The sequence below is a fragment of the Aliagarivorans marinus DSM 23064 genome, assembly GCF_000429485.1.
GTDB lineage: Bacteria > Pseudomonadota > Gammaproteobacteria > Enterobacterales > Celerinatantimonadaceae > Aliagarivorans > Aliagarivorans marinus.
Map to the genome: position 1 here is coordinate 115,343 of NZ_KE386907.1, position 57,671 is coordinate 173,013.

48 protein-coding genes (1 of these 48 cut by a window edge) are annotated in these 57,671 nt (G+C 53.0%); 14 read left to right on the forward strand and 34 right to left on the reverse strand.

Translation table 11 applies throughout. The features are described 5' to 3' along the window. The 14 genes from G461_RS24385 to G461_RS26540 form a co-directional block, all read right to left on the reverse strand. Positions 1-448 carry the 5' portion of an alpha-D-ribose 1-methylphosphonate 5-phosphate C-P-lyase PhnJ gene (locus G461_RS24385; protein ID WP_035480424.1) on the reverse strand. The gene continues 431 nt to the left of window position 1, outside the view, so the window shows 448 of its 879 coding nt (coding positions 1-448); it begins with the start codon at positions 446-448; its stop codon lies beyond the left edge, outside the window. Beyond that, positions 441-1,607: a carbon-phosphorus lyase complex subunit gene (locus G461_RS0114920; protein ID WP_026972433.1), complete on the reverse strand. Its 1,167-nt coding sequence runs from the start codon at positions 1,605-1,607 to the stop codon at positions 441-443. Before G461_RS0114920 ends, G461_RS24385 begins: the two co-directional genes overlap by 8 nt. After that, positions 1,598-2,200 (reverse strand): phosphonate C-P lyase system protein PhnH, encoded by a 603-nt coding sequence (gene phnH / locus G461_RS0114925; RefSeq protein WP_026972434.1) that lies wholly within the window; start codon positions 2,198-2,200, stop codon positions 1,598-1,600. Before phnH ends, G461_RS0114920 begins: the two co-directional genes overlap by 10 nt. A 38-nt stretch (positions 2,201-2,238) precedes the next feature. Then, positions 2,239-2,685, reverse strand: coding sequence for a phosphonate C-P lyase system protein PhnG (gene phnG / locus G461_RS0114930; protein ID WP_026972435.1), 447 nt, complete (start codon positions 2,683-2,685; stop codon positions 2,239-2,241). Next, positions 2,686-3,387, reverse strand: a complete 702-nt coding sequence (phnF, locus tag G461_RS0114935; protein WP_342664372.1) for a phosphonate metabolism transcriptional regulator PhnF — start codon at positions 3,385-3,387, stop codon at positions 2,686-2,688. It abuts the gene before it with no gap. 57 nt (positions 3,388-3,444) lie between these two features. Continuing rightward, positions 3,445-4,242, reverse strand: a complete 798-nt coding sequence (gene phnE, locus G461_RS0114940) for a phosphonate ABC transporter, permease protein PhnE (protein WP_084429280.1) — start codon at positions 4,240-4,242, stop codon at positions 3,445-3,447. Positions 4,243-4,317: 75 nt separating this feature from the next. Beyond that, positions 4,318-5,322 carry a phosphonate ABC transporter substrate-binding protein gene (phnD, locus tag G461_RS0114945; protein ID WP_026972438.1) on the reverse strand — a complete coding sequence of 335 codons (1,005 nt, stop codon included), beginning with the start codon at positions 5,320-5,322 and terminating at the stop codon, positions 4,318-4,320. 15 nt (positions 5,323-5,337) lie between these two features. After that, positions 5,338-6,171: a phosphonate ABC transporter ATP-binding protein gene (gene phnC, locus G461_RS0114950; protein ID WP_026972439.1), complete on the reverse strand. Its 834-nt coding sequence runs from the start codon at positions 6,169-6,171 to the stop codon at positions 5,338-5,340. 336 nt (positions 6,172-6,507) lie between these two features. Further along, entirely contained in the window at positions 6,508-6,939 is a 432-nt protein-coding gene (locus G461_RS0114955) for a hotdog fold thioesterase (RefSeq protein WP_026972440.1), read from the reverse strand. Continuing rightward, positions 6,936-10,022 (reverse strand): D-2-hydroxyglutarate dehydrogenase YdiJ, encoded by a 3,087-nt coding sequence (gene ydiJ, locus G461_RS24390; protein WP_051333593.1) that lies wholly within the window; start codon positions 10,020-10,022, stop codon positions 6,936-6,938. The genes G461_RS0114955 and ydiJ overlap by 4 nt, the downstream gene beginning before the upstream one ends. Positions 10,023-10,149: 127 nt before the next feature. Beyond that, positions 10,150-11,187: a succinylglutamate desuccinylase gene (astE, locus tag G461_RS24395; protein WP_051333594.1), complete on the reverse strand. Its 1,038-nt coding sequence runs from the start codon at positions 11,185-11,187 to the stop codon at positions 10,150-10,152. A 145-nt stretch (positions 11,188-11,332) separates the two neighbouring features. Then, complete coding sequence (locus G461_RS0114970) at positions 11,333-13,804, reverse strand: glycogen/starch/alpha-glucan phosphorylase (protein ID WP_026972441.1); 2,472 nt, start codon at positions 13,802-13,804, stop codon at positions 11,333-11,335. Positions 13,805-14,323: 519 nt separating this feature from the next. Then, entirely contained in the window at positions 14,324-15,967 is a 1,644-nt protein-coding gene (gene pgm / locus G461_RS0114975) for a phosphoglucomutase (alpha-D-glucose-1,6-bisphosphate-dependent) (protein WP_026972442.1), read from the reverse strand. 31 nt (positions 15,968-15,998) lie between these two features. Beyond that, positions 15,999-16,604, reverse strand: a complete 606-nt coding sequence (locus tag G461_RS26540) for a replication initiation regulator SeqA (protein ID WP_026972443.1) — start codon at positions 16,602-16,604, stop codon at positions 15,999-16,001. A gap of 115 nt (positions 16,605-16,719) precedes the next feature. On the opposite strand from G461_RS26540, the gene G461_RS0114985 reads away from it, so the two are divergent. From G461_RS0114985 to G461_RS0115005, 5 genes are all read left to right on the forward strand, one after another. After that, positions 16,720-17,487 (forward strand): alpha/beta fold hydrolase, encoded by a 768-nt coding sequence (locus G461_RS0114985; protein ID WP_026972444.1) that lies wholly within the window; start codon positions 16,720-16,722, stop codon positions 17,485-17,487. Positions 17,488-17,541: 54 nt separating this feature from the next. Further along, positions 17,542-17,763 (forward strand): DUF2788 domain-containing protein, encoded by a 222-nt coding sequence (locus G461_RS0114990; RefSeq protein WP_026959080.1) that lies wholly within the window; start codon positions 17,542-17,544, stop codon positions 17,761-17,763. A 20-nt stretch (positions 17,764-17,783) separates the two neighbouring features. Then, positions 17,784-18,071, forward strand: coding sequence for a LexA regulated protein (gene ybfE / locus G461_RS0114995; RefSeq protein WP_026959081.1), 288 nt, complete (start codon positions 17,784-17,786; stop codon positions 18,069-18,071). Positions 18,072-18,091: 20 nt separating this feature from the next. Further along, the gene (fldA, locus tag G461_RS0115000; protein WP_026972445.1) at positions 18,092-18,619 is read left to right on the forward strand and encodes a flavodoxin FldA; all 528 of its coding nucleotides are present in this window, start codon (positions 18,092-18,094) and stop codon (positions 18,617-18,619) included. Positions 18,620-18,699: 80 nt separating this feature from the next. Further along, positions 18,700-19,305 carry a lytic transglycosylase domain-containing protein gene (locus G461_RS0115005; RefSeq protein ID WP_026972446.1) on the forward strand — a complete coding sequence of 202 codons (606 nt, stop codon included), beginning with the start codon at positions 18,700-18,702 and terminating at the stop codon, positions 19,303-19,305. Positions 19,306-19,316: 11 nt separating this feature from the next. On the opposite strand, the gene G461_RS0115010 is transcribed toward G461_RS0115005, so the two are convergent. Next, the gene (locus G461_RS0115010) at positions 19,317-19,808 is read right to left on the reverse strand and encodes a DUF4442 domain-containing protein (RefSeq protein WP_026972447.1); all 492 of its coding nucleotides are present in this window, start codon (positions 19,806-19,808) and stop codon (positions 19,317-19,319) included. A 163-nt stretch (positions 19,809-19,971) separates the two neighbouring features. Between G461_RS0115010 and fur the strand changes: the two genes are divergently transcribed. Next, entirely contained in the window at positions 19,972-20,400 is a 429-nt protein-coding gene (fur, locus tag G461_RS0115015) for a ferric iron uptake transcriptional regulator (RefSeq protein ID WP_026972448.1), read from the forward strand. Positions 20,401-20,444: 44 nt separating this feature from the next. Here fur and G461_RS0115020 read toward each other — a convergent pair whose 3' ends face one another. Continuing rightward, positions 20,445-21,050 carry a flavin prenyltransferase UbiX gene (locus tag G461_RS0115020; RefSeq protein WP_211236284.1) on the reverse strand — a complete coding sequence of 202 codons (606 nt, stop codon included), beginning with the start codon at positions 21,048-21,050 and terminating at the stop codon, positions 20,445-20,447. A 138-nt stretch (positions 21,051-21,188) separates the two neighbouring features. Between G461_RS0115020 and G461_RS0115025 the strand changes: the two genes are divergently transcribed. Continuing rightward, positions 21,189-22,439, forward strand: coding sequence for a cyclic di-GMP phosphodiesterase (locus G461_RS0115025; protein ID WP_084429284.1), 1,251 nt, complete (start codon positions 21,189-21,191; stop codon positions 22,437-22,439). Between the two features lie 32 nt (positions 22,440-22,471). Here G461_RS0115025 and G461_RS0115030 read toward each other — a convergent pair whose 3' ends face one another. From G461_RS0115030 to G461_RS0115040, 3 genes are all read right to left on the reverse strand, one after another. Further along, entirely contained in the window at positions 22,472-25,588 is a 3,117-nt protein-coding gene (locus G461_RS0115030; protein ID WP_026972451.1) for an efflux RND transporter permease subunit, read from the reverse strand. Between the two features lie 9 nt (positions 25,589-25,597). Continuing rightward, entirely contained in the window at positions 25,598-26,734 is a 1,137-nt protein-coding gene (locus G461_RS0115035) for an efflux RND transporter periplasmic adaptor subunit (protein WP_026972452.1), read from the reverse strand. A gap of 178 nt (positions 26,735-26,912) precedes the next feature. After that, positions 26,913-27,515 carry a single-stranded DNA-binding protein gene (locus G461_RS0115040; protein ID WP_026972453.1) on the reverse strand — a complete coding sequence of 201 codons (603 nt, stop codon included), beginning with the start codon at positions 27,513-27,515 and terminating at the stop codon, positions 26,913-26,915. A gap of 81 nt (positions 27,516-27,596) precedes the next feature. Here G461_RS0115040 and G461_RS0115045 point away from each other — a divergent pair, with 81 nt between their 5' ends. Together G461_RS0115045 and malZ are read left to right on the forward strand one after the other, a co-directional pair. Continuing rightward, positions 27,597-28,298, forward strand: a complete 702-nt coding sequence (locus tag G461_RS0115045) for a pseudouridine synthase (RefSeq protein WP_035480429.1) — start codon at positions 27,597-27,599, stop codon at positions 28,296-28,298. Between the two features lie 227 nt (positions 28,299-28,525). Next, positions 28,526-30,382 (forward strand): maltodextrin glucosidase, encoded by a 1,857-nt coding sequence (gene malZ, locus G461_RS0115050; protein ID WP_026972455.1) that lies wholly within the window; start codon positions 28,526-28,528, stop codon positions 30,380-30,382. On the opposite strand, the gene G461_RS24400 is transcribed toward malZ, so the two are convergent. After that, entirely contained in the window at positions 30,375-31,823 is a 1,449-nt protein-coding gene (locus G461_RS24400; RefSeq protein ID WP_245587184.1) for a DNA recombination protein RmuC, read from the reverse strand. The two genes, malZ and G461_RS24400, sit on opposite strands and share 8 nt — an antisense overlap. 111 nt (positions 31,824-31,934) lie before the next feature. Here G461_RS24400 and G461_RS0115060 point away from each other — a divergent pair, with 111 nt between their 5' ends. Further along, a complete protein-coding gene (locus G461_RS0115060; RefSeq protein ID WP_026972456.1) occupies positions 31,935-32,222 on the forward strand; it encodes an HlyU family transcriptional regulator in 288 nt (95 codons plus the stop codon). Between the two features lie 61 nt (positions 32,223-32,283). After that, positions 32,284-33,126 (forward strand): tetratricopeptide repeat protein, encoded by an 843-nt coding sequence (locus G461_RS0115065; protein ID WP_026972457.1) that lies wholly within the window; start codon positions 32,284-32,286, stop codon positions 33,124-33,126. 68 nt (positions 33,127-33,194) lie between these two features. Here the strand turns inward: G461_RS0115065 and G461_RS0115070 are convergent, their stop codons facing one another. Next, the gene (locus G461_RS0115070; RefSeq protein ID WP_026972458.1) at positions 33,195-34,460 is read right to left on the reverse strand and encodes an L-cysteine desulfidase family protein; all 1,266 of its coding nucleotides are present in this window, start codon (positions 34,458-34,460) and stop codon (positions 33,195-33,197) included. 143 nt (positions 34,461-34,603) lie between these two features. After that, a complete protein-coding gene (gene cobO / locus G461_RS0115075; RefSeq protein WP_026972459.1) occupies positions 34,604-35,200 on the reverse strand; it encodes a cob(I)yrinic acid a,c-diamide adenosyltransferase in 597 nt (198 codons plus the stop codon). Between the two features lie 339 nt (positions 35,201-35,539). Here cobO and G461_RS0115080 point away from each other — a divergent pair, with 339 nt between their 5' ends. Next, positions 35,540-37,462, forward strand: coding sequence for an exoribonuclease II (locus G461_RS0115080; protein ID WP_026972460.1), 1,923 nt, complete (start codon positions 35,540-35,542; stop codon positions 37,460-37,462). A 176-nt stretch (positions 37,463-37,638) separates the two neighbouring features. On the opposite strand, the gene G461_RS0115085 is transcribed toward G461_RS0115080, so the two are convergent. From G461_RS0115085 to G461_RS0115095, 3 genes are all read right to left on the reverse strand, one after another. Continuing rightward, positions 37,639-38,988: a glycoside-pentoside-hexuronide (GPH):cation symporter gene (locus G461_RS0115085; protein WP_026972461.1), complete on the reverse strand. Its 1,350-nt coding sequence runs from the start codon at positions 38,986-38,988 to the stop codon at positions 37,639-37,641. Between the two features lie 382 nt (positions 38,989-39,370). Continuing rightward, on the reverse strand, positions 39,371-43,051 hold the full coding sequence (locus G461_RS0115090) for a translocation/assembly module TamB domain-containing protein (protein WP_169727265.1): 3,681 nt from the start codon (positions 43,049-43,051) through the stop codon (positions 39,371-39,373). Between the two features lie 20 nt (positions 43,052-43,071). After that, positions 43,072-44,766: an autotransporter assembly complex protein TamA gene (locus G461_RS0115095; protein WP_051333596.1), complete on the reverse strand. Its 1,695-nt coding sequence runs from the start codon at positions 44,764-44,766 to the stop codon at positions 43,072-43,074. Positions 44,767-44,900: 134 nt separating this feature from the next. Here G461_RS0115095 and G461_RS0115100 point away from each other — a divergent pair, with 134 nt between their 5' ends. Next, positions 44,901-47,039, forward strand: coding sequence for an FAD-dependent oxidoreductase (locus tag G461_RS0115100; RefSeq protein ID WP_026972464.1), 2,139 nt, complete (start codon positions 44,901-44,903; stop codon positions 47,037-47,039). Between the two features lie 74 nt (positions 47,040-47,113). On the opposite strand, the gene G461_RS24405 is transcribed toward G461_RS0115100, so the two are convergent. From G461_RS24405 to bioB, 7 genes are all read right to left on the reverse strand, one after another. Continuing rightward, positions 47,114-49,594: a putative bifunctional diguanylate cyclase/phosphodiesterase gene (locus G461_RS24405; RefSeq protein WP_051333597.1), complete on the reverse strand. Its 2,481-nt coding sequence runs from the start codon at positions 49,592-49,594 to the stop codon at positions 47,114-47,116. Continuing rightward, positions 49,587-50,558 carry an ABC transporter substrate-binding protein gene (locus tag G461_RS0115110; RefSeq protein ID WP_084429286.1) on the reverse strand — a complete coding sequence of 324 codons (972 nt, stop codon included), beginning with the start codon at positions 50,556-50,558 and terminating at the stop codon, positions 49,587-49,589. The genes G461_RS24405 and G461_RS0115110 overlap by 8 nt, the downstream gene beginning before the upstream one ends. A 143-nt stretch (positions 50,559-50,701) precedes the next feature. Further along, positions 50,702-51,574 (reverse strand): protease HtpX, encoded by an 873-nt coding sequence (htpX, locus tag G461_RS0115115; protein WP_026972466.1) that lies wholly within the window; start codon positions 51,572-51,574, stop codon positions 50,702-50,704. A 124-nt stretch (positions 51,575-51,698) separates the two neighbouring features. Continuing rightward, on the reverse strand, positions 51,699-52,382 hold the full coding sequence (gene bioD / locus G461_RS0115120) for a dethiobiotin synthase (protein WP_026972467.1): 684 nt from the start codon (positions 52,380-52,382) through the stop codon (positions 51,699-51,701). After that, entirely contained in the window at positions 52,375-53,142 is a 768-nt protein-coding gene (bioC, locus tag G461_RS0115125) for a malonyl-ACP O-methyltransferase BioC (protein ID WP_026972468.1), read from the reverse strand. Before bioC ends, bioD begins: the two co-directional genes overlap by 8 nt. Next, positions 53,132-54,310 (reverse strand): 8-amino-7-oxononanoate synthase, encoded by a 1,179-nt coding sequence (gene bioF, locus G461_RS0115130; RefSeq protein ID WP_026972469.1) that lies wholly within the window; start codon positions 54,308-54,310, stop codon positions 53,132-53,134. The genes bioC and bioF overlap by 11 nt, the downstream gene beginning before the upstream one ends. Beyond that, positions 54,310-55,362, reverse strand: coding sequence for a biotin synthase BioB (bioB, locus tag G461_RS0115135; protein WP_026972470.1), 1,053 nt, complete (start codon positions 55,360-55,362; stop codon positions 54,310-54,312). Before bioB ends, bioF begins: the two co-directional genes overlap by 1 nt. A gap of 101 nt (positions 55,363-55,463) precedes the next feature. Here bioB and bioA point away from each other — a divergent pair, with 101 nt between their 5' ends. Further along, the gene (gene bioA, locus G461_RS0115140; protein ID WP_035480432.1) at positions 55,464-56,747 is read left to right on the forward strand and encodes an adenosylmethionine--8-amino-7-oxononanoate transaminase; all 1,284 of its coding nucleotides are present in this window, start codon (positions 55,464-55,466) and stop codon (positions 56,745-56,747) included. Here the strand turns inward: bioA and G461_RS25960 are convergent. Together G461_RS25960 and G461_RS0115150 are read right to left on the reverse strand one after the other, a co-directional pair. Further along, positions 56,666-57,148 (reverse strand): AAA family ATPase, encoded by a 483-nt coding sequence (locus tag G461_RS25960; protein ID WP_169727266.1) that lies wholly within the window; start codon positions 57,146-57,148, stop codon positions 56,666-56,668. The genes bioA and G461_RS25960 overlap by 82 nt on opposite strands. A 20-nt stretch (positions 57,149-57,168) precedes the next feature. Then, the gene (locus G461_RS0115150) at positions 57,169-57,537 is read right to left on the reverse strand and encodes a hypothetical protein (RefSeq protein ID WP_026959111.1); all 369 of its coding nucleotides are present in this window, start codon (positions 57,535-57,537) and stop codon (positions 57,169-57,171) included. Between the last annotated feature and the right edge of the window lie 134 nt (positions 57,538-57,671).

Below are 57,671 nucleotides of genomic sequence, written 5' to 3' on the forward strand. Positions count from 1 at the left end.
CCAGCGCGTGCATCTTCCGGGTCTCGGTTTCGCGCGGCTCGATAAAGCGCAGCGGCTCGGGGATTGGTACCTGATACACCAAAATCTGGTCACTCGCCAACGGCGCTTCCGGGATGCGGTGGCGGGTCTGGATAATGCTCGCCTCGGCGGTTTTTTCGGTGGTAGCGGCGTCAGCGACGTTCTCGAAGAAGGCGCGAATGGATACGGCATTAGTGGTGTCATCGGCGCCTTGGTCAATCACCTTTAGGGTATCTTGCTGGCCAATGATCGCCGCAGTGACCTGCACCCCGCCGGTTCCCCAGCCATATGGCATCGGCATCTCGCGCCCGCCAAAGGGGACTTGATAACCGGGGATCGCCACTGCCTTGAGAATGGCGCGGCGGATCATCCGTTTGGTTTGCTCATCGAGGTAGGCGTGGTTGTACCCGCTATTGAGTTGCTCAGACATCTTGCTCCTCCTGTGAAGAGATGGGCTCTGCGTGAGGAGCGTTGGTCAGTTGCTGGTCGTAGGCCTTGTGTAGATCGCGTAGCAAGGCCAACTCCGATTGGAAGTCCACGTAATGGGGCAACTTCAGGTGTGAGACAAAGCCTGCCGCTTCGACGTTGTCGGCATGGGCCAGTACAAATTCTTCATCTTGTGCGGGGCCATCAACCGCTTCGCCACGCTCACGCGATTGCAGGGCGCGATCGACCAAGGCCATCGACATCGCTTTGCGCTCGGTAAAGCCCATACTCAGGCCATAACCACGGGTAAAGCGCGCCCGTTGCTGCTCGCTGGCCTCGAAGCCGTTAATCATCTGGCACTCGGTCAGCTCTAGCTCGCCAATCTCAATCTCAAAGCCGAGCTCTTCACTGTCGAGGCATAAGCTGACCTTGCCGGAGCGGATCTCGCCAGCGAAAGGATGGTTGCGCCCATAGCCGCGCTGGGTGGAGTAGCCCAAGGCGAGCAAGTAACCTTCATCACCGCGCACCAGTTGCTGCAGGCGGGCGCTGCGATCGCAAGGGTAATCAATCGGTTGCTCAGTAATATCGCTGGGCGCTTGCTGCTGGTCCTGCTCTTCAACCACCAGTTGCAAACGCTCCAACATGCTCATCACTTGCGGGCAGCGGGTAAAGTCTTGCTCGGGCCGCGTGCTGTTATCTGCGCTGTGGCCTGAATTATGTTCTGCGTTTGCTTTCTCGCTTTGTGAAGAGTCGTTTTCGGCTAACAACGCGAAATCGAGCAAACGATGGGTATAGTCATAGGTTGGCCCCAGCACCTGACCACCGGGCAGATCCTTGTAGGCCGCCGAAATGCGCCGCTCCACCTTCATCGCGGTGGTATCGACCGGTTCTAGTACGGCCAAGCGCGGCAAGGTGGTGCGATAAGCGCGTAGCAAGAAGATTGCCTCCACCAGATCGCCAGCAGCTTGCTTGATTGCCAGTGCCGCTAGTTGCTTGTCGTAGATACCGCCCTCAGTCATCACCCGGTCTACCGAGCCGGCCAGTTGCTGCTCGATCTGTGCCACTGACAGCTCAGTAACGCGGCTATCGCCCCGGCGTTTTTGCGCCTGTAAGCGGTGCGCGGCGGCAATCGCCTGCTCACCCCCTTTTACTGCTACGTACATGCTAATACCTCTACAACAGTGGTTCTTGGCAGGGCCAGTAGCTCAGAGCCTGCGACAAACAGCAGATCCAGCCCTAAAGGAAAGCGCCCTTCGCGCAACGTATGTAGCCAGGCCGGGTCAAGGTCGCCCAAACAGATTTGCTGGCGCCCAGCTATGCCCGGGCCACTAATGGCCAAGGTGAGTCCACGATCAAGTTGATCGACCTCGATGATCACAGTGGCGCTGCGGTCCGGATACTCCTCGGAGCCGAGGGCAAAGTCCTTGGCCACATAAGCGCCATGGTCGCCCCGACCTATTACCGCAAAGCTAGCTGCGCGGGTCTCGTCAACCAGATTTACCCCGCAGTGAAAGTGCAGGTTTGCGCCTATCTCGGGTTGGTTCGCCAAGCGCGGTGATAGCCACAACGGCGTGCTGCCATCGCACAGGCTTAGTACCACCTCGCTGGCAGCGGCGCTCATATCGCCAAAACCAGGGTGTCGCCCCAAGGTGTGCCGACTGCCCGGCTCAGACAAGGCTGTTAGTACCTGGCGAAAACAGGCCTGAGTGTGGTGAACAACATCACGCATGCCTTCAGTAATACAGGTTTGTGTCATGGTGAAATCCTTAGTGTTTGGTTTGAATGCCCCACGGTTTAATCCTCGCCTCGCACCATGGTGAAGAAGTCCACCTTGCTGGTGGCAACTTGCTCGGCGCGCGCCGCATCTACCGCTTCTTTGGCTTGCTCTAACGGTTCAATCACTTGCTCGGTTAACAGGGATTGATACTTGGGTTGCTGCAACAGACCATCGAGCAAGGCCGCCAGCTCAGCATGGGCCTTATTGCGCCCCTGCAGGTAGCTACTGCCCAGCGTGCCGTTATTCAGCCTTACCGCAGCCCGGGTGATGGTGACATCGCCAATATTGAATTGGCGGCCACTGCTGCCAATGCGCGCTCGCACCTGCGCGAGGCCGATTTCGGGGGCGCGCACCACGGTGTAATCGGGCTGTAGTTCCAACTCTGTCCAACACTGCTGCAGTTTCGCAAAGTCGGCTTTGGCCAGTACCGACATCCAGCGGGCGCGTGATTTCAGTTGACTCATCTAGTGCTCCATTACCAGTTCGACGAAATCAGAGCGGGTGTTAGAACACGAATGCTCAGCGACGATCTGGGTGTCTTTGATCAGGTTGATGGTGTTGATTTTCAACACCGGGATGCTGTGATTGATTTGCAGCTGTCGGCACAATTCCGGGCTGGCGATTTGTGCCCTTACCCGGGTTTGCTTGCGCACCAACTGAATGCCGATCTCTTTGTTGATAAAGGCGTGTAATGAGCCGCATTTAAAGTGCTTGAGCACCGGCCACCAGCTCATATCGGCGAAGTAATGGTCGATAAGCGCACGCGGTACACCGTCGGTGCGGCGAAAGGTACGGATATGGATGATCTTGCTATCACAGCTCACACCTAGCCGCTCGGCTATCCGCTCGGAGGCCTTGATGGCGCGCGACTGCAACACCTCACAGCGTGGCAGGCTTCCCTGCTCTAGTACGTTGGCGGTGTAATGGGCGCCCGAATGCAGCAAGTAGTCGGCCGGGCGTGACAACACCATATTGCCCTTGCCTTGCTGGCGCAGCACCAAGCCCTGTGACACCAGCTCATCCACTGCCCGCCGCACGGTATGGCGGTTCACCGCAAATCGCCCGGCTAAAGTGGACTCCGATGGCAGGTAATCGCCCGGTCGGTAGTCTCGCAGCACCTCGCTTTCCAGCTCTTTAGCAATACTCATATACACAGCCACTTGCACGCTCCTCGTTGGCCATAACCGGCAGCTTGTCTAGACAAGTTGCCGTAAAAAAAGCGCTTAGATAAAGCGCTTGCGGATCACTTGCGACATAAAGTCGATGGCGCTAACCGTGATGATCACCACCAGCATAATTGCTGCGGTTTGCTGGAACTGGAAGCCACGGATAGCCTCCCACAGCAACACGCCAACGCCGCCAGCGCCCACCATTCCGACCACTGTCGCCGAGCGAACGTTGGACTCGAAACGGTACAAAATGAATGAGATCCACAGCGGCAACACTTGAGGAATTACGCCATAGACGATCTCTTCGAGCTTGTTGGCACCAGTGGCCCGAACACCTTCGACGGTGCCAAGGTCAATCGCTTCCACCGCTTCTGAGAACAGTTTGGCCAACACCCCGGTGGTATGTACAAACAAGGCCATAACCCCAGCAAACGGCCCTAAGCCAACAGCCACCACAAACAACATGGCAAACACCATCTCGTTAATTGCACGGGCGGCGTCCATCAGGCGGCGTACCGGTTGATAAATCCAGGCGGGAACAATGTTGTCAGCGCACAGCAGACCAAAGGGAATCGAGAACACCACGGCCAGTGCGGTTCCCCACACGGCAATCTGGATAGTGACGATGGTCTCTTCCAGATAGAGCTGCCACAGTGAGAAATCCGGTGGCACAAAGTCGGCGGCGAGCTCGGCCATATTGCCGGCATCGCGGATCAGCTGACCGGGGTCCATTTCGGCGCCATACCAAGACCACACCAGTACGGCCACGAGAACCAGCATTGAGGTGAATGTGAGCAGACTGATGCGCTGGGGAACTTGGTGCTCCAGCAGCTGCTTTTGACTCGCTTCCATGTACATCTTTTCCTTGTTAATGGGGCTGGGCGTTGCGCCCTGCCCCTTGTTTGTTGCGGCTAACAGGCGTCAGGCTTAGCTTGCGTTCATTGCATCCAACGCGGCCATTTGACGATTCAGCTCAGCCAGTTTGGCGTCGATGGCGTCCAGCTCCGCTTTGTCTGCGTCGCTCAGGTCGGCTTTGTTCATAATCACGCTGCGGTTTTTGAATAGCTGTAGCTGGCGGATAGGCAGCAATTGCAGGTCGCTAGAGGCTTTGAAGGGTGCCCAGTCAAGGCCCGCAAGTACGTCGATTTCCGCTTGGTTACCTGACTTGCCGTAGCTCATAAAGAAGTCGTACACCGCTTGTTTGGTCTCAACAGGCAGGTTCTTGCGCCATACGATGGGGTCGGAAGGGATCAGCGGTGACTTCCAAATGATTTTCAGGTCTTCCGCTTTCTCAGGGTTGTTGGCAGTAAAGCGAGCCACGTTTTCGGTGTTATTGGTGGCAACGTCCACCTGCTTGTTCACTACTGCGAAGGCGTTAACTTCGTGGCTGGCATTTACCGAACGTTTGAAATCAGATGGGCTGATTTGGTTTTGTGCGAACACGTAGTAAGAAGGCACCAGGAAACCAGAGGTAGAGTTTGGATCGCCGTTACCAAAGCTCAGATCGCCTCGGGCTGAGATCATATCTTCTACCGAGTTGATGGGGCTGTCTTTGTGGGTAATCAGCAAGCTCCAGTAACCCGGGTTGCCGGATGCATCCACGGTTTGGGCGAAGATTTCACCGCCTGCGCGATCCACCGCTTCCATGGCAGATTTGTTGCCGTACCACGCCACATCCACCTTGTCGAAGCGCATGCCCTGGATGATGCCGGCATAGTCAGGCGCGAAGAAGGCTTTCACTTCAACGCCAAGCTTTTCGCCCATATCATCGAGGAAGGGTTGCCAGGCAGCTTTCAGGTTTTGCTGTGACTCGGTTGAGATGATCCCGAAGTTAATCTTCTCAAGTGGCTGTTCGTCGGCAATTGCTGGTGCGCTGCTGACTGCGGCTACCATAGCCAGTTGAGTAAAGACCTTCTTAAACTTGCATAACATGTTGGTTAACTCCGTTTAGTTGTTATACGCAGGTTGTTGACCCAAACCTACGCCGCCGATACCGACTGGTTGCGTTGCTTGGGGTGTTTGAGATTGACTGGTATAGATAGAATCGAGCACCTCTTGGGTGCACTGTTCGCTGGGCCCGTCGAAGAACACTTCGCCGGCGCGCAGAGCGATAATGTGGTCGCTGTAGCTTTTCGCGTAATCGACCTGATGAAGGGTCACAATCACTGGGATCCCTTCACGTTGATTAATGTCTTTAAGCAGTTCCATCACGATCCGTGACGACTCGGGGTCTAGCGATGCAATCGGCTCGTCGGCGAAGATGATCTTGGCGTCTTGCATTAGTGCACGGGCTATCGCCACCCGCTGCTGCTGACCGCCGGACAAGGTCGACACCCGCTGCTGGGCAAAGGCGGCCATCCCCACTCGCTCAAGGGCCTGCAAAGCGCGCATTTGCTGCTCGCGGGTAAACTGGCCGCTTAAGGTGCGCCACCAAGGCGTTTGGTTCAGTGCGCCAACCAACACGTTGGTCATAACCGTGAGTCGATTGACCAAGTTGAACTGTTGGAAGATATAACCGGCGCGGGCTCGGCACTGGCGCACCTGCTTACTAGCTTTACCGACAGCTTGTACTTGGCTGCCAAGCACACTGACCTGCGCCATGGGATCTTTATCGGAATAGACCAAGCCACTGAGGTGGCGCAACAAGGTAGACTTGCCTGAGTCTGAGGGACCGAGTAAGGCGGTCATGCTGCCGTTGGTAATATCGAGATTGATATCTTTGAGCGCGTGTTTGTCGCCAAAGGTTTTGCTCAGTCCTTTGACCTGAATAATCGCTTCCATGTTGCTGCCTTGCTGCTTGAACTAACAGCATCTTGGCGGGCAACTATGAACTATTCATGGAGGTGAATTGACATAAATATGACACTCAGGAATCGATATCATACTTGTGTAAAATCGAGCAAGCTCCTGTTCTACCGGCACTTTGTCCATAAGCAGAGCCATCACAAGGCGACTTGTCTAGATATGTTGGTAAGAAAAGTTTCAACTAGTTTCGCGCTTATACTTCACGCCACGTACAAGCAAAGCGAACACTAAAAAGGCCGCAGTTACGATACTGCGGCCTGTCTTAATAAACTTGAGTTAGCAAACTTAAGTGAGTAAATCTGAGGCTTGGCCTTAACCGGCACTAACCGCTGGCTGCTTAATCATGGTGGTTAAGCGCGCAGCGCAGACCTGCTGTTGCTGTTGAAAGATATCGATCTGCCACACCTGTACTTGCCGGCCCATCGAAAGCGGCTTGGCTTTCGCCGTCACCACGCCATCGCGCACGGCCTTCATATGGTTGGCGTTAACTTCCAGGCCCACCACAGCGCCGCCCTGCTCCACTGTAAGGTAGGCAGCGCAACTGGCTAAGCTCTCAGCCAGCACGACACTGGCGCCACCATGCAGCAGACCCATGGGTTGCTTCACTTTGGCAGTCACCGGCATCTCAGCACACAGGTAATCGTCGCCCACCTCGGTGAAGGTGATATCGAGATGACCGAGCATATTGCCCTGACTCATGGCATTAAGCTGCTCGAGCTTTACCGGTTGCGCCCAGATACTCATGCGGCTTGCTCCTGCTCAGGTTGCGCCGTTTTAGCGGCATTACCCAGCGCATGCTCCAACAAGGCCTGCAGCGGATGCTGCATCTTATCGCCTTCCATGCGCTTGGTCTGGCTTCGACAAGAATAGCCCGTCGCCACACAGCGCTCAGCCGGTAGCTGTTCACGCTTGACCTGCCAACTACTGCGATAGATCTCTTTCGAGGTTTCTACCTGCTTAGCATCGTGACCGTAGGTACCCGCCATACCGCAGCAACCCACGCTGACCTTCTCCAGGCGTTGGCCGAAGTGGCTAAACACCTGCTGCCATTGTTTGAACGCATCGGCATGTAAGGAGGTCTCGGTGCAGTGTGGGAAGAAGTACCACGGCTGTTCGCTTTGCTCGGCGCTCTGCGCCTCCTCCGGCAAGGCATTAACCAGCCACTCTTGCGGCAGTTGTACCTCGAAGTCGCCGCGCGCATCGCCAAGCGCTTCTTTGTACTCATCGCGATAACACAACACGGTAGCAGGCTCTAAACCAACCATAGGCAGGTCTAGTTCGGCCACGGTGTTTAAAAATGCTGCAGTGCTCTTAGCGGTTCGGCCAAACTTACCCAAGAAGCCCTTTACATGCTGCGGCTTACCGTTCGGTTTAAACGGCAGCAACACACAGTGGTAGCCCAGCTTGGCGCAAAACTGTACAAAGCGCTCGACCAAGTCCGCCTCGTAGTATGAGGTGAATGGGTCTTGTACCAGCAGCACGGTGCGTTGGCGTTGCTCGTCGCTCAGCCCACGCAGCATCTTCAAGGTTTGCTTGTCGTTGAGTACCTTGGGCACCCGTTTGCGCAGCGCCGGCGCACTTAAACGAGGGATATCGACCATGCCCACGCTCTTCTCAATTAAGCCATTGAGCCATGCTGGGCTCATCATGGCGTTGAACAGGCCGGGCGCTTTGGCCATCAGCGGCGCATAACTCTCTACATAGGCAACAAAGTAGTCTTTTAGCGGACGTAGGTAGCGGCCATGGTAAAGGTTTAGGAAACGGGCGCGGAAGCTTGGTACATCCACTTTAATTGGGCACGCGGTGGTACAGGCTTTACAGGCCAAGCAGGTTTGCATGGCTTGATACACCTCTTGGCTGTAGTCGTAGTTACCTTTACGCAGCGCCATGCTGTTACGCAGGCGCAATAGCCAAGTCTCTGGGTGCACGGTGAAACGCTGCTGCTTTTGCTCCTGCACCAACGGGTCGACTTTTAGTTTCTCTAACTGGCGCAGCCACTCGCGCACCAAGCCAGCGCGGCCTTTTGGCGAGAAGCGACGATCGCCAGTCGCCTTAAACGATGGACACATCGGCGAGTCCAGATCGTAGTTAAAGCACAAGCCATTGCCGTTACACTCGAGCGCGGTATTAAAGCTGTCGCGCACCTCAATCGGGATTTGTCGGTCATAGGCGCCGCGCTTGGTGCCATCCACCGAGACCAATTGCTCGCTGTTGTTAAACGGCGTACAGATCTTACCCGGGTTGATTTGGTTGTGCGGATCAAAGGCCGTCTTGATTCGGCGCAGCTCTTTGAACAGCTCCTCACCGAAGAACGAGGGGCTATATTCTGAGCGGAAGCCCTTACCGTGCTCGCCCCACATCAGGCCGCCATACTTGGCAGTCAGCATCACCACCTTATCGGAGATGCTGCGCAGCAGGCGTTCCTGCTCGGGATCGCACATGTCGAGCGCCGGGCGAACGTGCAGCACGCCCGAGTCGACGTGGCCGAACATGCCGTAGTGAAGGTCGTAGCTATCAAGCAGCTCGCGGAACTCCACGATGTAATCCGCCAGATGCTCCGGTGGCACGCAGGTATCTTCAGCAAAAGCGATCGGCTTGGCCCAGCCTTTGGCGTTACCCAGAAGACCCACCGCCTTTTTACGCATGCCGTAGATGGCGTTGATCTCGCTAAGCTGATGGCAGATCTGATAGCCAATTACGCCCTTCTCGTTGCCCGCATCAAGTCGCTCGGTAAGTGCGGCAATCTTTTGCTGCTGCTTAGCCTCGTCGTCTTCGGCGAACTCAACGATATTGATGCCCTGCATATCGGCATCAGGTACGTCGGTGATCAATGCCTTTACGCTGTCCCAGACCACATCTTCACGGGCCAGGTTCAGCACCTTGGAGTCGATGGTTTCCACCGATAAGGCATCGGCCTTGACCAGCGCAGGAGCGTGGCGCAAGGCGGAATCGAAGGAGTCGTATTTAACGGTGACCAGCGAGCGCAGCTTAGGGATTGGCGTTAGATCGAGCTTGGCTTCACCGATAAAGGCCAGTGAGCCCTCTGAGCCACATAGCAAGCGGGTCAGATCAATGGTTTGATCATCTTGATCATAGGCGTTCTTCAAGTCATAACCGGTCAAGAAGCGGTTTAGCTTGGGAAAGCGTTGCTCAATCAGTGCACGCTGATCCACACAGGCCTCAACCGCCGCAGTATACAGGCGCTGACTGGCCGCATGCAGCGAGGAGATCTTATCTAAGGCCACCGGCGCGGTATCAATACGCTCGCCGTTGGCGAGTACCGCGGTAACCGACAACACGTGATCACTGGTTTTTCCATATACCAATGAGCCCTGCCCTGAGGCATCGGTGTTGATCATCCCACCCAAGGTGGCGCGGTTGCTGGTGGACAGCTCGGGCGAAAAGAACAAACCATGTTGTTTCAGCGCTTGGTTGAGTTGGTCTTTAACAATACCGCACTGCACCCTGACCCAACGCTGCTCAACGTTGATCTCCAGTACCTTGTTCATATGGCGAGATAAGTCCACCACAATCCCTTCGGTAAGCGATTGACCGTTAGTGCCGGTGCCGCCGCCGCGCGGGCTCAGCTTGATGTCAGTGAAACGACTGGTCGAGGCAATCCGGGCGATCTGCTGAATGTCTTCCGTCGAGCGCGGATAGACCACCGCTTGTGGCAGGTACTGGTAAACAGAGTTATCCGTTGCTACTGCCAAACGACTGCTGTAAGTAGTTTCGATATCACCGCTAAAGGCGGATTGCTCTAACTTTGAGAGATATTCTAAATAGCGCGTCTCTAGCGCATCTGAAGGCGTTAATCGCGGGATCATCACTCCATTGTCCCTTTCAATCTATTGAAAACTCGCTGGATTGTACCATGTGAAACCCAGCACGTACTTAACTTTCACTCGCTGGTTTTAATAACAAAAGCGCTTACAACAAGTGCTGACAAAAAGCTTAGGGCAAGCTGCTACTGCTTTGGGCTTTCAGCACCTTAAGCTCAAGCTCTTCAACCCGTTTCACCAACAGCGCCGCGCGATGACCCAAGGCCACTTGGCTATTAGGAAAGACTACGCCGCGAGCGCCGCCTTCGATCCGTGTGGCCTTACCGTTTTGCTTGGCGATAATTGCCCCTTCGCTAAATTCGGTGAAGTTAGCCAGCTGATCGTCAAAGGTGAACTCGAAATCCTCGGCGAGCTTGGTCAGCTCTTCGGTGACCTGATAGACATAGGCGCGGTGGGTATCAAAATCGAGGCGCGGCTGCTGCGGCTGACGAAGCAATTGCTGAATGGCGCCATCAAAGCGTTGCAGTCGACTCAAATCATTCTGACCAAAGTCATTCACCCGCCCCAGCTCAAGGGTATAGGCAAACGCACTGTGTTTTTTGGCACTGTGATAGCTAAAGGTGGTGGTCGGTTTGTTGGAAAACAGTACCGCATAAATCCCACAGCTTTGTAAGAACGCCAGCTGCTCGGTCACCAACAGCTCATTGCCATGGGGATAGACCGCAAACTTTTCATGCTTGCTAGCGCGGATAGCGGTGTGCAAATCAAAATGATAAGGCTGCAAATGACTAAAGCGGGCAAAAAACTGCGCCACTTGCTGCTCGAGTTCTGCAGCGCGCAAAGTTTCGTAGCTTTGTGGGTAGTCTTGATGGGCGCCGCAGAACAAGCGATTCATGTTCACCGAGGTCTCGCGGCAGCCCTGCTCAATGGCAGGTAAATTGCCCAAAATAAGCAACAAAGGCTGGGTCAGCACGACCTGCCCGGTCACAATTTGATCGCAAAACTGGTTAAGCCACTCGATCGGTGCGGTTTCGTTGCCATGCACGCCAGCTGAGATGACAACGGCGCGGCGATAATGCTCTGTGCCATGCGGCAGAACCTGCACTACCCCCGGCGCGCTCTGGCTAATACTCAGTTGCTCTACGGAAAAATCAGGCAAAGGATTGCCCTGCTGGCTATGCGCCAGAAAATCAAAGCTGGTTGAATGCACGGTGTTACTTCCTTGTGATATCAATTACTCGGGCTAATTGTGTAGATTAATTTAAGGCTCGAGCATCAACAGTATGCGGCTTCAGCGCGCATAAAAAAAGAGGAGCATGATGCTCCTCTTTATCGATTGCTTACTTAATCAGTGATTAAGCAGGAATCACTTTTTCCAAGTGCCAGATGCGCTCTACGTAATCTTCAATCGAGCGGTCAGAGTTGAACTTGCCAACAGACGCTGAGTTGATGATTGCCATGCGCGCCCAGCCTTTCTGGTCGCGGTAAGCCGCATCGATAGCTTTGTTCGCGTCTGAGTAAGACTCGAAGTCAGCCAGACACAGGTATGGGTCGCCACCGTCAAGCAGGCTGTGCTTGATAGAAGACAGCTCACCAGGGTTACCCGGGGTGAAGAAGTCAGTGTCGAACCAATCCAGAACAGCTTTCAGCTCAGGGTTGCTGTAGTAGTAATCCCATGGGTTGTAACCAGCAGCCTTGGCAGCTTTCACTTCGTCACAGTCCATACCGAAGATGAAGATGTTGTCATCGCCCACTTCTTCACGGATTTCTACGTTTGCACCGTCCATAGTACCCAGAGTCAGGGCACCGTTCAGAGCGAACTTCATGTTACCGGTACCTGAAGCTTCGTAACCAGCAGTTGAGATTTGCTCAGATACGTCAGCCGCTGGGAACAGTTTCTCAGCCAGAGTTACGCGGTAGTTAGGCAGGAATACAACTTTGAGCTTGCCTTTGATGCGAGGATCGTTGTTTACCTTCTCAGCTACTTTGTTGATGCCGTAGATGATGTCTTTAGCCAGCTTGTAACCCGGAGCCGCTTTCGCGCCGAAGATGTATACACGTGGGTGCATATCCAGGTCTGGGTTTTCCAGCAGACGACGGTACAGAGCCATGATGTGAATCAGGTTCAGTTGCTGACGCTTGTACTCGTGTAGACGCTTGATCTGGATGTCGAAGATAGCAGATGGATCCACTTCTACATCACACAGGTCTTTAATAACCTTGGCTAGTTGAACCTTCTTAGTGTGCTTGATGTCCATGAATTTCTTCTGGAACTTAGCATCGTCAGCGAATTCGTTGGCTTTGCTCAGCAGGTTCAGGTCACGTGGCCATTGGTCGCCTACCAGGTCGGTGTACATAGACGCCAGTTCTTCGTTACAAGCCAGCAGCCAGCGACGTGGAGTCACACCGTTGGTTACGTTCTCGAAACGCTCAGGCCAAATTTCGTAGAACTCTGGGAACAGGTCTTCTTTAACCAGCTCAGAGTGCATTGCTGCAACACCGTTGGTCTTGAAGCTACCAATTACACACAGGAACGCCATGCGAACCATGCGGCTCTCGCCTTCTTCGATAATAGACAGACGACGCTTCATTTCGTCGTTGCCAGGCCATTTAGCTTCAACCACGTCTTCCAGGAAGCGACGGTTGATTTCATAAATGATTTCCAGGTGACGAGGCAGTACTTTCTCGAACAGGTATACAGCCCACTTCTCTAGTGCTTCTGGCAGCAGAGTGTGGTTGGTGTAAGCGAAGGTTTCTGAACATACTTTCCACGCTTCGTCCCACTGTAGGCCTTCTTCGTCGATTAGAATGCGCATCAGTTCAGGGATAGCGATGGTTGGGTGAGTATCGTTCAGCTGTACAACGGCTTGCTTAGAGAACTGAGAGAAATCAGTGTGGTTACGCTTGTAACGACGGATGATGTCTTTCAAAGAACATGCACAGAAGAAGTACTGCTGAATCAGACGCAGTTCTTTACCCGCTTCGGTTTCATCGTTCGGGTACAGTACTTTAGATACCGCTTCCGCTTGAGATTTCTCAGCTTGAGAGTCGATGTAACCACCGGCGTTGAATACATCCCAATCGAAGAAGTCAGCCGCTTTAGATTCCCACAAACGCAGTACGTTTACGGTTTTCGCTTCGTAGCCAACTACTGGGATATCCCATGGCACACCCTTGATTTTACGGCCAGCGTGCCACACTTTGCGCATCTTGCCGTCTTCACCGAATACGGTCTCTACGTAGCCGTATAGTGGAACTTCTTGTACAGATTCTGGACGGCAAATCTCGAATGGGTTGCCGTATTCACGCCAGCTGTCTGGACGCTCGATCTGACGACCGTTTTGGATTTCTTGACGGAACAGGCCGTGCTCGTAGTGGATGCCGTAGCCAACCGCTGGGTAGTTCAGGGTAGCTAGAGAATCGATGAAACAAGCAGCCAGACGGCCCAGACCACCGTTACCCAGAGCCATATCAGGCTCTTCATCACATACGTCGTTGATGTCCTTGCCCAGATCGCTCAGTGCATCACGCGCAGCTTCGAAAACGCCTACGTTGTGCAGGTTGTTAACGGTCAAGCGACCCATCAAGAACTCTAGAGAAAGATAGTGAACCGCACGCGAGTCATTGTCAGCGTTGGCTTTTGAAGTTTGAGTCAGGCGCTCGAAGATAAGTTCGTTAACAGCTGAGCAGGTCGCTTTCCACCATGCTTGGTCGTTAGCGCGACTTTCATCAGTGCCGTAGGTGCTGCGCAGATGGCGAACGATAGAGTCTTTAAACTCTTTCTTGCTTAAGCCAAGAGAGTTGGCTTGTGCCTTTTTAGCGGCCATAGTCTTTTCCTTTATGTCTAACCTTTGACGACGTTTTGTTGCCTACACGGTGTTAACCGATTTTGGGACTAGCCCGCCGTGCAAGCAAAAATTTGTTGAGACAGCAGCTTTATGAATTGATAAAGCAGGCTTAAAAATAAGCGACTTACAGTCCTTGCCTCTTAACGCTGACACAGTGTAAATAAATCCGGTGAAAAGCCCAGATCTTGAAAATGATTTCATTTGAAATAATTTTTCACAGGTTGATCAACGTCAAATGTTTTAGGGGGTAATTGTCGGTTTTTGAACCACTTTGCGCTAGAAAACACGTGGTATTTATACCACTTGTATCCGACCATAAGCGATTAACACGACAGAACAATTACAAAGCGAACACTTTGAAAACGCTTCCCTGTTTAATATCTAAAATAGTTGCTCGATAACAATTAGTTGCTCGGTAGCAATCTCCGTCCATTGAGATTTTTATAGCGCAATAAAAAAGGAGCCATAAGGCTCCTTAATATCTAGCTTAGATTAGCGTTAGGCTTTGGCAAGGGCATCGGCAACGATTTTCTGCGCTTCTTGCTCAATCAGTTGGATGTGCTGTTCGCCTTTAAAGCTTTCCATGTAAATTTTATAGATCGCTTCGGTACCCGATGGGCGAGCAGCGAACCAACCGTTCTCGGTCACCACCTTCAAGCCACCAATCGCAGCATCGTTCCCCGGTGCTTTGGTCAGTTTGGCAATGATCGGCTCGCCAGCCAGGGTTTCCGCTTCAACCATAGATGGATCCAGCTTGCTCAGTACCGCTTTTTGCTCGATGGTTGCAGGCGCATCGATGCGACGATATACCGGCTCGCCGAACTCAGCCACAAAGGCTTGGTAGTGCTCACCCGGATCTTTACCGGTTACCGCGATGATCTCGGCAGCGAGTAAGGCCAGTATGATACCGTCTTTGTCGGTGCTCCATACCTTGCCATCACGGCGCAGGAACGAGGCCCCGGCGCTCTCTTCACCGCCAAAGGCGATGCCGCCATCGAACAAGCCGTCTACAAACCATTTGAAGCCCACTGGTACTTCTTTCAGCTCGCGACCCAATTTGCCCGCTACGCGGTCGATCATTGAGCTCGATACCAGGGTCTTACCAATAGCGGCATTGGCTGACCAACCTTCGCGGTTGCTATATAGATAGTTGATAGCGACTGCCAGGTAGTGGTTGGGGTTGAGCAAGCCACTGCTCTTGGTGACGATGCCGTGGCGATCGTAGTCAGGGTCGTTGCCCACAGCCACGTCGAACTTGTCTTTTAGTGCAATCAGACCCGCCATGGCGTAAGGCGACGAGCAATCCATACGGATCTTGCCGTCTTTATCAACCGTCATAAACGAGAAGGTCGGGTCGATGCGATCGTTCACCACTTCGATATCCAGGCCGTAACGCTCAGCAATCGCAGGCCAGAAGGCCACGCCACTACCACCGAGGGTATCTACGCCGATTTTCACCTTAGCCTTGGCGATCGCCTGCATGTCGAGTACGTTTTCCAGATCGTCAACGTATGGCGTGATGTAGTCGTAGGACTCGATGCCATCGCTGGCCAATGCCTGCTCGTAAGGCACGCGCTTAATCGCGCCGGTGTCTTCCGCCAGAATTTGGTTAGCGCGGTCTTGCACCCAGGTGGTGATATCCGAGTCAGCCGGGCCACCGTTTGGTGGGTTGTACTTAAAGCCGCCATCTTCTGGTGGGTTGTGTGAAGGAGTGATCACTACGCCGTCGGCTTGATCGCTGTTAGCCTCGTTGTAGGTCAAAATAGCGTGCGAGATAACCGGCGTTGGGGTGTAACCAAAGCCTTCTTGGTAACGCACTTTTACGCCATTTGCAGCGAACACTTCCAGCGCTGAGCAAAATGCTGGCTCAGACAGTGCATGGGTGTCTTTACCGATAAACAGTGGACCATCGATGCCTTGCGACTGACGGTACTCAACGATGGCCTGGCTTACCGCCAGAATATGGTCTTCGTTGAAGGCCTTGTTGGCTGAGGTGCCGCGGTGACCTGAGGTACCGAATGCTACTTGCTGCTCGCGTACGCTAACATCGGGTTTTAACAGGTAGTAATCAGCAACCAGACGAGGGATATCGGCAAGTTGTGAAGGCAAAGCTGGCTTTCCAGCCTGTGGGTGTAGTGCCATGTTGGCTTCTCCGCTTCCTTGAAGTTAGAAATTAAATAAGATCGACCAGATCCTGGTAGCTTGCTTGGGCAAGGCCCATTTGCTCGGCTACCTGAGACAGAATTTTTCGTTTTCTATCGGTGTTGGTATTGGTAATCACAAAGTAAGGGGTCTCAGGAATTGCCTGAGGCTTGGTGGTTTTACCGGTTTCCAACAACGTTTCTTTAGAAGTCGCAAAGTAGATGCGTTTGCTGCCTTTAATTTCGGTGGCCGCGCCAAACTTGTCGGCGTCATAGGCATACAGGCGAGACATTAGCGCCAAAAAGCGCTTGGTGGAGCTGCGCAGCTCGGCAATCTCTTGCAGCGCATCGAAGGCTTGCGCAGGCGTTGCACTAGCAACAGGCTGTTGGGCAGGCTCAATCGCTTCTGCCTCAACCTGTTCTGCTTGCTCTACTTGCTCTGCTTTTTGCTCGGCCGTTTCAGGCTCAGCAGCGGCCTTTTCTGCAACACTGTCTTGGGCTTGCTGTGTGGCGTTAGCGTCTTGCGGCGCATCCACATCTAGCAGGCGACGCAGAATATCTGAAGCGCTTTCACCAATGTATCGGGTTTGCCCTGCGATATAGAAATAAAGGTCATCATCGACTTCTATAGTTTTCATTGTTTCTTCTGTTTCGTAACATCGTCTTGCGGCTATTATACATATGGCCGAGAAGAACTCACCTGAGATAGATTGCAAATTAAGCGCTTGATTTCACAAGCGCAGGGAGAAAACGTTGTCACTTCATTATCAGATCCTTGGTGAAGGGGAACCGGTGGTTCTGCACCACGGACTCTTTGGTAGCTTGTCAAATCTGGCACTACTGGCAAAACACCTCGTTCAACTGGGATATCAAGTCATCAGCGTCGATGCACTTAATCATGGCCACTCCCCCACCAGCGACGACATGTGCTTTGCAACCCAAGCGAAGCATTTGGCCGCCCTACTCGACCAACTCGGTATCGAGCGCTGCTGCATTGTGGGCCACTCGATGGGCGGTAAGGTGGCGATGGCGCTTGCGCTGATTGCTCCCGAGCGAGTGAAGGCACTGGTTGTCGCCGATATCGCGCCGGTGGCGTACCAGCATAGTCATCAGGCCGTGTTTGATGGCTTGCATGCGGTGCCCTTGGCTGATATCTCCAGCCGTCGTGACGCCGAGCAATATATGGCGCAACATGTTCAAGAGCCGGGCGTCAGGCAGTTTCTACTTAAGTCACTCTCCAAAGAACCAGAGGGCTGGCGCTGGCTGTTTCGCCTAGACGAATTGCGTCGTTGTTATCCGCAGATTATCGGCTGGCAGGTCGAGGGCAGATACGAGGGGCCTTGCCTGTTTATTAAGGGCGCTCGCTCTGACTATATAGAGGCAAAATACCAGCCGCAGGTCGCGCAGATCTTCCCCCATGCTAGCTTGAAGATCATCGAACAGACCGGCCATTGGCTACACGCTGAAAAACCTGACATTTTCAATCGTTTAACCGAGCGTTTTTTGCACAGCCTAAATTAACATGGTTCAGGCGCTGTGCTATAGTGCGCCGCATATTTATGAACAGGGATGGTCATGCTCGCGCAATATATCGATACCTTCGAGGCTTGGGGTCTAAACCTTGGTCTGGTCGTTCTATTCTTTTTTATCGGCATGGCTATCCAAGATGTACTTAAGAAAGGCAATGTGCCTTTATTTGGCCGTGCGGTGGTATGGCTGGTGCTTTTCTTAGGTTGTGCAGGTTTCATTGCTAAAGGGTTGATACAGGTATTCTGGCAAGGTGCCGGTGTTGGCTAGCAGCAAGTTTTTTATTGTATATGGCAAAACAGAGCAGCGATCGAACTACAATCGATCTATTTTCTAATGAAAAGCGTGTCGGTCGTCCCCGTACTAATCCGCTAAGTCGTAAAGATCAGCTTCGCGCGAACAAGCGTAAGCAGATCCAGCGTGATCGGGAAAACGGCTTTAAGCGCATCGAACTAAAAGTGGATAGCGAACTGTTTGAGCAGCTCAACCAACTGGCAACCGACTCAGGTCTTAGTCGCAGCGAGTTGATTGCTGATATTCTTACTCAACAAGTTTCGCTTCTCAACGAAACACCTTAACACTGAATACAGGTATAACTATGGCGAGTGTTGGCATTTTCTTTGGCAGTGACACCGGTAACACCGAAGCTGTCGCGCAAATGATTCAAAAAGAACTTAGTAAAAAACTGGTAGAGATTAAAGATATTGCCAAGTCGACCAAAGAGGAAATCGACGAGTTTTCGTTGATCCTATTTGGTATCCCTACCTGGTACTACGGCGAAGCCCAGTGCGATTGGGATGACTTCTTCCCAGAGCTAGAGCAAATCGACTTCTCTGAAAAGCTGGTTGCAATCTTCGGCTGTGGTGACCAAGAGGACTACGCTGAGTACTTCTTGGATGCCATGGGCACCTTGAATGATATCGTGGTAGCAAAAGGCGCCACCGTTATCGGTCACTGGTCTACCGAAGGCTACGATTTTGAAGAGTCCAAAGCGATGGCTGATGACAACCACTTTGTGGGTCTTGGCATCGACGAAGACCGCCAGCCAGAGCTGACCGAAGCGCGGGTGAAAGCGTGGTGCGCCCAAGTCTACGAAGAGATGTGCCTGGCCGAGCTGGGAGGCTAAACCCACGCTGGCCGAAAAATTACTAAATAATCTCTCAATAAAGCCGGTCAATCCGGCTTTATTTTTGCTTTAATTTAACCATGAGCAAATTAACCTACAGCGCACGTTGTGCCACCGCCCTACTCTTGTTGTCCTCTGCAGCCAGCGCAGATGTTTGGTATTTTCAGGATGAACAAGGGGTTATGCACTTCTCCCAGACCCGCAAAAGCGATAAGTGGCAGCTGTTGATGCGCACGCCTTCGGGCGCGACCTACCAAGCGCCGCGTTTGGCCCCTGCGCCGTCACGCCAAAAACTTGGCTACGATCAGTACATCCAAAAGAGCGCGGTACGTTATGCCTTGGATCCAGCACTGATCCATGCGGTCATCGCGGTAGAGTCAAACTATCAAGTGGATGCAGTATCGCGCGCTGGCGCGATGGGTTTGATGCAACTTATGCCAGCAACCGCCAAACGATTCTCAGTGAGCGACCCCTTTGAGGCTGAACAGAATATCGATGCAGGCTCGAAGTACTTGCGTTGGCTATTAGATGAGTTTGATTCACTGTCGTTGGCCTTGGCCGGCTACAACGCAGGCGAGAATGCGGTTAAGCGCTACGGCAATCAGATCCCACCATTTAATGAAACCCAGAACTACGTTGAAAAGGTGATGCGTCGCTATCGCGAAAACCTGACGGCCTTACAATAGCGCCCTCCCTGTTATGCCGCCTCTTCTTGGGCGGGCCTAAAGCGGCGCTTCAAGCGGATATACAAGGTACGTTCGATACACGCGACAACCTCACCCTGTTCATCGACCACTTCGCAGACCATCTTAGGGTTAAACTTCTCCCCTGCCTCGGTAGCCATGCGCACTTCGCGTACAAAGCGCTCCTCGATATGAAAACGTGCGTAGAGTTTACCCATGCCCGGCTTGATAAAGTCGATATGGGCCGACTTGTCCCAGATGTGGTAACGCGAGCCCAAAATGGCCATTAACATCAGCGGGTAAATAGGATCGGTCATCGCAAACATCGCGCCACCGAACTGGCTACGGTTTGCATTTTTGTTCCACCAGCTAAAACGTAGCGCCACTTCGCAATGTGTGAAGTCTTTAGATAAGCGTTTGATTTTGATACCCGATCCCCAGAATGGTGGCCAGAGATTGAGCGCTAATTTGGCAACGCCGGGGTTTGAGAGGAGCTTTTGAACCATGTTAACCCTTCCATGTGGTACGACCAGTAAAGCAAAAGCCTAAACAAAAACCGTTCGCAACACAAGAATTTGCCAATGGCGTTTATGTTTCGGTTGGAAGCACATATACTACGTGCAAACTTATAAGCATTTGCTAAACAAGCAAGGGATCAATACAACCGTTATGCCAGATAACAATGCAGCGCTAAAAAAGGCAGGCCTTAAGGTCACTCTTCCAAGAATGAAGATCCTGGACTTACTTCAGTCTCCAGGCAACCAGCATGTAAGTGCTGAAGACCTCTATAAACGCCTGCTCGACCAAGGAGAGGAAATCGGCCTAGCGACTGTATACCGGGTGCTTAACCAGTTCGACGATGCGGGCATCGTCACCCGTCATCACTTTGAAGGCGGTAAGTCGGTGTTTGAACTGAGCAGTCAAAAACACCACGACCACTTGGTATGTCTAGATTGTGGAAAGGTTATTGAATTCAGTGACGATACCATTGAAAGCCGCCAGCGTGAGGTGGCGCAGAGCAACGGCATCGAGCTTACCAACCACAGCCTCTACCTCTACGGTAACTGCAGCAAAGCAGACTGCGAAAATAAGAAGTAAGCGCTCAAGCAATCACTTGCAAGTAAAGCCGGCCAACGCCGGCTTTATTGTTGATAGCCCCAGCGTTTAGATAGCTTGTGCTCGATGTTTAGGTGATCCATTACGCGCGCCACAACATGGTCGACCAGATCATCTATCGATTCCGGCTGGTGATAATAACCCGGACACGCTGGCATGATATCCACCCCTAAGCGTGCCAGTTTAAGCATGTTCTCTAAGTGAATCGCCGAGAAAGGCATTTCTCGCGGCACCAGTACCAGCTGCCCCTTCTCTTTAATCACAACGTCAGCCGCGCGTTCGATAAGGTTATCTGACATGCCGTGGGCGACAGCCGCCAAGGTCCCCATACTACAAGGACAAATCACCATCTGCTTCGGTGAAGACGAGCCGCTAGCCACTTTGGAGAACCAATCGGTTTTGCCGGGGATCTCCAGCTGTTGCTCATCAACATTAAAACGCGCGCACAGGTAACTGCGCAACTTATCGTTGTTGTTTGGCCAAGGCTCGGCCAACTCCGTCGCCACTACCACCTTGGCAGCGCTTGATAGCAAAAGGTGCACTTTATGGCCGGTTATGAGTAAGGACTCAAGTAAGCGCTGTGCATAAGGTGCGCCTGACGCCCCAGTTATTGCTAATGTGATCTCTTGCATCAACGTAAGTTCTCGTTCTTATGTTAAAATATAGTTTAACTAACAACTTGTTAGCCGGATGCAAAGTGTAATTGATTGCATTGCTTATGTCGCTTGTCGGCGTCCGGCAAACAGCTAACGGTCCTTAACGGATAGCTAATGACACGGAAGTCACTAAAACTCAATGAATTGCAAATCGGGCATTATATCTGCCTGCCCATGGGGTGGACCTCCCACCCTTTTATGCGCAATAACTTCAAGATTAAGAACGCAGAACAGCTTACGGTGTTAAAAGGCCTTGAGCTCAGCGACATTGAAGTGATCCCAGAAAAATCCGATGTCTCAGTGCCTGACAGCCAAGCTCAGCAAGATAGTCTCGACACGCCGAAAGAAGCGGTCAAAGAACTCGATGAGGATGCTCGTTGGCAAAAAGAGGTGCGATCCAATCAACGCCGCGCCGCCAAAGCGCATCAGGTAAGCTCCGACGCCTTCCGCCAGGCACTCACTGCATTTAAGAGCCAACCTGAACAAGCCTACTTTTTGCTGTTCGAGAACGTCAACAAAACCTTGGCGCCGCTATACCAAAACAAGCAACAAGTGCCCGTGTACTTGTGCATCGATCGTCAAGCAGACGAAGATCTGTTTATGCACAGCGTGAATGTTGCGGTGCTTAGTTGCTTGACCGCCAAGCACCTGAATATCGATGAGAAGCAGTGTCAAACCCTGGCACTGGCAGCGCTTTGCCATGATATCGGCGAGCTAAAGGTTCCCAAGCAGATCCGCAAATCGCCCCAGCCCTTAAGCGGCTCTGAATTAAGTTTTTTCCAAAGCCATCCCAAGTTCAGCGTCGAGGCCGTCAAGCAAGCGGGGTCATTTCCCAAGGAGATCCTGCCGATTATACTTAATCATCATGAATGCTTAGACGGCAGTGGCTATCCGGCCCATAGCAAATTGGTTGCCACCGATGTGCTCACGCAGATCTTGGCGGTGGTTGAACAGTTTGAGCACCTTTGCCACCCCCTTCCCAACCAAAAGCCTGTCACCCCACAAGAGGCCTTCGCCTACATCTACAAGCATGCCGATGTGAAATACGCCAAGTTTGTAATTGAGGCCTTGCTGAAGGTGATGGGTATCTATCCACCCGGCAGTTTTGTGCAGCTAAGTAATGGCGAGTACGCCTTGGTGCAATCGAGCAACCCGAAAGACAAACTGCGCCCGGTCGTCATCATGCTACAAGCCGATGCCAACTTTGGCGACGGCGCGTTATTGGCGCTGGCCGACGGTGAAGTGAAAGTGGATAAGTCGGTTAAAGTCGACCAAATATCCAAAAACCTGCTCAAGAACTATCAACCCAAAGAGATCCGCTTCTGCTACTTCTTTGATCCCGGGCCAACTGAAAAAGGCGCCTAAGGCGCCTTTTGCTTCTTTGGGTAAACCTAGTGCTACTGCGTCTTAGGCTTGTTTACCTTCTCGCGCAGGCTCTGCAAGATAACGTAGAAGGCAGGAACCAGGCAGGTACCCACCACAGTGGCTGCCAGCATACCACCGGTTACCGCATAACCAAGCGATAGTCGACTCGCCGCCCCCGCACCGGACGCTGTGACCATCGGGATCATACCCAAGATAAACGACAGCGCCGTCATCAGTACTGCTCGGAAACGCAGGCGTGCTGCTGTGGTAGCGGCTTCAACGATTGAATGCCCCTCTTCACGCAACTGTTTGGCAAACTCCACCACCAGAATCGCGTTCTTACAGGCGAGGCCAATCAACAGCACCAAACCGATCTGGGTGTAAAGGTTGATCTCACTGCCCATTAACCAGATGTAGATAAAGGCACCCAGAATAGCGATTGGCACCGACAGCATCACCGACAACGGAATGGTCCAACTCTCGTACTGCGCCACCAAGAACAGATAGGTAAAGATCAGCGCCAGCGAGAAGATAAACGGCGCCAAGTTACCGGCCTGCAACTCTTGGTAGGTTTGACCACTCCAGTCGTAGGTATAACCGCTCGGGAAGCTGGTCTCGGCGATATTACGCACCGCAGCAATGGCATCACCAGTACTGTAACCCGGTGCTGGGAAGGCATTCATCTTCACCGCACCATAGAGGTTGAACTGGGTGGTGTACTCAGGACCGAGTACCGGTTCAACTTCTACCAAGGTGTTAAGTGGCACCATCTCGCCTGCATTGTTGCGCACATAGAAGCGGGCAATGTCTGTTTCACTATTACGGAACTCCGTTTCAGCCTGCATGTTCACTCGGAACACCTTGCCGAAGCGGTTAAAGTCGTTCACGTACAGCGAGCCCAGCATGGTTTGCAGCGTGGTGAAGATGCTATCCAACTGAATGCCCTGCACCTTGGCTTTTTCGCGATCAACGTCCACAAAGATCTGTGGCACGTCGGCACGGAAGGTACTGAATGCCGCGCCCAGCTCGGTGGCCTCGGAGGCTTGCAAAGCCATGGTACGCATCACTTGCGCCAAGCTCTCTGGACCCCGCCCTAAGGTATCTTGGATGAAGAACTCAACCCCGGCAACAGTACCCACACCCGGCAATGCCGGCAGTGAGAAGCTCATACCTTGCGCTTCTTGGTAGCTCGCTAAGATCTGATTGGCCTTCATCACCAAGCCCGCTTCACTAAGCTCTGGCGTTTGGCGCTCTTCCCAATCGGACAAGTTCAGCACCATCAGACCGGAGTTAGACGACACAGAGCCGGCAATCACCGAGTAACCCGCAGCGGAGATAACGCTGGTTACCCCTTCCATCTCACCAAGCTCTTCAACCATCTTACCGATCACATCTTTAGTACGGTTCAAAGACGCGCCATCAGGCAGCTGCACATCGATGAAGAAGGCCTTTTTGTCTTCGGTGGGTACAAAGCCGCTCGGCAACTGGGTTGCCATAAAGCCGGTACCCAGCAGCAAGCTCACGTAAAGCACACCAATAAAGCTGAGCTTACGTAAAATACCACTCACCAAGCTGTTATAGCGGCCGGTCAACTTCTCGAAGTTGCGGTTAAACAGCGCATGGAAGCCTTTAGTGTGTGGCTCGCTATTACGTAGCAGAGAGGCACACAGCGCAGGGCTCAAGGTCAGTGCATTTACAGAAGAGATCAGTACCGAAATACAGATGGTGATCGAGAACTGAGCATACATCTGACCGGTGATCCCGGGCATGACTGCCGTAGGAATAAACACCGCCAGCAACACCAAGGTGGTGGCGACAACCGGGCCACTTACCTCCAGCATGGATTTCTCAGTGGCCTCAATCGGTCCGAGGCCTTCTTGTTGCATCAAACGGGTGGTGTTCTCTACCACCACAATCGCATCATCCACCACGATACCAATCGCCAGAATCAGCGCGAACAAGGTCACGGTGTTGATGGTCATACCGGTTGCCAATAAGAAGGCAAAGGTGCCCACCAGCGATACCGGGATGGCAATCGCCGGAATCATGGTTTGACGCACATCCTGCAAGAACAGGTACACCACGAAGATAACCAGCGCACAGGCGATGATCAGCGTGATAACCATCTCTTCGATGGAGGCTTGTACAAAGGAGGTGGTGTCGTAGAGGATTTGATAGTCCAAATCTTCTGGGAAGTTCTGCTTGAGGCGATCCATCTCATCGCGGACACCTTGGGCCACTTCCAGCGCGTTTGCGCCACTGCTTTGGTTGATAAACAGCAAAGAAGCAGGCTTGTTATCCACCGAGGCTTCAGCGTCGTAGCTGGCAGCCCCCATTTCCACCCGGGCGATGTCGCGCAGGTACACCGCACTACCATCTAGGTTTGAGCGCACGATGATGCTTTCAAACTCTTCCGGGGTCGACAGGCGTCCTTTACTTTGCAGGGTGTACTGGAACTGCTGATCGTGCGGGGTTGGCGCTGCACCGATACGACCGGCGGCAACCTGTACGTTTTGCTCTTGAACTGCAGCGATGGCATCTTCCACGGTAACACCGAGGCTGGCCATACGGTCAGGGTTTAGCCAGAGGCGCATCGAGTAGTCCATACCACCGATAATGCTTACCTCAGAAACCCCGTTCACCCGCGCCAGATTGTCCTTGATGTTGATACCAACATAGTTGTTCAAGAACAGGTTATCGAAGCTGCCGTTGGGGGACGTAACCGTGAGCATCATCAGGATATTCGGGTCACGCTTTGCAACCACGATACCGCTACGCTGCACCTCCGCAGGCATCCGCGGCATGGCCCTTTGCACCCGGTTTTGCACGTTAACCTGCGCCATATCCACATCAGTACCCACTGAGAAGGTAACCGTCAGCGAGTAACTACCGTCGTTACCACTTTTCGATTCCATGTAGATCATATCTTCAACGCCGTTGACTTCGGCGTCGATGATCTTGGCGATGGTCTCCTCTACCACCTTGGCGCTGGCGCCGGGATATGAGGTGCTGACAGATACAGTCGGTGGCGAGATCTCAGGGAACTCGGCCACCGGCAGCACTGGGATAGACAAAAAACCGGCCAAGGTCAGAACAATGGAGATTACGAACGCAAACTTTGGGCGGTGAATAAAGAAGCGACTAAACATGGGAGCTCCTTACGACGCGCTTTCTTCAAAAGGACGCGCGGTCTCTTCGGTGTAATCCACCTCGACCCCAATTCGCACCCGCTGCAATCCGTCGACGATGACCATGTCACCCTCATCGAGCCCTTTCTCTACTTGCCAATCAATTCCATAACGCTCGCCCAGCTCAACGTTCTTGCGCTTGACAACGCCATCTTGGACGACCATCACGTAGCGGCCTTGCTGGTCCTCTTGAACTGAACGCTGCGGGATAACTAGTACCGACTCTTGCTCAGCCGCTTCAATAATGACCGTGAGGTAGAGTCCCGGAACAATAAGCTCTTCTTCATTAGGGAAGCGTGCCCGCACACTGAGGGTGCCGGTGGCCGCATCTACCCGGTTACTGGCGTAATCCAGTACCCCGGTTTCATCAAACATTGTGCCGTCTGGGAAGCGAACACGAACGGTAAGCTCTTCAAACACTTGCTCTGCGGTTTGGCCTTTCAGGCGCTGTGCGCTTACCACTGCCTTCTCTGGTACTTGGAAGGATACCCACGCGGGTTTGAGCTGCACCAAGCTAGCAAGCTCGGTTTGATCGGCTGAGATAAGGTCACCGGTAAACACTTCTGCGCGCGAGATGCGGCCACTAAAGGGCGCGTGGATCTCGGTATAGCTGAGCTCCAGCTCGGCTTTGTTAAGCTCGGCGCGAGCGCTGGTTAACGCAGCTTCGGTTTGCAGCTTGTTCGACAGTAGCGTGTCGTAGTCGGAGCGGCTGATAAAGTTATCTTTGATAAGCTCATCGCCACGATTAAAGTTCAGAACCGCCGTATCGAAAGCAGCACGCGCTTGCGAAACGATGGCTTGTGCAGATTTAACCGCCGCTTCGTATTGCTCTGGGTCAATCTCAAACAGCAAGTCCCCTTCGTTGACCACCGAACCTTCTTCAAAGGCTTTGGTGATCAAGTTACCGCGAACTTTCGACTTAATAACGATGTCCTGAGTGGCCTCACTGCGGCCAACAAACTCACGCGTGGGAACTACTTCTCGTAGTTCAACCTGGCGCACCGTCACGGCGGGTTTTACTGGAGGTGGTGGGGGTGGAGCCTGATCACAGGCAGCAATAGTTAGTAGCGTAGCTACCAAGAAACTAGCGCGATATACCGACGACATAGCACGTCCTTGATTTTGATGATAAATAATTGAGCAGGCACTCATATCATAACTCAGTAGATGATGGGCGCAACGCTAATGTTGCACAACTTAACATTAGCTCAGACTCGATAGCTTGTCACCAGAAATGAACGCAGCTTTAACTAACCTTTTCTTTATTTTTTAGTGCGTTACGTAATCAGGAAGGATTGTTTATCTTTATGCAGGTGTGGCCATGCAGCAGTACAGACTTTTCATCTGCCGACTTGCCTCTTACCATTCGTAATTCACCTTCCAGCAGCAATTGGCTCCCTTCGCCGCCGTGCTGATCAAGGTACTTAGCCGGGAAGCCCCATAGCTGGCAATCTATTGGCGCATTGCTGCCGACATCGAGGCTGAGTTTAATAAATTCGCGATCGTTGGTGCTCTTGGCCAAGGCCGAACGCTTAACCACCTGACCAATTAATTCGCTACGATTCCAATACAATTTGGTGGCCGTGCCTATCAAATCGGCGTTGGTTGCTGTGATGCTGCTGACCAGCTGATTTTGCTTGTTGAGCTGTTGATGGTAGTAGCCTTCTAGATGAATACCCTGCCCGGCCACTGCCCCTTGGCTTAAACGCTCAGCCAATTCGCCCTTGGCCTGTATCGAAAAGTAGTGTTTGCTTTCGCCATCGGCTGCGCGGCTTTTTACCTCAATATCGAAATGGGTGATCGCTTGGCCGTCGGCAAAATACCGGACAACCAACTGTTTTGAAACGATATTTCCTAGTAAAACGATACGACTGCGCAGTGACTGCAAGGGACTAACTCCGTTGGTGCTTGAGAGCTTTCCTTTATACCACTAAACTTGCCCGCCAAACCATTGATAAAACAACACGCTATGAGCAAGACCATCCGTCTGGATAAGTTTTTGGCACAATCTGTTGGCCTTACCCGCAGTCAGGCCAAACAAGTGATTAAATCCGGCTCGGTGCTGGTTGATGGCATTGCCACCAAGCAAGCTCAGCACCCTATCTCACCCGATACGCACGTTAGCCTGAACGGTAAATCCCTCAGCGCTAAACAGCCGCGTTACATCATGATGAATAAACCCGCGGGCGTGGTCAGTACTGAAGGCGATGCCCACCACCCCAGCGCAACAAGCTTAATCGAGGATGCAATGCCCGGTGAGTTGCACTGTGCCGGGCGGCTTGACGTCGACACTACAGGCTTGCTGCTGATCACCGACGATGGCCAATGGTCGCACCGGGTGACCAGCCCGCGCCACAATAAGTCGAAACGCTATCGGGTTGCTCTGGCTGATCCCATTGATCAAGCCGCGCTCGACACCTTGGCCCAAGGCGTGCTGCTACGCAACGAGGACAAGCCGACCCTGCCGGCAACCTTAGAGCAACTTGCCCCAACTGAGGTGCTGATCACCATCAGTGAAGGCCGCTACCATCAGGTGAAACGCATGTTTGCCTTTATTGGTAACAAGGTAGAAGCCCTGCACCGCGAAGCCATCGGCGACTTGGAGCTACCCACGGAGCTAGAACCGGGCGATTACTGTGAGCTAACTGCCGAGCAGATCGCGCTGTTTTAGAAAGATTTTGCCCGAAAATAGTTGCCGCCTTACTAAATATCCCAATACAGTTCAGTAATTGGCTTCACTATAATTCAGGTCGTATTAATAGAATGAAGCCGCCTCGGCACACAACGCTGAGGCGAATGGATACCCCCTTCTAACAAGTAACCGCCAGGCAAGTGCGGCAGCCCAACGGTAACGGGCGATTAAATAGAAGGGGTATAACAATAACTAGCGGGATCACTATGAAACAACACACCCTTTTCCACCCTCAGTCCGAGGTCACGCGCGTCCCCGGCGAATTTGGCGAGCAGTTTCTGCTTACCCTGTTAACCGCGCCTGAGCATCGCAACGAACAAGCCATCAAGCAATTGTTCGTGCGCGCTGAGCCGGACCATGAAGAGACCCTCTTCGCCATGAAGCGCCAAGGCCAGCGCTATGGCTGGGATGTTTGGCAGGCGACGATTCCGGTAGCGCCGCATAGCCACCAAACCCTGTATTGTTTCAAGGCGCTGTTTGAATCCGGCCAAATCTATCTCCATGCCGCAGGCCAAAGCCCACGCTTACCGCAAAAGCACCAACAGTTTCGCATCAGCCAGTTCCAACCACCGGAGTGGGTTAAACAGCAGGTGTTCTATCAGATCTTCCCGGAGCGCTTCCATAATGGCGATCCGAGCAACGACTACATTGCGCAGCACTACCCGTTCGAAAGTAACAAGCCGGTGGTTATCAAGCAGTGGGGAGAGCCAGTAGCCGCCAGCCACGACGGCACCGGTGCCAGTGAGTTCTATGGCGGCGACCTTCCCGGCATTACCCAAAAACTCGATTATTTGCAGGAGCTGGGCATCACCGGGATCTACCTAAACCCGATTTTTCACTCTCCGAGCAACCACAAATACGATACCTTCGATTATCTGCAGGTTGACCCCTGTTTTGGTGGCAACCAAGCGCTGGTAGAGCTCAGTGAGGCGATGAAGCAGCGCGAGATGCGTTTGATGCTTGACGCCGTAGTCAACCACACCTCCAGCCAACATCCGTGGATCGATGTTCCTAAGAAACTTGATGGCGGTGCGTTTGACAATGAAGTCTCTGCCTATCGTGACTTCTATAACTTCTTTGACGATGGTAACTACTGGTCGTGGAAGGGCTGTGACACTCTGCCGAAGCTAAACTTCGCCAACGACGAGGTGCGCGATTATATCTACACCAGCGAAAACTCAGTGCTAAAACACTGGCTGCGTCCGCCCTATTCCATCGATGCCTGGCGCTTTGACGTTGTACATATGCTTGGCGAGACCACCAGCGCGGAGAACAACGGCTATTATGTCGCCCAGTTCCGCGACGCCATCAAGCAAACCAATCCAGACGCCTATATGATTGGCGAGCACTTCGCTGAGGCCACCCAGTGGCTGCAAGGCGAGCAAGAAGATGGCGCCATGAACTACTATGGCTTCGCCCATCCGGTGATTGCTTTCTTGCTTGGAAAAGACGTTCCCGCTGCACACCCGGTAGAATTGTCAGCCGATGAGTTCGTTGAGTGGCTGGACCAGGCCGCCGCCAGCATTCCCTTTGCCAACCAACTCGCCCAATACAACCTGCTGGACAGTCATGACACCGCACGCTTCCTCTACCTGGCAGATGGCGATAAACAAGCGCTTAAACTGGCCACCACCTTGCTGCTCACCTACAAGGGCGTGCCGTCGATCTACTACGGCGATGAAGTGGGCCTAAGCGGTGGCTACGACCCGGATTGTCGTCGCTGCTTTCCGTGGGATGAGAGTGAGTGGGACCACGACTTACTTAGCTACAACAAGCAGCTAATCTCCCTGCGCAAGCAACGGATCGAACTGCAGCAAGGCGACCTGTTCACCTTGTACACCGACCAAGATTGCTGGGCCTTTATGCGCTACCTCAACGGCCAGCATAGCGTCGTTGTGGTAAACCGCGGTGCCGCGCGCGACCTACAGCTGCCGCTTGCGATGGTTTCTGGCGAACAGCGCTACCACGAGCTGTTTAGTGGACAGGCCGTGCAAGCTGAAAACAGCGTACTAAGCCTAGGTGTAGCCGAAAAAGCCAGCCTGGTGCTAAGCAGCGTCAGCTAGCCTCTTCATCGCTACTCTGATCATCACTAGTCAGAGAAGGCTCAACCTTAGCAACGTCGCTCAATTGAGCGACGTTTTTGTTGGTGGGTACGTGCATCTCTTTAAGCAACTCGGCTTGGCGCATCAAGTTGCCTCGCCCGGTAGAAAGCTTGCCCAGCGCAGCCTGATAGCTCTCCTGAGCCCGCTCCAACTGCTGCCCGTGAGATTGCAGATCTTGGGTGAAGGCCGCAAACTTGTCGTAGAGCTTGCCGGCCCGGGCGGCGATCAGTTTGGCATTTTGCTGCTGGTACTCCATCTTCCATAGGTTGTTGATGGTGCGCAGGGCCACCATTAAGGAGCTGGGGCTGACCAGCAAGATGTTCGAATCCAAGGCCAGGCTCACCAAGTCACCTTGATGCTGTACGGCGGCGATATAGGCGCTTTCTATCGGCACAAACATCAGCACGTAATCCAAGCTCTGAATGCTATGCAGCGTTTGATAGTCTTTGCGGGCTAAACCTTTGATGTGATTGCGCAGCGATAAGCAGTGCTCATCAAGCGCACTGGCAGCGCTAAGCGGATCCTCACTGTTATAGAAACGCTCGTAGGCGGTCAGGCTCACCTTGGAGTCTACTACCACCGATTTATCATCGGGAAGCTTCACCACCACATCAGGCTTGATCACCTTCCCTTGCTGATTATCGCCCACCACCTGGGTTTGATACTCAAGTCCCGGGCGCAGCCCAGCGTCTTGTAAGATGCGCTCCAACACCACCTCGCCCCAGTTGCCCTGCTGCTTGCTGTCGCCTTTAAGGGCACGAGTTAAGTTGTGTGCATCGTCACTCAGCTGCTGATTGAGTTTTTGCAGCTGCAGCAGCTGGTCACGCAGGGAGTGGCGCTGTTGCGCCTCGTTCTGATGATTCTGCTGGATCTGCAGGCGAAAGCTCTGCAACTGTTCCTTGAGCGGATCCAACAGGTGCTTCAGCCCTTGTTCGCTTTGCTGCTGCAAATGTTGCTGCTTGCTCTCTAAGACTTTATTGGCCAAGGCTTCGAACTGTTGCTGGAGGCGCTGTTCGCCCTGCTCTAGCTGCACAATGCGTTGCTGAGCGGTCTTCTCTTGCTCGCCGCTGACCGCTAACTGTTTTTCTAACGCGATGATCTGTTGCTGCTGGGCTTGAGATAGTTGCTGGGTGTCAGAGAGCTGCTGGCGATACACCTGAAGCTGGGCGAGCTCTTGCTGCATTGCTGCACTTTGTTGCTGCTGATGATGCAAGGCGTCGGTGGCTTGATCGAGCTCTTGCAGAGTCAGCTCTTTTTCAGTGTGCAGCGCAGCCAGTTGCTGCTGGGCTTCGCCTAGCTCGCGCTGCCTACGTTGTGACAACACAACTAATGCTATCACTGCAACCAACAGCAACAACGCGCCAAAGACGACAAGGTAGAGAGAAGAAAGTGGAATATTCACGCAGCGGCCATTGCAGTTAATCTAACTTGCTAGCTATTATGCACAATGACCACAATACCTGCCAAACTCAACGCAGTTAACACATTGAAAATTAGACGATAAGGTTAAGAAATGGGCATTTTCTCTTCGATTAAAGCACTGTTCGCGGGTGGCCAGTCTGCCGCTTCCTCTCACCCAGCAGAAGATTACCAAGGCTTTAGCATTCAACCGACTCCGCAGCGCGCCAACGGTCAGTATCGTGTTGCTGCGCTAATCAGCAAAACCATTGATGGCGAATTAAAAGAACATCAGTTTATCCGCTCAGATACCTGTGGCAGTGAAAGCGACGCTGCAGAGCTGGCGCTTAGCAAATGCCGGATGTTTATCGACCAGCAAGGCGAGAAAATCTTTGAGAACTAATGGTTGAAAACCAGCTGCATCGCCGCCATTACTAGTTCAAACGCATACCCAGAGCGAAAACATGTTTACAGAGATTACCTTTGAAAATGCCCAACAGGCACTGATTGAAAGCTCCCTCAATCAAACCGTTGTGGTTCAATTTTATTCCCCGTCCAGCCCTGCTTGTGAGCCTATCTCCCAGCAACTGGCCGCGCTGGCACAGCAATACCCGGGGCAGTTCGCACTCACCCGTCTAAACATGGACGAGTTGGCCCCACTTGCTGCACAGCTTGGGGTTGGCCAAGCACCGGCCATCCTGATTTTGCAGCAAGGTCGTCCGGTAGATGGCACCAACGACTTCTCACAAGCCACTGCAGTGAGCGACTTGATTGCCCGTCACCTGCCTAAGCCTGAAGATCTTGCGCTCACCGCAGCCACTGGCGAGCTAGAGCAAGGTAACGTTGAGGCGGCGCTTACCGCCGCTCGCGACGCCTATGCCATCGACCAGCAGCGCAGCGACATTAAGTTTGCGCTGATCCGCGCGTTGCTTGAGAACCGCAAGGCCGAAGAGGCCGAGCAGCTTCTTGATAGCCTGCCGCTTGAAGACCAGCAGGCTGACTATCAGGCGCTGCGTAGCCAGTTGGAGCTGCTACAAGCCGCCGCCGATAGCCCGGAGATCCGAGCGCTAGAAGAGCAGCTTGCTGCCGCACCTGACAACCTGCAGCTGCGCCTCGATCTGGCGATTCAATACTCGCAAAACGGTCGTAATGAAGAGGCGCTCGAATCGCTGTTTAGCATGCTAAAACAGAATCTTGACGTTCTCGATGGTCAAGTAAAGAAGCATTTCTTGGATATGTTGGTGACCTTGAACGGCGAAGCGATTGCCTCAACCTATCGCCGCCAGTACTACTCGTTGCTTTACTAAGTTTGCTAAGGCCGTATTCGATATCAAGAGCAAGCCGCAGGGCTTGCTCTTTTTCGTTATGAGCCCGCTTATTTTTGCGCCATCAATGCAATGATCGCCTTGTCGCTGTAGCGCATGGCATCCCGGGATAGCTCGCCAAGGCGCTGGATACTCTCGTCGACACAGTCCTCGACGATGCCCTGCTCTGCACCGATCTGACTGCCCCCCAAGGCCATTATCGCCGCTTTTACCGCCGCGCTGGCACCGGTAGATACTTTGAGTGCACAGCCAGGCTTGGCACCGTCACAAAAGATCCCAGAGACATCGCCAATCATTAACTTGATAGCCTGCTCGATTTGCTGATTGGACCCACCCATCAGCCAACACAGTGCCGCAGCGCTGCCCATAGCGGCAGTGGTTCCCGCACATAGCGCCGAAAGCTTGTCTTGAAAAGACTTAATGTAAATCGCACACAGGTGACTGATGGCTAGAGCCCGCAATAGCTTTGCTTGCTCCACATTGACAATCTGCGCATAGGCTAGCACCGGCATGGTGGCAGCAATGCCTTGATTGCCGCTGCCTGAATTGGACATCGCCGCCAGCGGCGCACCGCCCATTCTCGCATCCGATGCCGCGGCAGTTAAACGTACCGCACGGTTTAACACATCGTCGGCTAACAACCCGCTGTCTACCTGCGCCTGTAAACTGCGCCCCACCGACAAGCCATAGTGGCCGGTAAGGCCTGCATCGGCTAGCTTGAGATTAAGTGTCGCGGCTTGGCGTAGCGCGTCGAGTTCAGCGACCTCGACGGTGCTTGCGTAGGCGACGATCTGCGAAATCGAGATATCACTTGCGGCGCGTTCGGCCTGCGACGTTTCATCGAGGGCGCTATGTAGCAGCTCACCAGCGACCTTCACTGAGCTGAACCGGCAATGACTACCGCTGATTACTACTTCCACTGGCTTGTCCGCCTTAACAACTAAACGGGTATACAGAGGGTCGTCTGATTCCACCAATGAGATAGTCACCCAGTCAGATTCAACAAGTTCTGCCGCCTGCTCCAGCGCAGCATCGTTGATACCATGCAGCACCTCTAGCCCGGCATCGGCGTCACCGCAGCACCAGCCCAACGCCGTGGCAATCTCCAGCCCACAGCGACCGGTTCCCGGGACGACAACCCCTTTGGCGTTTTTGTAAAGGTTGTGGCTAACTTCAAGGTGAACACTCGCAGGATGTGTACTCGCATAACGCTTGGCCTTGGCTGCCACCAAGGCCGCGGTTAAGGGCTCGGTACAGCCAGTAGCGGGTTTAACCCGTTGATTTATCAGTTGAGTGTAGGGATGTAACTGTGCCATACGCACCTCTTGCTAAGCCTTTGATTTAGCTTAGAAGAAGCGCTACAGCACAGTTTTGCGAAATTCTGACTAGTTATCAGAGGAAAGAGAAATATTTTCTACAATAAGGCTCGCTAGCAAAACGTTTTCACTCTTTAGGGCGATTACCAGTCAATCCCCTTGCGCGCCTTGATACCACTTTCGAAAGCATGTTTAACACTTTTGACCTCAGACACCGTGTCGGCGATCTCAAGCACCGCCCGATGACAGGCACGCCCCGTGACAATAACACTTTGCTCCTTTGGTCGGCTTTGGATGGCGTTCACCACTTCCTCCACAGGTAAGTAGTGGTAGCTCAGCATGTAGGTCAGCTCATCGAGCACAATAAGGTCTATAGACGGGTCAGAAAACCATGGCAGCGTTTGCTGCCAAACGCGCTCTGCAGCGTCGATATCAGCCTGCTTGTCTTGAGTGTCCCAAGTAAAACCGGTGGCCATCACCGCAAATTCAACCCCGTGTTGCTCCAGGATATTACGCTCGCCGCAATCCCAGGTACCTTTAATAAATTGAGCGACTTTGACGTGCTGGCCATGCCCCACCGCGCGCACCGCACAACCATAGGCCGAGCTGGATTTACCCTTGCCATTACCGGTTAACACCAGCACGATGCCGCGCTCCTCGCTCGCCTTTTCAACCTTTGCATCAACACTCTCTTTTAGGCGTTGTTGGCGCTGCTGATGGCGTTGTTGATTGTTTGCCATACTCCTCCTTTATCATCGGCTTTTTGATAGGGCGTGTTGACCTTCGGTGTTCATTTTTGCAGCTAACTCCGAGTATTTGTAAATACTGCCGCGACACACCTAATCATTTTGCTCATACGAACGTCTCGTAGCAATGATGACGCTGCCCGTTGGGCTCATGTAAACAGCGTCTTTGCTGCGTCCCTCGCTCCTCGCATAGAAAAACTATGCGTCGTCACTCACTCCTTGCACAGACGCCGTTTCCATTGAGCAAAATTCGAACCCCAAAGAACAACACGCCCTAGCCTGAAAACAGTTGCTTGTGTATAGTTCAGGCCAAGGCCTACATTGATTGAAAATATGTTTAAAGACAACCCTCTTCTCGCCCAGCTCAAAGAGCAGATCCGCGAGACCATCCCCACCATTGAAGGTACGGTCAAAGCCACAGAGAAAGGCTACGGCTTCCTACAGATTGACAGTAAAACCAGTTACTTTATCGCGCCGCCCGACATGCGCAAGCTGATGCATGGCGACAAGATCAGCGCCGCACTCAGAGAGAACAATGGTAAGCAATCTGCCGAACCAGAAAAGCTGGTAGAAGGTGCGGTTAGCCGTTTTATTGCTCAAGTCGAGTTCAAGGATAAACGCACTAAACTGCGTGTTGATCACCCGCTGATCAATCAGTTGATCTCGGCCCGGGCCAAGAAAAACGCCGAATTCTCAATTAAAGAGCATGATTGGGTGGTGGCAGAGTTACGTCAACATGCCTTGGAAAAGGGTCACTTTAACGCTGAGATCACCGATTTTATCGCCCACAGCGACGACCCCTTCGCCCGGTGGAAAGCGACCACTGCGCAACACCAATTGGCGTGGAATGAACCGGATGATCAATTCGAGTTCAGCGATCAATCTGAGCAAAGCCGCAGCGACCTAAGCGACAAAGTCTTCTTCACCATTGATGGCCAATCGACCCTGGATATGGACGATGCCATCTGCGTAGAGAAAACCGAAAACGGTTGGAACCTGCTAGTCGCCATCGCCGATCCATCGGCCTATATCACCCCCGAGCACCCGCTGGAGCAAGAGGCGCAAACTCGCGCCTTTACCCTGTACTTGCCAGCCCGCACGGTACCGATGATGCCAAGTGCCCTGGCCAACGAGTTGTGCTCACTGAAACAGCAGCAGCAAAAGCTTGCGCTGGTTTGTCATATGTCGGTGAGTGACAGTGGTGAACTCGGCAATGACTATCGCTTCGAACTAGCAACCATCGAATCAAAGCATCGCCTAAGCTACGACGAGGTTTCGAATTACCTTGAACAAGGAGAAGGCGAATTCACGCCAGCGCTCAGCGAGGCACTTAAGCAGCTCAATACCCTGTCAGAGCAGCGCTATAGCTGGCGCGCTGAAAACACCACCGTGTTTGGCGATCAGGCAGACTACGAGTTCGACCTCGACCAACAAGGCAAGGTTATCGATATCCACCGCAAGCCACGCCGCGCCGCCAATCGTATGGTTGAAGAGTCAATGGTAGCCGCCAACGTTATTGCTGGTCGCTTCCTGGCGCGCCAACTTGGCTTTGGGGTGTTCTCGGCCCACGCCGGCTTCAAGCAGGACAAACTCGATCAAGTGGTTGAAGCCTTGAACCACTTTGAATACAGCTACAGCAAAGAGCAGCTCTCAACCTTAGAAGGCTTTTGCCAACTGCGCCGCGAGATTGCCGCCCGTGGCCCAGCCAAGCTCGATGGCCTACTTAAACGTTTTTACACCTTCAGCGAGTATGCCGATCTGCCACTGCCCCACTTCGGCTTGGGCGAAGAGCTCTACGCCACCTGGACCTCGCCGATCCGCAAATACAGCGACTTGCTCAACCACCGCTTAATCAAAGCGGTGTTAGCCGAGCAGCAACCAGACAAACCTTTGAATGACAGTCTGACCGCACACCTTGGTGAGGCGCGCAAAAAGCACAAGTTTGCCGAGCGCGATATGGCAGACTACCTCTACTGCCAGTACTTTAACGAGCAAGATCGCGAGCAAACGCTGGAAGCCGTTATCACTTCGGTGACCCGCGGTGGTCTGAAGGTACGTTTGGTTGAATCTGGCGCATCTGCGTTTATCGCCAAACAGGCGCTTTGCAAGAAAGAGGACAAGCCAGAGTTTAACTCTGAGCTAGGCTTCTTCGCCAACGGTGAGGTGCGTTACGAGCTGCAGCAAAGCCTGCAAGTTAAGGTGACTAGCGTCAACGTACAAAACAAGGCCATTGCCGTAAAGCCGGTGACTGACTAATCATCATTGCAGACACAGTTAGAAGGCCTCCAAAAGGAGGCCTTTTTGTATCGAGTACTCTCCCCACAATAGCGGTTATACATTCATCCCTGTTTGCCAGCGGCGAGCCCGGCTATTACTGCAGAACCAAAAAAGCCACCTCAAGAGGTGGCTTTGGTTAGATAACCCGTTAGTGATTAAGCAGCAACTGGCTCAGCGTTGAGCTTGCTTGCAATTGACTTAAGCGCTTGGGTATCTAGCTTGTAGAAGCTCATGATTCCGCCTAGCAGTACGTAACATACGCCTGGAATAACGGTGAACAGCATGGTGATCCAACGAAGCGCTTCAGGTGTTTGCGTCTCTGCGCCGCCCACGTAGCCAGAGCCGGCTAGAATCCAACCAACCAGCGCACCGCCGATAGCGATACCCGCTTTAATAGCAAACAGTGCAGTAGAGAACACCATACCTTCCAGTGAACGGCCACTGCGGCTTCGCTCGTAATCTACTACATCACTCATCATGCTCCACAACAGCGGAGTTGACATCATCTGCACCAGACACAAGGTGATGTGCAGGGTGAATACCAGCGTCAGGTTAGCCGGATTAACCAAGTACAGCACCGCTGACAGTAGACCAGACACTACGATGATTACTTTGTAAGCTTGTACCTTGTCAAAGCGTGCCAGCAGCGGCGCTGATACCAACGCACCGATAATGTTTGCTGCCATACCAGCAACCATGAAGGCAGTAGCCAAGTCTGCGCGACCCAGCACAGAGTTCACGTAGTACATGGTCGATGCACCCTTGAGTACCACACCCACCAACAAAACCAGGTTCAATACGAACAAGACGCGCCACTGGCTGTTAGCAAGCAGTAGTTTAAGGTCTTTAGCGACAGAGCCTTTCGCTTGTTGGGTCGGAGCAACACGCTCTTTAGTATTTGCAAAGCTAATGAAGAACAAAGCGATGGCGATAACCCCCATCACGCTCATTGCGCCAAAGTAGCCAACTTGCTCGTTGCCGCCACCGATAAGCTTAACCAGAGGAAGTGCTACCAAGGCGACAATCAGACCTGCCGCAGTACCCAGCGCAAATCGGAAGCTTTGCAGTGAGGTTCGCTCTTGTGGATCGCTGCTCAGCGCGTTAGCCATGGCGCAGTATGGAACGTTAATCGCGGTGTACATGATAGTCAGAAAGATGTAAAACGCATAAGCGTAAACAATCTTACCTGTTTGCCCCATATCTGGAGTGTAAAAGGTCACCATACATGCCAGACCAAAAGGTACTGCAAACCACGCTAAGTAAGGCCGGAAACGCCCCCAGCGGGTCTCAGTTCGGTCAACCAATGATCCCATTAGCGGGTCAGTGATCGCATCAACAAAGCGCACCAATAAGAACATGGTACCCATGTGGGCCGGCGAGAGGCCATACACATCGGTGTAGTAGTACGCAAGAAACAACATTACGGTCTGCCACACAAAGTTGCAGCCCATATCGCCAAGTCCATAGGCGATTTTTTCCCGAATAGTCAGGGGACGGATAGACATTACTTAACTCCAAAAAGGCTATGCCACGAATTCACGAGTGACATTTTCCACACATGCCATGAAACAAAAAATTGTCATATGAAAATGATGGATTATGTTATTTGTTTTCTGTGATCGTGTCGAAACTACCGGAACGATAGCGTTTTAGTGAGGTAAATAACAGTGTAAGCGCTTTCTATGTTGTTTAGTTACATTATCGCTGTAAGCCAATATTTACGTAGGTTGAACTTTGCTCTAACTAACTGAAACTATGTTAACTAGATCTCATTTTAAGCACGTGAAGATTGTCACATTAGCATGCAACATGAACGTGTTTTTAGCAGTATTTTACCATTTTTAGTAGCGCCATGATGTTTAGTCACTATAAGGTTTGATGAGGTTTTTAGTTGTCTCGCTCGCGCACACTGAACTCGTAATAGAGATCAATTGCGCTGTTTAGCCCAGAGAATGCCTCAAGGAAAAGCTTTGGTAGTACTTCATAGCGAACCGTTAGCTCATTGACCGGGTTGAACACGCCCATACCGTAGCGTACTTGCACGCCCGGTAAGATATAGGCACTGACCTCTACCTGGGTATCGCTGCCTGTGCTATTGGCACTCACTGAAAGATCGTTCAAACCAAGACTGCTACCCAAGTTACCCACGGTTCCGCTGGCACGAGCAACACCCAGAGAAATAAGCATGGAAGTAAGCGCATTTTGATCCTGCTCACTGTCTTCGAGCCCCCTGCCCCTCAGTAAATAAGACAATTGCTCGTTCTGCGACATGGTCGGTTCTGAAAACAAGGTGACTTGCGGCGCATCAGCCAGCCCCACAACCCTTACCCCCACAGTCACCCCATCGGCGATGTTATCGGGGTTGCGAATGGCTTCGATGTCTAAATAGGGCTGCTCCATAGAACCGGAGAACAGCAGCCAACCTTTGGTGAGCACCAAGTTTTGCCCGTAGGCGCGGAAGCTGCCATCGATGAGTTCGATACGCCCGTTGGTAAGCATACTCTCGCCCGGTCGCTGGTCGATCTGCAGTTGCCCGCTAAGCTGAGTATCTAAGCCGAGCGCCTTAAGGCTGAGGTTTTCCGATACGATAAGCCGAATGCTCACCGCCAATGCACGGCTGACGAAGGGCTCTTTCTGCTCTTCGATAACGATCACGTCTGGTGACAACTGAACCGCTGTCTCAGGTAGCTGCTTCACTTCGATGCTACCCTCGTTGACCACCAGATCGCCGGACAAGGAGATCAGATCCTTATCTAGACTTAGCTCCAGATCCGGCGAAATTACCGCGCGCGCGTAGGGCTCGACCACTATCGGCAGGCGGTTCGCATCGAACTGCACGCGCCCTTGCAGCGCGTCCCGCCAGTCAAACTGGCCGCTCCATTTGGCCGCTTGGCCAGAGCTAATAAACTGACCCGCCACAGTTGCGCGATTGCCGTTGAAACGCAGGGCGGTTTGCAACTGTGCAATCTCAAACGGTAATAGGTGACTGGATACTTCTCCTTTATCTAGCGCCAGCTCACCGTAAACCAGTGGTTGCTGGCGTGTCCCGGCTAAGGTCAGCTGCGCTTCAACGGCGCCTTGCAGGCTTGTGAGGTCGGGGAACAGTCCGGACAAAGACGCTAGCTCTAATCCGCTCCAACGGAGCGAGCCAGCCATCTCCTCGCTGGGTAAGCCCGGCAAGGTCAGCTCACTTCGTAACACACCAATTTGCTCACTATCGAGCGCGATATCGCTGAACAGTTGGCCATCAAGGTAGTTGCCCGTTGCATTGAAGCGCTCCACCGTAAAACGCTGCTCACCAAGCGTTACATCATTAGTGCTTAATACCGCCTGATTAACGCTGAACTGGTAATCGGCTTGTTCCAGTTGATAACCCGACAAGCTGGCATTCACCGCGATCTCTGCTGCGGCTTCAAGACGTAGGTTCTCCGGCAACAGGCGATTTAACAGCGATAAGTTCAAACCGCTGCCGGTTAACGACGCTCGCCCATCTCCCAGCTCACTCAAGCTAAGCTCGGCACATACGCTATCGTTGCTGCGAGTCACGCATAGCTCAGACAGAGCAAACTGCCCTTCCAGCCACTCAAGCGCTGCGGGCTGGGCGATGCGCCAGCGCCCAAAATCACTATCAAGCGACAGCTGCTGCACCTTGCCTTGCCACTCGTTAATAGAGCCAGCCCCCTGCAACCCAAGCTTTAGGTTCAGCTCTTCATCGTTTAGCTGAAAGTCAATCTGCTGCATCCCGTCGCGCGAACGATAATCAATGCTGCTGTCGTTGAGCGCGAGCCCAGCTACTTGCACATCACTGACCGCCAGCGACAGGGTACCGGCATATTCGTCATTTATGGTTATGGCACCACTACTGCCTAATGTGCCCAATGACAACGCGGAGTGAACGATTTCGGAGCCGGTTACACGCCACTCGATCTGCGGCTCACCGCTCGGCGAGGAATCTAACTGGGCATCAACGCTTACGCTTCCCTTGCCTACATCGGGCAACACGGACAAATCGTTGAGCACAGCACCTAGCGATGCAGCCAAGCCATTGTGGTTGTTCGCTGCAAACTCAAGCCTGTTGTCACCCAGCTCTATCATGGATGTCGTTTCAAACTGATCGGCTTGCCCCTGTGCGGCGGCAGTTAAACGTAAGGCCGTCGCTAGCCACTCACCGTTAATCTCAGCGCGCTCAATCTGCCACTGGTCGCCGTTGACCGCAGCGCTTATCTCGCCATCGAACAGCGGCAGCTCAGGTAGCCCCTCAAGGGTTAGCCACTCACTAAGTTTGAGCTGGCTGAACTGCGCGCGCGCCTCGGCATGAAACGGGCCAGCCCAATCAACTGCGCTGGTAATCTGTATCTCTTGTTCAGGCTTATCCAGAGGATTGATGCTTAGCTCAAGGCTATCGATAGCAGCGATGTCGCCAAGCGCATTAAACGTCAGCTCACTGACAGAGGTGTGTTCTATTGCGGCCTCACCTTGCAGTTGATAACGGCTAAGGTCGCCCTTAGCCATTACCTTAGAATCGCGGGCGAGCAGTTGCTCTTCAACAAGCGTGTAAGGGCTTTGTAAATCCACAGTCAAGTCAAAAGGTAAGTCCTGAGCGCTCCACCCCAACTGCCCTTGCATAGTTAGCTCTGCCAGTCCGCGAGTGTGGAGAACAATCCGGCTATCATGCGATGGGCCAGACTGGCTAAGCTCAAACGCCAACGGTTCGCCGAGCACGCCGCTCTCCCCACTTGCCTTAAGAGTTGACGCCCAGCCATCCGCGAAGTCGATCTCGCCACTCGCCTGCAAGGAGCCCCAAGGGGTGATCCCAGACAGTGAGGCCACGCTCAACTCAGTGTCAAAACAACTTGCCCCATCTACACGCACTTGGCTGAACATTAGATTGTCATTGGCAAGCCGTACTTCTCCGCTTGCCGCATCCAAGTGCTCAAGAGTAATCAGATACTGAAGCGCGATATCAGGCAGGTTTATCTGCGGGTAGCGAAAGCTGGCCAAGCCATTGGAAGATGACGCGTCAGCTTGCTCATCTCCCGCCATATTGGATAGGTCCACCAACCAGCTATCTATTGAGAATCGCTGCACTGTGAGGTCTTGCTGATACCAGCTGGCTGAAGTCTGCAGATCGCGCCAGTGGATAGTTAAGTCGTTTACATCTACCCGGCCATCTTCTACCTGCAAGTGCTTGAGAATCAGCGCGTAAGCGGGCGTCCACCACCCGGAGGACTCTGTTTCTTGAGCTGGTTCGTCGTCGCTAGACTCAAAGCCGTCAGTATCCACCCTCACATGCACCTTGCTCGCTTCCAGCTTATCGACACAGGCGGAAAATCGGGGTAGACATCGCCAGCCAATGGATAGCGCAGCATCTTCTACATGCACTTCCAAACCAGGCTGTACCCACGAGACCTGCGCCAGCTGTAGCTCACTCACCACATTGCCGGAACTCAGCTCAATAGTAAGCTGCGGCAGCAGGTCATCAGCCAAGTTGAGGATCTTACGGCTACCAAACTCGCTACCCAGAATCATCAACAGCAGCGCGCATAACAGCACCAATGTGCCTAACACTAAGGCTCCAATACGGCCCATCATATATCAGGCCCCATCGAGAAGTGCAGTCGCCAAGGGTCATCATCGTTCTGTAAGCCTTTGGCAATATCTAAGCGCACCGGGCCGATAATCGTTACCCAACGAATACCAAAGCCAAGGCCAACCGAGGGCTCTTCACTAAAATCATTGGTGGCGATACCGGCATCGGCAAACAGGGCAACGCGCCAGCGGTCGAAGATCTGATAGTTGTATTCCAAACTCCCCACCACGGTAAACTTACCCCCGATTAGCTGCCCTTCATCGTTGGTAGGAGAAATGGTTTTGTAGTCATATCCGCGGATGCTTTGGTCACCACCGGCAAAGAAACGCATCGAGGCGGGTACATCGGTAATATCATCAACCCAGATGGCACCTGCATTTACCCGAGTAATCAGACGGTGCTTACGGTAGCTGCGCAACCACTTGGTTAGCCCGGTGACCCTTAACAGATCCACATCGGAACCCCATGCGGTGCTAGATAGTTCGGTGCTTAACTGCAGATTGTCACCCCAGTAAGGGTCAAGGCCACCACGCGAACGCAGCCGCGCTAAGTTGACGCCGGGTAGGATCAAGTTGCTGCGGTCATTTTGGTCGGCCTGCTCGTAGTCTTCGAGCAGCCAGCGCAGAAACAGCGCAGTAGTCAGGTCGGGATTAACCCGCCATTGCCGCGTCGAGCTAAACACCAACTTGTTACTGACCGTATCGTTGGTATCTTCGCGTTCCCAACCGCTTTGAAAGTCCAGGTAGTCGTCGATGGGATCGTTCATCGGTATCCGATAGAACAGCGAACCAGACTGGCGAACTTGCGAGCCTTCCGCTTCAAAGCCGATACTATGGCCGGCTGCATTCACCCACGGTCGATTCCACTTAAAGCGCAATCGTGGTCCCACATCAGTGGCTACGCCGCCACCAATTTCAAAGGTGTCGCGGGGTTTACGGCGCAATTCAACCAGCATATCGATATGCTGATCGCGCCGGGTTTCCAGATCGGGTTGTACCGCAACAACCCGAAAATAATCGGTCTCTCCGAGTTTTTGGTTAAACTCACCAATTACCTCAGCGTCGTAGTATTGGCCGCGTTCGAATCCGGCCAAGTCGACAAACAACTCCCCCGGCACCTGCGGATTGGTAAAGATAAGCTCGCCAAAGCGATAACGTAGACCAGAGTCGTAGATAAAGTCGATTTCAGCGGAGTTCTCAGCAATGCTGACGGTTACCCGGCTTTCCACTAAGTTGGCATCGAAGTAGCCATAGCGCACTGCAATGCGATTTAAATCGCTTTTTAGCGCTTCGAAATCGCCATGATTAAAACGACCACCTTGTTTAATGGAGGTGTTGGCAAACACCTGAAGGTAGACCGGATCGAGCAAAGCATCGCCACGGATCTCTAAGCGCAGCTCGCTAATGGTGAGCGGTGGGCCGATACCAACCTCAATCACTAAACGTGAGTCACCCTCCCAACGGGTATTAATGGTGCTTTGGTAGTAACCCAGTGCACGCAGCGCCGTGCGGGTTTGCTCGATACTCGCGCTTTCGATAAAGCGTTGACCAACCGAGTCAGAAAAGCTTTGGTTGTTCAGATAAAGATTCACATTGTCTGCCGCGGCCCCATCTATCCCCACCAAGCGATACTCCAACGCGAGGGCCTGGCAGCTATATAGCAGGGTGATGAATAGTAGCGCGCGTAAACTCAAACAAACCTCATAAAACGTGGAACGGGTGCGCCCTCATTGTCGGCTTAACTTGATGATTTAACAAGATAGTTGAAAGCAATTCCTTGCTTATATGGTCTATAGTCAAGTTAGTTGTTAAGAGGATTGCTAAGACCATGAAAATCAACAAAAGTTTTGTGATTATCGTCGTTGCATTGGGTTTTGTCGCGCTCTGGATTGGCGGCCTGGCTGAATGGTTAAGTTTCGAAAACATCAAAAATAGCCAAGTTAAGCTACAAAGTGCCGTAGAAAACAATTTTTGGGTCAGCGCGCTGAGCTTTTTCAGTGTCTATGTAATAGCCACCGCCTTCTCATTTCCCGGCGCCGCGCTACTCACCTTGTTAGCCGGCGCGCTGTTTGGCGTGGTCAACGGGGTTATTCTGGTGAGCTTCGCCAGCACCATTGGCGCAAGCCTGGCGTTTCTTGTTGCCCGCTACTTGCTACGCGACGCCATTCAGCAGCGTTACGGCGACAAGCTTGCCAGCGTCAATCGCGGTGTTGAGAAAGACGGCGCTTGGTACTTACTCAGCTTGCGTCTGATCCCGGTCTTTCCCTTCTTTTTGGTTAATTTGGTCATGGCGCTCACCCGCTTGCCGCTAAAAACCTACTATTGGGTGAGCCAACTGGGTATGTTCCCGGCCACACTGGTCTATGTAAATGCCGGCACTGAGCTGTCGAAACTGGAGAGCCCGGCGGGGATCTTATCACCCTCCTTGTTATTGGCCTTTGCCCTACTTGGACTGTTGCCGTTTATTACCAAAGGGATCCTCGCAAGAATAACCGCTCGCCGCGTGTATAGCCGCTTCGACAAGCCCAAACAGTTCGACAATAACCTGCTGGTTATTGGTGCGGGCTCGGGCGGATTGGTCAGCGCCTATATCGCAGCCGCAGTGAAAGCCAAGGTCACCTTGGTTGAAAAACACCGTATGGGCGGCGACTGCCTCAATACCGGCTGCGTGCCCTCAAAGGCATTGATCCGCAGTGCCAAATACGCCTATGAGCATTCACGAGCACAGTCCTTAGGTTTTAGCTCCAGCGATACCGAGGTGGACTTTGCAGCCGTGATGCAGCGGGTACACCGGGTGATTACCGACATCGAGCCCCATGACTCGGTCGAGCGCTACAGCGAACTGGGAGTGAACTGCGTGCAAGGCGAAGCGCGTTTGCTGTCTCCGTGGGAAGCGGAGGTTAACGGCGAACGCGTGACCGCCAAAAACATCGTGATTGCCACTGGCGCCCGTCCACTGGTGCCAAAGATCCCCGGCCTCGAGCAAGTCTCCTACCTGACTTCTGACACACTTTGGCAGCTAACCGAACAACCTGCCCGCTTATTGGTTCTTGGCGGCGGTCCAATTGGCTGCGAGCTGGCGCAAGCCTTCGCGCGCTTGGGCTCCAAGGTCAGTCAGGTGGAGATGGCCGAACACCTGCTGAATCGCGAAGACTCACAGGTAAGCGCGGAGATAGAGCAGCAATTCCGCGATGAGCAGATCGACCTTTACTTGGGTTGGAAGGCTAAGGCCTTTGAGAAACGCGGTGATAGCCAGCTAGCGATACTTGAGCGCAATGGCGAAACGGTGGAGCTGGAGTTTGACCAAGTGCTGTTGGCATTGGGTCGCGTTGCCAACACCTCCGGCTTTGGCCTTGAGGAACTCGGTGTAGAGCTCAACCCAAATGGCACGATTAAGGTAAACAATCACCTGCAGGCCACCTACCCCAACCTGTTTGCGGTCGGCGACGTTGCAGGCCCTTATCAGTTCACCCACTTCGCCGCGCATCAGGCGTGGTATGCCGCGGTTAACGCACTGTTTGGCGCGATTAAGAAGTTCAAAGCGGACTACTCGGTGATTCCGGCCGCCACCTATACCTACCCAGAAGTGGCGCGGGTTGGCCTCAACGAGAGCGAAGCTACGGCCCAAGGCATCAACTATGAGGTTACTGAGTTTGAGCTGGCCGAACTAGACCGGGCGATTGCTGATGACGCCACCAAAGGCTTTGTAAAAGTACTCACCGTACCCGGTAAAGATCGCATCTTAGGGGCCACCATTGTTGCCAGTAACGCCAGTGACCTGTTGGCTGAATTCACGCTGGCGATGCGCCACAAGCTTGGTTTAAACAAGATCCTTGGCACCATCCACGCCTACCCAACCATGATGGAAGCTAACAAGTATGTTGCAGGTAACTGGAAGCGCGCTAACGCACCGGAAAAGCTATTGGAATGGGTAGCGAAGTTCCATCGCTATCAGCGTGGCAGCTAAAAATCGCCACACTGATAGGCAAAAAGCGCTTAGGGAAACCAAGCGCTTTTTTATGGGTTTCGATATGGGCGAACTTAGGCTAGCTCTTGAGCCTCGGAAAACAGGCGCTGCTCAAAGATCTCCGGCTCCAAGGCCTCACTAAACAAGAAGCCCTGATAGACCCGGCAGCCGCGATACTTCAGGAACTCCAGTTGATACTCGGTCTCGACCCCTTCGGCAATCACTTCCAGCTCAAGGTTATCGGCCATTGAGATAATGGTGGTGATAATGGCGCACTCGCTGCCACCGCTTTGCAGCTCCATCACAAAGGAGCGGTCAATCTTGAGGCAGTGAATCGGCAGTTTGTTGAGATAGGCCAACGAGGAGTAACCGGTTCCGAAGTCATCCACTGAGAACCGTACCCCGATATCGCGTAGCTGCTTGAGTTTCTCGACCGTGGCATCAACGTTATCGACCAACACCCCTTCGGTGATCTCCAGCTCAATCAACTGTGGATCGATCCCGGTTTCATTGAAGATATCGATGGTGTCTTTAACAAAACTGTCGCGGTGGAACTGCTTAGGACTGACGTTAATCGATAAGGTGGTGAACGAGGCCGGTAAACCGCGGTCTTGCCAGATCCGCAACTGCTTACAGGCTTCGCGCATCACCCACTCACCAATGGCTACGATGCTGCCACTCTCTTCGGCCAGAGGAATAAAGCGGCCGGGCGAGATCCAGCCAGAGTTCGGCTCAAACCAGCGAATAAGGGTTTCAGCACCCACCATCTCCAGCTTGTCGTTGTAACGCGGCTGGTAGTAGGCGACCATTTCGTCGTTACTCAGGGCATTGCGCATCTTGGTTTGCAGCTGATGACGCTCTTTGAGCTGGTCGAGCATGCTCTCATCGAACACACAGATCTTGGCGCGCCCCAGCTCTTTACCGCGGTAGAGCGCAATCTCGGCCTGGCGCAGTACCTCCGGTGAATTGCTGTCTTTAAACGGATACAAGGCAATCCCAGATGTGAGGTTAAGCTGGATGGGGTTACCCTTGATAACAAACTCTTTGTGAATATGCTTGGTAACCGACTTACAGATATCAAAGGCGATCTGTTGGGCTTGCTCAGGATCTTGCGCCAGCTCTGGTAACAGTAGTGCAAACTCATCGCCGCCCAAGCGGGCCACGGTATCGGCCGGCCCGCGGTGCTCGCGCAGACGGTGAGCTATCAGGCGCAACAACAAATCCCCCACCGCATGGCCAAGGGTGTCATTCACCTGCTTGAAGTGGTCGATATCGATATAGATAAGCGTACTGTAGTAGCCACGCTGCTGACCACGCTGAATATCTGCCTGCAGATTTTCAATTAGCTTCTTGCGGTTGGCCAAACGCGTCACGTCATCGTGGGACGAGCGGAAGCGCAGCAGCTCTTTGGCGGAGCGCGTTTCCGATATGTTGGTTTGGGTACAGATCAGTCGTGCGGGCAGGCCCTGCTCGCTATGCTCGACCACCATACCGCGGGTTAGTACCCAAAGGTAGTGGCCCTTTTTGTGGCGGATGCGATGCACACACTCGAAGATCTCGGTCTCTTTTTGCAAATGACGACGCAGACTCGATTGCGCCTTGTCGGCATCAGCAGGATGGATGCGCCCTTCCCACTCTTCAATATGCTGGTTGATCTCATCCTCGCCGTAGCCGAGCATGGCCTTCCACTGCGGGGCGTAATAAACCTCATTATCGAGAAGGCTCCAATCCCACACCCCCGCACCCGCGCCACTTAGCGCGAACTGCCAACGCTGCTCGCTGGCTTCCATCTCGTTAAAGCTATCGCGCAGTTTTCCAGCGATCAGCTTAAGTGACTCTTGTAGGGCGGCAACTTCCCCCATGCCTTTGCTGGGGATGCCCTCTGGCTCAAGGGTATCGAGCTGCTCGGTAAGCTGAGAGATCCGCTTAAGTGGCGATAGCAGAATCTTTTTCAGGATGAGGATAAGTGCCAGCAAGCCGATTGAGGTCAGCCCAAACTGCTTGGCAAACTCCTTAAGCGTTGTCTGATAATAGGCCGCCCATTGACTGGAATAATCGAGGCGCAGCACTAACAGGCCTTTTTCAGAGCGGCGTAGGCTGTCATCACGGGGGCCAAAATCTAGCGGCAAGTACAGATCGGTGACAAACGGCGCAACGTTAAAGAAGTGGCGCTCGGTGTCACTGCGGTGGCTGTTGGTGAGTAGCTCATGGCTAAACGGCGTGATTGCGTCAGCGGCAAAGATGTTCTTATCCAAGGCATGGCTGGACGCCAGCACTATGCCCATTGGGTCAACGACCAACAGTTGCTCTAGGTTGGCGGATAAGGCATTGAGTGCCACGGTACGCTGAACATACTGCCATTGGTGACGCGACAGATAATCCGACAGCGACTGCTGCAGCTGATAGCCGGATTCGAGCAGGTGCAGTTGGTTTTGGTGGGCAAGCTCTTGTTTGGCGCGCTCTACCTGATCAAACAACAACACTGACTGCACGATAGCAAAGATACCCAGCACAATAAGCGGGATGGTAATCCCCAAGGAAACACGATTACGCATCAGGTGCCTCCTCCAGCCAGCGGGTCTCAATGGCCTTGCTGAAATCTGGCAGCGTTGAGATCAGCCCTAGTTTGACCATGCGCTCGCCTAGCTCCAAGGTGTGGGTGGTTAATTGTTGCTTCATCACCCGGCGGCTCTCTCGCTTATTAAGCAGGCTGATCTGTTCAAAGGCATCGCTAACCTCACTACTATAGAGTTGGTTGCGCTTAGCGATCAGCTTAAAGCCTTCGCGTGGGTGGGTTTGCAGCCAGTTACTGGCTCGGAAGTAGCTATCGACTAAGTCACCGACTTGAGCCTTGGCATCTTCAGACAGCTCATTGCTGACCACCAACACCCGGTAGTAGGACTGCTCTAGCTGTTCACCTTGGTAGATAACGTTGGCAGACAGGTTTTCTTGCAAACGTCTAAGTAGCGGACCGGTGGCAATAACTGCCTCGATTTCGCCTTGACGGAATAGCTCTAACTGCTCATCTTGCTTAGCTTCCACCAAGATAAAGTCTTCGACTTGATGGCCGCTGCTGGTGAGCCAGTCGTCCAGCACCAACGACGCCATGCTCTGGCTCTCATAGCCGACCCGCTTACCGAGCAGGCTCTGACTGTCGATAAGCCCCTGCTGCGCAATCAACGCATCACCGCCAAGGCTTTGGTCCACCACGGCGATAATGCACAACTGCATGCCAGCGCTGACCAAGCTAACCGCTTCAGGCAAGCTGACAAATGCTGCATCTACCTGATTGCTCTTGAGCGCATGCAAAACATGGGTCGAGGTGGTTAACTCAGAAAGCTGGAAGCGCGCCTGGTCTTGATAGCCCAAGCGTTGTGCCAAATAGATAGGTTCAAAACCGAGCCAAGGAGAAACGGCGACTCGGAGAGTTGGCTTGTAATCAATGCAGCCAACGCTAATGGTTGTTGCAATAAAAAGGATTAACAGACGTATCCTTTGTCTAATAATCGAAATCCACATTCCTTGCTGGGCTATCCTAGCCTGTAATTCAATATGTTAAATGTCCACCTTAATCAGTCATTCTGCAGCCTTTGGGGAAAATTACAATCGTTTGCTGATATTAATTTAAGACTTCATTAAAAAAGCGCCCTAAGGCGCTATTTTTAACTGTTTCTCAGTGCGTTAATGCGCTTCTCAAGCGGTGGGTGGCTCAGGAAAAGTTCGCTAAAGGATTTCTTACCATTGATACCAAAGGCCATCATCGAGCCTTCCATCTCCGGTTCACGACTCCCGCCCAATCGTTGTAAGGCTCTGATCATCTTATCTCTTCCTACCAACTTGGCAGAACCTGCATCGGCGCGGAACTCGCGCTGACGGGAAAACCACATCACGATGATGCTGGCAAGAATTCCGAACACCATTTCCAGTACTAATACGGTGCCGGTGTAGGCGAGAAAGCCCATACCACTGTTGCTGTCACGGCTATTCGCCAAGGCATTACTGATCACCTGAGCCACTGCGCGAGCCAGAAAGATGACGAAGGTATTCACGACACCTTGAATCAAGGTTAGTGTCACCATGTCACCATTGGCGATATGGCTGACCTCGTGGGCCAGTACCGCTTCCACTTCGTCTTGCGCCATGCTGTTCAGCAAACCGCTACTTACCGCTACCAAGGCATCATTTTTGTTAGCACCAGTGGCAAAAGCGTTCATCTCCGGAGCGTGATAGATGGCAACTTCCGGCATACCAATGCCAGAAGCTTTAGCTTGCCGAGCTACTGTATCCACCAGCCAGCGTTCGGTGGCATTAGCAGGATTGGTAATCACCCTCGCCCCGGTTGAGCGCTTGGCCATGGACTTAGATAGCAACAGCGAGATAAACGAGCCACCAAAGCCAAACAGTGCGGCGAAGATGAACAGCCCGCCCATGCCACGCGGATCGATCCCTAAGAATGCACAAACTATATTGACGACAACACTCAGTACCAACAATACCGCCAAGTTGGTCGTCAAAAACAAAAATATCCTCTTCATTACATCCTCAATTGATCAAATAAAGGTTCGCTAACGATATGGGGATATCAAACGGAGGGTTCAAGGATTGCGCTGTAAATTTGTGTAAAGAGCCTGCGCGCAACCCAGTGGCAACGGCTGTTTGCTAGTCTAGTGCACTAACATCAAGGTACGTTGCCAACTGCACAGGCGCACTACCGGGAGAGTATGGCAATACCCCTAACAAAGGCGCATCGATGGCCTCTTTTAGATAGCTCACATTGTCGTGGCTGACTTCAGTGGGTTCACTGAGGTGGTTGGCGACCCAGCCCACCAGTGGCAGCCTCGATGCGCGAATGGCCTGTACAGTTAGCAAGGCGTGATTCAGGCAACCCAAGCGCACCCCGACAACCAGTATCACCGGCAGTTGGTGCGCCACCACCCAGTCTGAGAAACAGCGCTGTGGGTTAAACGGCACATGCCAACCTCCGGCCCCTTCCACCAGCAGCCAGTCTGAGCACTCGCTTATCTGTACAAGAGCATTGTCGATGTTGCTTTCATCGATGGGTCGCTGGCAAAGCATGGCGGCAATGTGTGGCGCAATAGCTTGGGGATACACCTCGGGATTAACCAAGGGATAATCTAGCGTTGAACTTGACGCTTTCTGTAATGCGACGCCATCTTCGTTCTGCCATTGCCCATCTATCAGCTCGGCGCCCGCGGCCAAGGGCTTAAAGCCATTGACAGCACAGCCGGTGTGGCGCGCTTGCAATGCACGGAGCAAGGCTTGTGTGGTGAAGGTTTTACCGACCTCGGTATCGGTACCGGTAACAAAGAATCGTTTAGTCACGACGTAGTACTCCATAAGCGACGACATAGCGGGCTTCGAGCATCCCTTGCTCATTGCAGGCAATCCGCTCGTAGCTGCGATTTAACGCTTTTAGCTGTGATGCAGTGGTGAGTCCGTTGCGACCACCGGGCACATAGTTTGCGCCAATCCCTTTTAGCTCCTGCAACAACGGAAACACCGAGGGATATTGTAAGCAGCGGGTCTCGACCTCAAAGGATATCGAGCCCCAAGGTTGGCTATGAATGGCATCCAAATACTGGGATTGACAGATAAAGCGGTTCACATGGGGGTACTGATCAATCTCAGCCCAAGCACGGTGCAGCTCCCCCAAGGTGCCAGAGAGTAAAGTGGAAAATGCCAGATAGCCGCCGGGTTTAAGGCAGCGGTGTATCTCGGCAAGCGCGGTCGGCAAGCTGTTACACCATTGCAGCGCCAAATTCGAAAACACCAGATCAAGTGAGCCATCGGCAATCGCCAGATGCTCCGCATCACTGCTCAGGCACGCTTGCCCAGAGCGAAGGCTAGCTGTGTGCGCCATGGCTGGAGAGAGATCGATCCCCAACAACTGCTTGCAGCGCAGCTTAAGTGCAGGCATAAAAAAGCCTGTGCCGCAGCCCAGATCAGCAGTTGTGTCAAAACCTTGCTGTGGCAAACGCTCAATGAGTGATCCGCCAATATCTCGCTGCAATTGGGCGAAGTTGTCGTAGGTGTGTGCCGCCCGGCCGAAATGGCTGGCAACATGTTGCTTGTTATAGTTCATCGGTGTAACCGGCTAGTTCCTTGTCCATCTCTTTGACCAACGCTTCAACCAGCGAGTTAATGTCTTCAGCGCTATGGTGCGCGGTCAGGGTCACCCGCAAGCGTGAGGTATTAGGCGGCACCGTCGGCGGACGGATGGCGTTTACCCATAAGCCCTGCTCTTTCAGACGCAGGCTGATCTGTTGCGCCTTTGCCGCACTACCAATCAGTATCGGCTGAATGGCGGTATTGGAAGCGTGCAGCGGCACACTTTGATGCTCTGCTAGTTTACGAAACAACGCTATGTTCTGGCTTAGTCGCTCACGATGTTGCGGCTGTGTGGCCATCACATTTAACGAGGCAGAAACCGCACTCGCTTGCGCCGCTGGCATGGCGGTCGAGTACACATAGCTGCGGGCGAAGTTCAGCAAGTACTCGCGCAACTGCTCGCTACATAACACCGCCGCCCCTTGCACACCAAAGGCCTTGCCGAAGGTGATCACCATGATCTGCACATCTTCCGCGCCAAGACCCGCGCAGGACACCGAGCTCTTTTCTCCCAGCACGCCCGCGCCATGGGCATCGTCGATCATCAGCCATGCCTTGTGCTGCTTGCTAACCTGAGCGATATCGCCAAGTGGCGCGCTATCACCGTCCATACTGAACACCCCTTCGCTGATCACCAGCTTGTCGCCATTTGCGCGGCTCAGCAGTTGATCAAGGTGCGCTACATCGTTATGGCGAAAACGCTTCATCGGCGCACTGCTATACATGCCCGCTTCGATTAACGAGGCATGATTAAGCTTGTCGTGAAACGTGGTCAGAGAGGGATTATCAAAGGCCTTGATAACCGCTTGGTTGGCACAGAATCCTGAGGAGAACAGCAGCGCGGCCGGATAGCCAAACCATTCGGCGAGCTGTTGCTCCAGCGCTAGGTGCGGGCTTTGAAAGCCGGTCACCAAGGGCGAGCCTGCACTGCCTACCCCATACTCGTTGGCGCCTTTACACCAAGCAGCAACCACCTCAGGGTGTTGTGACAAGCCTAGGTAGTCATTGCTGGAGAAGTTCAGATAGTCCCGCCCTTGATGTTGCAAGCAGCGGCCCTGGCGCGAGCTCTGGCAACGCCGCGCGCGCAGCAGATCGCTGTCGCGACGTTCACTCAGGGCTTGGGTGACAAACTCAAAAGCCATCAGGACGCGTCGTAGAACATCGGATCGCTTGCTTCAACCTTGTTACGCACCAACGATTGATAGATCTCCGATTCGCGCTCTTGGTTGCCGCTCTCCGTACTGACATCCTCGGGGTTGATACCCAGTTTGGCGAACAACTGTAGATCTTTGTTTTCTGCCGGATTCGGCGTGGTCAGTAACTTACAGCCATAGAAGATGGAATTGGCGCCGGCCATAAAACACAAGGCTTGCATCTGTTCGTTCATCTCCTCACGCCCCGCCGATAGGCGCACGTGGGACATTGGCATCATGATCCGCGCTACTGCAATACAACGGATAAACTCGAAGTGGTCCATGTCATCAACGTTTTCTAGCGCCGTGCCTTTGACCTTCACCAGCATATTAATCGGCACACTTTCCGGGTGCTTAGGCAGGTTGGCCAGCTCCACCAGCAAGCCGGAGCGGTCGCTGGCGGTCTCACCCATGCCCATAATGCCGCCGGAGCATACTTTCATGCCCGCGCCTCGAACATGCTCAAGGGTAGCGAGTCGATCATCGTAGCTGCGGGTGGTGATAATCTCGCCGTAGAACTCGCGCGAGGTATCCAGGTTGTGGTTGTAGTAATCGAGGCCGGCGTCCGCCAATTGCTCAGCCTGTTGCTTTTCCAGCATGCCGAGGGTCATACAGCTTTCCATACCCAAGGCCTTTACCCCTTCCACCATTTTCAGCAGATAAGGCATATCGCGTTCTTTGGGGTTTTTCCAGGCCGCGCCCATGCAAAAACGGGTGGAGCCATTGGCTTTGGCCTTTGCCGCCTCGTCGAGTACGTGTTGCACCTCTAATAGGCGCTCTGTTTCCAAGCCGGTCTTGTGGTGGGCGCTTTGCGGGCAGTATTTACAGTCCTCAGGGCAGGCGCCGGTTTTAATCGACAGCAAGGTAGAGACTTGCACCTGATTTGGGTCGAAATGGCGACGATGAACCGTTTGCGCGGCAAACAACAGATCGTTAAACGGCATGGCAAACAATTGATTTACTTCATCAACTGTCCAATTGTGACGAATTTCCTGAGTCATAATCCCTGGTACTTTTTTTAAGTAAAAGTTTTGGTTAGTCTACCTGTCACCGCGCAGCGGTAAAACTAGCACCTTGCATGTGGTTTACAACAGGTTATTTTATGAGCATTGATTTAGACTTTGATCGACAGCATATCTGGCACCCTTACACCTCCTCGGTTGACCCCCTTCCCTGCTATCCGGTGAAATCAGCCCAAGGTGTAGAAATCGAATTAGCCGATGGCCGAAAGCTTATCGACGGCATGTCGTCATGGTGGGCCTGTATCCATGGCTATCAAGTTGCGGAACTCGATAATGCAGCGAAGTCACAACTCGCTTGTATGTCCCATGTGATGTTCGGCGGCTTAACCCATCAGCCCGCCGTTGAGCTGTGCCGAAAGCTGGTGGACATTACTCCAGCAGGCCTTGAGCAGGTCTTTATCAGCGACTCTGGCTCAGTGTCAGTGGAAGTTGCCATGAAGATGGCCTTGCAATACTGGCATGCCAAGGGCACGCCTAAGGCCAAGTTTGCTACGGTGCGCAAGGGCTACCATGGCGACACCTTTGGTGCGATGTCGGTGTGCGACCCACAAGGAGGTATGCACCAGCTCTATCAAGGCTTTCTGCCTGAGCACCATTTTGTCAGTGCGCCGCAAACCCGCTTTGATCAGGCCTGGAATCCCGATGATCTGAGCGATATGGCAGAGTTGCTCGGCAGCCACCACCACGAGATCGCCGCTGTGATCATCGAGCCGATCGTGCAAGGCGCAGGAGGCATGCGCATCTATCACCCTGAGTATCTCAAAGAACTAGCGGCGCTGTGTAAGCAGTTCGATGTACTGCTAATCGCTGATGAGATTGCCACTGGCTTTGGCCGCACTGGTAAACTGTTCGCCTGCGAGCACGCCGGCATCAGCCCAGATATTCTCTGCCTTGGAAAAGGACTTACCGGCGGCTATATGAGCCTGGCTGCTACCTTGGCGAGTAAGCAGGTTGCCGATACCGTATGCTCCGGCGAAGCAGGCGTGTTTATGCACGGACCGACCTTTATGGGTAATCCCCTAGCCTGCGCGGTCGCTAACGCCAGCGTCGACTTGCTGCTCAGCTCAAACTGGCAACAGCGGGTTGCAGCTATCGAGGCTCAGCTACGCCAAGAGCTGGTTCTCTGCAGCGAGCTTGCCAACGTTGCCGATGTACGGATATTAGGTGCGATTGGTGTGGTGGAGCTGAATGCGCCGGTGGATATGGCAAGCATACAGGCGATGTTTGTGGACCAAGGCTTGTGGGTTCGCCCCTTCGGTAAACTGGTCTATGTGATGCCCCCTTATGTGATTGAGCCAGACCAGCTCTCGCGCCTTACCAAGGGGATATTTAAGGTACTAAGCCAACTATCGATGGGTTCGTAGTTACTGGCCATCTCAAAGATGGTGCGATCATTGATGCCATGGCGATTCCGCTCAGCACACAACTTCTGGTGGTGCATATCTTGCGGGTCGCCAACCTCCACCACCAGTATTTCGCAGCCCTGCTCCCTTGCAACTTCGATATAACTCTCCAACTCCCACTGCTGCATATTGGTGTTGTCACACACCACCAGTGGCCACTGCCGAGCGATAAGTTCAGCGAAACGTTGTTGGTTCTGTCGATGGTTGTCTTCAAGGCGCGTTGGGTCAAAACGGTAGATGCCCTCTTGGTAGAAGTAATCGTCGGTACTACACAGCCCAACATACTCGCTGTAATCGGGCACGGTGTGTTGATAGAACTTACGGGCGGCATAGGACTTACCGCTGCCGGGTAAGCCACGCATGATTAACACTTGCGAGGGCATCAGCGGAATAGGTTCACGTAGTAGGCAAACAAGCTGCTAACCGATATCAGCCCCAGCAGGCCAAGGTTAACTAAGTAATGGTCGCTGCGGCGACGACTGCGGCGGTAGTTTAGCAGGACACCGGCCAAGGTGATCCCACAGCATGACCACAACAGGTAGACGAATAATCGCTGGTAGTCTTCGCGCCAATAGTCGCGGTAAACCACACCGTCGGGGTTAACGAAGTTGCTGTAAGGGATTTCCGGGCGAGCGTAATGGTAGGCGATTAACGATCCGAGGAACAACACCCAAGCGATAACCGATACCCAAACAAAGGTGCGTTGCAGTACGTCTGGACCTCTTCTTCGTTCTATTCTCTTTTGTTTCATTAACCACCTGATAACAATTGCAGCGCTACTGGCGCGCTTGTGAGCAGTTATATCAAGCCTAGACAATATTTTACTTGAGTCTTGCTTTACACGCAGTAACATGGGTTCCCTTGTAATATTAGCACTCAAAATTC

What these genes read in the sequence shown, in the direction of transcription:
- G461_RS0115060 (WP_026972456.1), top strand. Translation starts at nt 31,935, where the DNA reads ATGGGCATTTTCTCTTCGATTAAAGCACTGTTCGCGGGTGGCCAGTCT.
- bioA (WP_035480432.1), top strand. Translation starts at nt 55,464, where the DNA reads ATGAGCATTGATTTAGACTTTGATCGACAGCATATCTGGCACCCTTAC.
- G461_RS0115045 (WP_035480429.1), top strand. Translation starts at nt 27,597, where the DNA reads ATGAGCAAGACCATCCGTCTGGATAAGTTTTTGGCACAATCTGTTGGC.
- G461_RS0114990 (WP_026959080.1), top strand. Translation starts at nt 17,542, where the DNA reads ATGCTCGCGCAATATATCGATACCTTCGAGGCTTGGGGTCTAAACCTT.
- G461_RS0114955 (WP_026972440.1), bottom strand. Translation starts at nt 6,939, where the DNA reads ATGAGTATCTGGGCGCAACCGGTAAAGCTCGAGCAGCTTAATGCCATG.
- phnD (WP_026972438.1), bottom strand. Translation starts at nt 5,322, where the DNA reads ATGTTATGCAAGTTTAAGAAGGTCTTTACTCAACTGGCTATGGTAGCC.
- G461_RS24405 (WP_051333597.1), bottom strand. Translation starts at nt 49,594, where the DNA reads ATGCGTAATCGTGTTTCCTTGGGGATTACCATCCCGCTTATTGTGCTG.
- G461_RS0115020 (WP_211236284.1), bottom strand. Translation starts at nt 21,050, where the DNA reads ATGCAAGAGATCACATTAGCAATAACTGGGGCGTCAGGCGCACCTTAT.
- G461_RS0115080 (WP_026972460.1), top strand. Translation starts at nt 35,540, where the DNA reads ATGTTTAAAGACAACCCTCTTCTCGCCCAGCTCAAAGAGCAGATCCGC.
- G461_RS0115025 (WP_084429284.1), top strand. Translation starts at nt 21,189, where the DNA reads ATGACACGGAAGTCACTAAAACTCAATGAATTGCAAATCGGGCATTAT.
- G461_RS0115065 (WP_026972457.1), top strand. Translation starts at nt 32,284, where the DNA reads ATGTTTACAGAGATTACCTTTGAAAATGCCCAACAGGCACTGATTGAA.
- htpX (WP_026972466.1), bottom strand. Translation starts at nt 51,574, where the DNA reads ATGAAGAGGATATTTTTGTTTTTGACGACCAACTTGGCGGTATTGTTG.
- G461_RS25960 (WP_169727266.1), bottom strand. Translation starts at nt 57,148, where the DNA reads ATGCGTGGCTTACCCGGCAGCGGTAAGTCCTATGCCGCCCGTAAGTTC.
- phnH (WP_026972434.1), bottom strand. Translation starts at nt 2,200, where the DNA reads ATGACACAAACCTGTATTACTGAAGGCATGCGTGATGTTGTTCACCAC.
- G461_RS0114970 (WP_026972441.1), bottom strand. Translation starts at nt 13,804, where the DNA reads ATGGCCGCTAAAAAGGCACAAGCCAACTCTCTTGGCTTAAGCAAGAAA.
- fldA (WP_026972445.1), top strand. Translation starts at nt 18,092, where the DNA reads ATGGCGAGTGTTGGCATTTTCTTTGGCAGTGACACCGGTAACACCGAA.
- G461_RS0115035 (WP_026972452.1), bottom strand. Translation starts at nt 26,734, where the DNA reads ATGTCGTCGGTATATCGCGCTAGTTTCTTGGTAGCTACGCTACTAACT.
- G461_RS0115010 (WP_026972447.1), bottom strand. Translation starts at nt 19,808, where the DNA reads ATGGTTCAAAAGCTCCTCTCAAACCCCGGCGTTGCCAAATTAGCGCTC.
- phnC (WP_026972439.1), bottom strand. Translation starts at nt 6,171, where the DNA reads ATGGAAGCGATTATTCAGGTCAAAGGACTGAGCAAAACCTTTGGCGAC.
- bioB (WP_026972470.1), bottom strand. Translation starts at nt 55,362, where the DNA reads ATGACTCAGGAAATTCGTCACAATTGGACAGTTGATGAAGTAAATCAA.
- malZ (WP_026972455.1), top strand. Translation starts at nt 28,526, where the DNA reads ATGAAACAACACACCCTTTTCCACCCTCAGTCCGAGGTCACGCGCGTC.
- fur (WP_026972448.1), top strand. Translation starts at nt 19,972, where the DNA reads ATGCCAGATAACAATGCAGCGCTAAAAAAGGCAGGCCTTAAGGTCACT.
- G461_RS0115085 (WP_026972461.1), bottom strand. Translation starts at nt 38,988, where the DNA reads ATGTCTATCCGTCCCCTGACTATTCGGGAAAAAATCGCCTATGGACTT.
- bioC (WP_026972468.1), bottom strand. Translation starts at nt 53,142, where the DNA reads ATGAACTATAACAAGCAACATGTTGCCAGCCATTTCGGCCGGGCGGCA.
- G461_RS26540 (WP_026972443.1), bottom strand. Translation starts at nt 16,604, where the DNA reads ATGAAAACTATAGAAGTCGATGATGACCTTTATTTCTATATCGCAGGG.
- ydiJ (WP_051333593.1), bottom strand. Translation starts at nt 10,022, where the DNA reads ATGATCCCGCGATTAACGCCTTCAGATGCGCTAGAGACGCGCTATTTA.
- bioF (WP_026972469.1), bottom strand. Translation starts at nt 54,310, where the DNA reads ATGGCTTTTGAGTTTGTCACCCAAGCCCTGAGTGAACGTCGCGACAGC.
- G461_RS0115100 (WP_026972464.1), top strand. Translation starts at nt 44,901, where the DNA reads ATGAAAATCAACAAAAGTTTTGTGATTATCGTCGTTGCATTGGGTTTT.
- G461_RS0115110 (WP_084429286.1), bottom strand. Translation starts at nt 50,558, where the DNA reads ATGTGGATTTCGATTATTAGACAAAGGATACGTCTGTTAATCCTTTTT.
- ybfE (WP_026959081.1), top strand. Translation starts at nt 17,784, where the DNA reads ATGGCAAAACAGAGCAGCGATCGAACTACAATCGATCTATTTTCTAAT.
- phnG (WP_026972435.1), bottom strand. Translation starts at nt 2,685, where the DNA reads ATGAGTCAACTGAAATCACGCGCCCGCTGGATGTCGGTACTGGCCAAA.
- G461_RS0115030 (WP_026972451.1), bottom strand. Translation starts at nt 25,588, where the DNA reads ATGTTTAGTCGCTTCTTTATTCACCGCCCAAAGTTTGCGTTCGTAATC.
- G461_RS0115005 (WP_026972446.1), top strand. Translation starts at nt 18,700, where the DNA reads ATGAGCAAATTAACCTACAGCGCACGTTGTGCCACCGCCCTACTCTTG.
- G461_RS0115070 (WP_026972458.1), bottom strand. Translation starts at nt 34,460, where the DNA reads ATGGCACAGTTACATCCCTACACTCAACTGATAAATCAACGGGTTAAA.
- pgm (WP_026972442.1), bottom strand. Translation starts at nt 15,967, where the DNA reads ATGGCACTACACCCACAGGCTGGAAAGCCAGCTTTGCCTTCACAACTT.
- G461_RS0114920 (WP_026972433.1), bottom strand. Translation starts at nt 1,607, where the DNA reads ATGTACGTAGCAGTAAAAGGGGGTGAGCAGGCGATTGCCGCCGCGCAC.
- G461_RS0115150 (WP_026959111.1), bottom strand. Translation starts at nt 57,537, where the DNA reads ATGAAACAAAAGAGAATAGAACGAAGAAGAGGTCCAGACGTACTGCAA.
- cobO (WP_026972459.1), bottom strand. Translation starts at nt 35,200, where the DNA reads ATGGCAAACAATCAACAACGCCATCAGCAGCGCCAACAACGCCTAAAA.
- phnE (WP_084429280.1), bottom strand. Translation starts at nt 4,242, where the DNA reads ATGGAAGCGAGTCAAAAGCAGCTGCTGGAGCACCAAGTTCCCCAGCGC.